Origin of the sequence: Alkalicoccus urumqiensis (genome assembly GCF_002993335.1) — a bacterium.
In the GTDB taxonomy this organism is placed as follows: domain Bacteria; phylum Bacillota; class Bacilli; order Bacillales; family Salisediminibacteriaceae; genus Alkalicoccus; species Alkalicoccus urumqiensis.
In genome coordinates this window covers 1-56,506 of the sequence record NZ_PVNS01000015.1, presented here as the reverse complement: position 1 = coordinate 56,506, position 56,506 = coordinate 1, and the positions used below count along the sequence as shown (strand labels likewise).

The 56,506-nt window shown below is 56.1% G+C and carries 56 protein-coding genes and 3 pseudogenes (1 of these 59 cut by a window edge); 39 read left to right on the top strand and 20 right to left on the bottom strand.

Annotation, left to right across the window (positions count from 1 at the left end; genetic code table 11):
• Positions 1-299, top strand: the 3' portion of a protein-coding gene (locus tag C6I21_RS14465) for a hypothetical protein (protein ID WP_105960192.1). Its footprint begins 193 nt before the window's first position; 299 of the gene's 492 nt are visible here — the last part of the coding sequence; its start codon lies off the left edge, out of view; it ends in the stop codon at positions 297-299.
• A gap of 35 nt (positions 300-334) precedes the next feature.
• On the opposite strand, the gene C6I21_RS16610 is transcribed toward C6I21_RS14465, so the two are convergent.
• Both C6I21_RS16610 and paaX read right to left on the bottom strand, forming a co-directional pair.
• Positions 335-475, bottom strand: a complete 141-nt coding sequence (locus tag C6I21_RS16610; protein WP_181186271.1) for a hypothetical protein — start codon at positions 473-475, stop codon at positions 335-337.
• A 131-nt stretch (positions 476-606) separates the two neighbouring features.
• Positions 607-1,500: a phenylacetic acid degradation operon negative regulatory protein PaaX gene (gene paaX, locus C6I21_RS14460; protein ID WP_181186270.1), complete on the bottom strand. Its 894-nt coding sequence runs from the start codon at positions 1,498-1,500 to the stop codon at positions 607-609.
• 218 nt (positions 1,501-1,718) lie between these two features.
• Between paaX and C6I21_RS14455 the strand changes: the two genes are divergently transcribed.
• Positions 1,719-2,174 carry an Lrp/AsnC family transcriptional regulator gene (locus C6I21_RS14455; RefSeq protein ID WP_105960204.1) on the top strand — a complete coding sequence of 152 codons (456 nt, stop codon included), beginning with the start codon at positions 1,719-1,721 and terminating at the stop codon, positions 2,172-2,174.
• A 99-nt stretch (positions 2,175-2,273) separates the two neighbouring features.
• Here the strand turns inward: C6I21_RS14455 and C6I21_RS14450 are convergent, their stop codons facing one another.
• A complete protein-coding gene (locus C6I21_RS14450) occupies positions 2,274-2,876 on the bottom strand; it encodes a hypothetical protein (RefSeq protein WP_105960191.1) in 603 nt (200 codons plus the stop codon).
• Between the two features lie 258 nt (positions 2,877-3,134).
• Between C6I21_RS14450 and C6I21_RS16605 the strand changes: the two genes are divergently transcribed.
• From C6I21_RS16605 to C6I21_RS14420, 7 genes are all read left to right on the top strand, one after another.
• Entirely contained in the window at positions 3,135-3,530 is a 396-nt protein-coding gene (locus C6I21_RS16605) for a hypothetical protein (protein WP_181186269.1), read from the top strand.
• Positions 3,531-3,584: 54 nt separating this feature from the next.
• Positions 3,585-4,661, top strand: a complete 1,077-nt coding sequence (pdhA, locus tag C6I21_RS14445; protein WP_105960190.1) for a pyruvate dehydrogenase (acetyl-transferring) E1 component subunit alpha — start codon at positions 3,585-3,587, stop codon at positions 4,659-4,661.
• A complete protein-coding gene (locus tag C6I21_RS14440; RefSeq protein WP_105960189.1) occupies positions 4,658-5,644 on the top strand; it encodes an alpha-ketoacid dehydrogenase subunit beta in 987 nt (328 codons plus the stop codon). Before pdhA ends, C6I21_RS14440 begins: the two co-directional genes overlap by 4 nt.
• Positions 5,645-5,662: 18 nt before the next feature.
• Positions 5,663-6,886 carry a dihydrolipoamide acetyltransferase family protein gene (locus tag C6I21_RS14435; RefSeq protein WP_105960188.1) on the top strand — a complete coding sequence of 408 codons (1,224 nt, stop codon included), beginning with the start codon at positions 5,663-5,665 and terminating at the stop codon, positions 6,884-6,886.
• Positions 6,887-8,302: a dihydrolipoyl dehydrogenase gene (gene lpdA / locus C6I21_RS14430; RefSeq protein ID WP_105960187.1), complete on the top strand. Its 1,416-nt coding sequence runs from the start codon at positions 6,887-6,889 to the stop codon at positions 8,300-8,302.
• A 156-nt stretch (positions 8,303-8,458) separates the two neighbouring features.
• Positions 8,459-9,829 carry a sodium-dependent transporter gene (locus C6I21_RS14425; RefSeq protein ID WP_105960186.1) on the top strand — a complete coding sequence of 457 codons (1,371 nt, stop codon included), beginning with the start codon at positions 8,459-8,461 and terminating at the stop codon, positions 9,827-9,829.
• 69 nt (positions 9,830-9,898) lie between these two features.
• Positions 9,899-11,041: a Leu/Phe/Val dehydrogenase gene (locus C6I21_RS14420; RefSeq protein WP_105960203.1), complete on the top strand. Its 1,143-nt coding sequence runs from the start codon at positions 9,899-9,901 to the stop codon at positions 11,039-11,041.
• Between the two features lie 347 nt (positions 11,042-11,388).
• Here C6I21_RS14420 and paaK read toward each other — a convergent pair whose 3' ends face one another.
• A complete protein-coding gene (gene paaK, locus C6I21_RS14415) occupies positions 11,389-12,726 on the bottom strand; it encodes a phenylacetate--CoA ligase PaaK (protein WP_105960185.1) in 1,338 nt (445 codons plus the stop codon).
• 247 nt (positions 12,727-12,973) lie between these two features.
• On the opposite strand from paaK, the gene paaA reads away from it, so the two are divergent.
• The 10 genes from paaA to pcaF are packed head-to-tail and all read left to right on the top strand — an operon-like array spanning position 12,974 to position 21,210.
• Entirely contained in the window at positions 12,974-13,963 is a 990-nt protein-coding gene (gene paaA / locus C6I21_RS14410) for a 1,2-phenylacetyl-CoA epoxidase subunit PaaA (RefSeq protein ID WP_105960184.1), read from the top strand.
• A 16-nt stretch (positions 13,964-13,979) separates the two neighbouring features.
• On the top strand, positions 13,980-14,345 hold the full coding sequence (gene paaB / locus C6I21_RS14405; RefSeq protein WP_105960183.1) for a 1,2-phenylacetyl-CoA epoxidase subunit PaaB: 366 nt from the start codon (positions 13,980-13,982) through the stop codon (positions 14,343-14,345).
• Complete coding sequence (paaC, locus tag C6I21_RS14400) at positions 14,342-15,157, top strand: 1,2-phenylacetyl-CoA epoxidase subunit PaaC (protein WP_105960182.1); 816 nt, start codon at positions 14,342-14,344, stop codon at positions 15,155-15,157. The genes paaB and paaC overlap by 4 nt, the downstream gene beginning before the upstream one ends.
• Positions 15,158-15,178: 21 nt before the next feature.
• Positions 15,179-15,679 carry a 1,2-phenylacetyl-CoA epoxidase subunit PaaD gene (gene paaD, locus C6I21_RS14395; protein WP_105960181.1) on the top strand — a complete coding sequence of 167 codons (501 nt, stop codon included), beginning with the start codon at positions 15,179-15,181 and terminating at the stop codon, positions 15,677-15,679.
• A 22-nt stretch (positions 15,680-15,701) separates the two neighbouring features.
• Entirely contained in the window at positions 15,702-16,010 is a 309-nt protein-coding gene (locus C6I21_RS14390; RefSeq protein ID WP_105960180.1) for an EthD family reductase, read from the top strand.
• Entirely contained in the window at positions 16,000-16,773 is a 774-nt protein-coding gene (locus C6I21_RS14385) for an enoyl-CoA hydratase-related protein (protein ID WP_105960179.1), read from the top strand. The genes C6I21_RS14390 and C6I21_RS14385 overlap by 11 nt, the downstream gene beginning before the upstream one ends.
• 4 nt (positions 16,774-16,777) lie before the next feature.
• Positions 16,778-17,554, top strand: coding sequence for an enoyl-CoA hydratase/isomerase family protein (locus C6I21_RS14380; protein WP_105960178.1), 777 nt, complete (start codon positions 16,778-16,780; stop codon positions 17,552-17,554).
• Between the two features lie 51 nt (positions 17,555-17,605).
• Positions 17,606-19,123: an aldehyde dehydrogenase family protein gene (locus tag C6I21_RS14375; protein WP_105960177.1), complete on the top strand. Its 1,518-nt coding sequence runs from the start codon at positions 17,606-17,608 to the stop codon at positions 19,121-19,123.
• A gap of 27 nt (positions 19,124-19,150) precedes the next feature.
• Positions 19,151-20,026, top strand: a complete 876-nt coding sequence (locus C6I21_RS14370) for a 3-hydroxyacyl-CoA dehydrogenase (RefSeq protein WP_105960176.1) — start codon at positions 19,151-19,153, stop codon at positions 20,024-20,026.
• Positions 20,011-21,210, top strand: coding sequence for a 3-oxoadipyl-CoA thiolase (pcaF, locus tag C6I21_RS14365; RefSeq protein ID WP_105960175.1), 1,200 nt, complete (start codon positions 20,011-20,013; stop codon positions 21,208-21,210). The genes C6I21_RS14370 and pcaF overlap by 16 nt, the downstream gene beginning before the upstream one ends.
• Positions 21,211-22,225: 1,015 nt before the next feature.
• On the opposite strand, the gene C6I21_RS14360 is transcribed toward pcaF, so the two are convergent.
• Complete coding sequence (locus C6I21_RS14360; RefSeq protein ID WP_105960174.1) at positions 22,226-23,020, bottom strand: aminoglycoside phosphotransferase family protein; 795 nt, start codon at positions 23,018-23,020, stop codon at positions 22,226-22,228.
• A 192-nt stretch (positions 23,021-23,212) separates the two neighbouring features.
• Here C6I21_RS14360 and C6I21_RS14355 point away from each other — a divergent pair, with 192 nt between their 5' ends.
• From C6I21_RS14355 to C6I21_RS14340, 4 genes are all read left to right on the top strand, one after another.
• Complete coding sequence (locus C6I21_RS14355; protein WP_105960173.1) at positions 23,213-23,674, top strand: VOC family protein; 462 nt, start codon at positions 23,213-23,215, stop codon at positions 23,672-23,674.
• 138 nt (positions 23,675-23,812) lie between these two features.
• Positions 23,813-24,370 (top strand): GNAT family N-acetyltransferase, encoded by a 558-nt coding sequence (locus C6I21_RS14350; RefSeq protein ID WP_105960172.1) that lies wholly within the window; start codon positions 23,813-23,815, stop codon positions 24,368-24,370.
• A gap of 58 nt (positions 24,371-24,428) precedes the next feature.
• Positions 24,429-24,953: a VanZ family protein gene (locus tag C6I21_RS14345; protein ID WP_105960171.1), complete on the top strand. Its 525-nt coding sequence runs from the start codon at positions 24,429-24,431 to the stop codon at positions 24,951-24,953.
• A 263-nt stretch (positions 24,954-25,216) separates the two neighbouring features.
• Positions 25,217-25,762, top strand: coding sequence for a GNAT family N-acetyltransferase (locus C6I21_RS14340; RefSeq protein WP_105960170.1), 546 nt, complete (start codon positions 25,217-25,219; stop codon positions 25,760-25,762).
• A gap of 62 nt (positions 25,763-25,824) precedes the next feature.
• Here the strand turns inward: C6I21_RS14340 and C6I21_RS14335 are convergent, their stop codons facing one another.
• The 5 genes and pseudogenes from C6I21_RS14335 to C6I21_RS14315 all read right to left on the bottom strand — a co-directional run bounded on the left by C6I21_RS14335 (position 25,825) and on the right by C6I21_RS14315 (position 29,986).
• A complete protein-coding gene (locus tag C6I21_RS14335) occupies positions 25,825-26,961 on the bottom strand; it encodes a glycerate kinase (RefSeq protein ID WP_105960169.1) in 1,137 nt (378 codons plus the stop codon).
• Between the two features lie 27 nt (positions 26,962-26,988).
• Positions 26,989-27,990 (bottom strand): annotated as a pseudogene (locus C6I21_RS14330) (GntP family permease); the annotation flags it as partial.
• Positions 27,991-28,044: 54 nt separating this feature from the next.
• Positions 28,045-28,746, bottom strand: coding sequence for a hypothetical protein (locus C6I21_RS14325; protein ID WP_105960168.1), 702 nt, complete (start codon positions 28,744-28,746; stop codon positions 28,045-28,047).
• Entirely contained in the window at positions 28,743-29,621 is an 879-nt protein-coding gene (locus C6I21_RS14320) for an ATP-binding cassette domain-containing protein (protein ID WP_105960167.1), read from the bottom strand. The genes C6I21_RS14325 and C6I21_RS14320 overlap by 4 nt, the downstream gene beginning before the upstream one ends.
• Positions 29,618-29,986 carry a GntR family transcriptional regulator gene (locus tag C6I21_RS14315; RefSeq protein WP_105960202.1) on the bottom strand — a complete coding sequence of 123 codons (369 nt, stop codon included), beginning with the start codon at positions 29,984-29,986 and terminating at the stop codon, positions 29,618-29,620. The genes C6I21_RS14320 and C6I21_RS14315 overlap by 4 nt, the downstream gene beginning before the upstream one ends.
• Before the next feature lie 259 nt (positions 29,987-30,245).
• Between C6I21_RS14315 and C6I21_RS14310 the strand changes: the two genes are divergently transcribed.
• Complete coding sequence (locus C6I21_RS14310; RefSeq protein ID WP_105960166.1) at positions 30,246-31,427, top strand: hypothetical protein; 1,182 nt, start codon at positions 30,246-30,248, stop codon at positions 31,425-31,427.
• A gap of 285 nt (positions 31,428-31,712) precedes the next feature.
• Here C6I21_RS14310 and C6I21_RS14305 read toward each other — a convergent pair whose 3' ends face one another.
• The 7 genes from C6I21_RS14305 to C6I21_RS14275 form a co-directional block, all read right to left on the bottom strand.
• Positions 31,713-32,135, bottom strand: coding sequence for a PaaI family thioesterase (locus C6I21_RS14305; protein ID WP_245411656.1), 423 nt, complete (start codon positions 32,133-32,135; stop codon positions 31,713-31,715).
• A complete protein-coding gene (paaI, locus tag C6I21_RS14300; protein WP_105960165.1) occupies positions 32,132-32,554 on the bottom strand; it encodes a hydroxyphenylacetyl-CoA thioesterase PaaI in 423 nt (140 codons plus the stop codon). The genes C6I21_RS14305 and paaI overlap by 4 nt, the downstream gene beginning before the upstream one ends.
• Before the next feature lie 11 nt (positions 32,555-32,565).
• On the bottom strand, positions 32,566-33,360 hold the full coding sequence (locus C6I21_RS14295) for an enoyl-CoA hydratase-related protein (RefSeq protein WP_105960164.1): 795 nt from the start codon (positions 33,358-33,360) through the stop codon (positions 32,566-32,568).
• A gap of 109 nt (positions 33,361-33,469) precedes the next feature.
• Positions 33,470-34,837 carry a hypothetical protein gene (locus C6I21_RS14290; RefSeq protein ID WP_105960163.1) on the bottom strand — a complete coding sequence of 456 codons (1,368 nt, stop codon included), beginning with the start codon at positions 34,835-34,837 and terminating at the stop codon, positions 33,470-33,472.
• Between the two features lie 409 nt (positions 34,838-35,246).
• Positions 35,247-36,248 carry an NAD(P)/FAD-dependent oxidoreductase gene (locus tag C6I21_RS14285; RefSeq protein WP_105960162.1) on the bottom strand — a complete coding sequence of 334 codons (1,002 nt, stop codon included), beginning with the start codon at positions 36,246-36,248 and terminating at the stop codon, positions 35,247-35,249.
• A gap of 11 nt (positions 36,249-36,259) precedes the next feature.
• Positions 36,260-36,508 carry a ferredoxin gene (locus C6I21_RS14280; RefSeq protein WP_105960161.1) on the bottom strand — a complete coding sequence of 83 codons (249 nt, stop codon included), beginning with the start codon at positions 36,506-36,508 and terminating at the stop codon, positions 36,260-36,262.
• Between the two features lie 114 nt (positions 36,509-36,622).
• Positions 36,623-37,594 (bottom strand): NAD(P)H-dependent flavin oxidoreductase, encoded by a 972-nt coding sequence (locus C6I21_RS14275; protein WP_105960160.1) that lies wholly within the window; start codon positions 37,592-37,594, stop codon positions 36,623-36,625.
• A gap of 67 nt (positions 37,595-37,661) precedes the next feature.
• Between C6I21_RS14275 and C6I21_RS14270 the strand changes: the two genes are divergently transcribed.
• Positions 37,662-38,210, top strand: a complete 549-nt coding sequence (locus C6I21_RS14270) for a gamma carbonic anhydrase family protein (protein WP_105960159.1) — start codon at positions 37,662-37,664, stop codon at positions 38,208-38,210.
• A gap of 246 nt (positions 38,211-38,456) precedes the next feature.
• On the opposite strand, the gene C6I21_RS14265 is transcribed toward C6I21_RS14270, so the two are convergent.
• Entirely contained in the window at positions 38,457-39,938 is a 1,482-nt protein-coding gene (locus tag C6I21_RS14265) for a methyl-accepting chemotaxis protein (RefSeq protein WP_105960158.1), read from the bottom strand.
• Between the two features lie 214 nt (positions 39,939-40,152).
• On the opposite strand from C6I21_RS14265, the gene C6I21_RS14260 reads away from it, so the two are divergent.
• Both C6I21_RS14260 and C6I21_RS16600 read left to right on the top strand, forming a co-directional pair.
• Positions 40,153-40,719 (top strand): glutathione peroxidase, encoded by a 567-nt coding sequence (locus C6I21_RS14260; protein WP_105960157.1) that lies wholly within the window; start codon positions 40,153-40,155, stop codon positions 40,717-40,719.
• A gap of 84 nt (positions 40,720-40,803) precedes the next feature.
• Positions 40,804-40,983 carry a hypothetical protein gene (locus C6I21_RS16600; RefSeq protein WP_181186268.1) on the top strand — a complete coding sequence of 60 codons (180 nt, stop codon included), beginning with the start codon at positions 40,804-40,806 and terminating at the stop codon, positions 40,981-40,983.
• A gap of 217 nt (positions 40,984-41,200) precedes the next feature.
• Here the strand turns inward: C6I21_RS16600 and C6I21_RS14250 are convergent, their stop codons facing one another.
• Positions 41,201-43,162: a penicillin-binding transpeptidase domain-containing protein gene (locus C6I21_RS14250; RefSeq protein WP_105960155.1), complete on the bottom strand. Its 1,962-nt coding sequence runs from the start codon at positions 43,160-43,162 to the stop codon at positions 41,201-41,203.
• Between the two features lie 136 nt (positions 43,163-43,298).
• On the opposite strand from C6I21_RS14250, the gene C6I21_RS14245 reads away from it, so the two are divergent.
• Together C6I21_RS14245 and C6I21_RS14240 are read left to right on the top strand one after the other, a co-directional pair.
• Positions 43,299-43,697, top strand: a complete 399-nt coding sequence (locus C6I21_RS14245; RefSeq protein ID WP_105960154.1) for a hypothetical protein — start codon at positions 43,299-43,301, stop codon at positions 43,695-43,697.
• A gap of 136 nt (positions 43,698-43,833) precedes the next feature.
• On the top strand, positions 43,834-44,643 hold the full coding sequence (locus tag C6I21_RS14240; protein ID WP_105960153.1) for an immunoglobulin-like domain-containing protein: 810 nt from the start codon (positions 43,834-43,836) through the stop codon (positions 44,641-44,643).
• 198 nt (positions 44,644-44,841) lie between these two features.
• Here the strand turns inward: C6I21_RS14240 and C6I21_RS14235 are convergent, their stop codons facing one another.
• Positions 44,842-45,390, bottom strand: a complete 549-nt coding sequence (locus C6I21_RS14235; RefSeq protein ID WP_105960152.1) for a hypothetical protein — start codon at positions 45,388-45,390, stop codon at positions 44,842-44,844.
• 188 nt (positions 45,391-45,578) lie between these two features.
• Here C6I21_RS14235 and C6I21_RS14230 point away from each other — a divergent pair, with 188 nt between their 5' ends.
• The 10 genes and pseudogenes from C6I21_RS14230 to C6I21_RS14165 all read left to right on the top strand — a co-directional run.
• Positions 45,579-45,791 carry a DUF1659 domain-containing protein gene (locus tag C6I21_RS14230; protein WP_105960151.1) on the top strand — a complete coding sequence of 71 codons (213 nt, stop codon included), beginning with the start codon at positions 45,579-45,581 and terminating at the stop codon, positions 45,789-45,791.
• Positions 45,792-45,815: 24 nt separating this feature from the next.
• Positions 45,816-46,043: a DUF2922 domain-containing protein gene (locus C6I21_RS14225; protein WP_105960150.1), complete on the top strand. Its 228-nt coding sequence runs from the start codon at positions 45,816-45,818 to the stop codon at positions 46,041-46,043.
• Positions 46,044-46,068: 25 nt separating this feature from the next.
• On the top strand, positions 46,069-46,233 hold the full coding sequence (locus tag C6I21_RS14220) for a YvrJ family protein (protein ID WP_105960149.1): 165 nt from the start codon (positions 46,069-46,071) through the stop codon (positions 46,231-46,233).
• A gap of 254 nt (positions 46,234-46,487) precedes the next feature.
• Positions 46,488-47,543, top strand: coding sequence for a flavin monoamine oxidase family protein (locus C6I21_RS14215; RefSeq protein ID WP_105960148.1), 1,056 nt, complete (start codon positions 46,488-46,490; stop codon positions 47,541-47,543).
• Entirely contained in the window at positions 47,540-47,887 is a 348-nt protein-coding gene (locus C6I21_RS14210; RefSeq protein ID WP_105960147.1) for an avidin-fold protein, read from the top strand. The genes C6I21_RS14215 and C6I21_RS14210 overlap by 4 nt, the downstream gene beginning before the upstream one ends.
• 154 nt (positions 47,888-48,041) lie before the next feature.
• Entirely contained in the window at positions 48,042-49,406 is a 1,365-nt protein-coding gene (locus tag C6I21_RS14205) for a sigma-54 interaction domain-containing protein (protein WP_105960146.1), read from the top strand.
• A 323-nt stretch (positions 49,407-49,729) separates the two neighbouring features.
• Entirely contained in the window at positions 49,730-50,887 is a 1,158-nt protein-coding gene (locus tag C6I21_RS14200; protein ID WP_105960145.1) for an exonuclease SbcCD subunit D, read from the top strand.
• Positions 50,884-53,979: an AAA family ATPase gene (locus C6I21_RS14195; protein WP_105960144.1), complete on the top strand. Its 3,096-nt coding sequence runs from the start codon at positions 50,884-50,886 to the stop codon at positions 53,977-53,979. The genes C6I21_RS14200 and C6I21_RS14195 overlap by 4 nt, the downstream gene beginning before the upstream one ends.
• 517 nt (positions 53,980-54,496) lie before the next feature.
• Positions 54,497-54,953: pseudogene (locus C6I21_RS14185) on the top strand (transposase); the annotation flags it as partial.
• A 1,450-nt stretch (positions 54,954-56,403) separates the two neighbouring features.
• Positions 56,404-56,506, top strand: a pseudogene (locus C6I21_RS14165) (IS200/IS605 family transposase); the annotation flags it as partial.

Genomic DNA, 56,506 nt, shown 5'->3' with positions numbered 1-56,506 from the left:
TCAACGGTACAGCGCCGGAGGAGGCCCACCTGCAGCGGATCGATCCGGCGGAGGAACAGCTCGCACTGATCGGCAGTGCCACAGATGCCGACGGCGAATTTCTGTCGCTGCAGGGCGCAGTTCTAGAGACCGATACGTCTCCACGAAGCGTCCGGCGCCGCGTGGAAAACGGATCCTCCTCCGGAGCGGAATCGTTGTATGGCCTCGGCCTCGCCATGGATGAAGCGATCGAAACCGTCTGGATCCGGTACCGCTATTTCGGTATCCCGCTGGAGCAGACGATTGAAGTACAGCGGTAGGAAAGGCCCGGACTCCGTGGTGAGCCCGGGTCTTTTTATGAGCGGCTGTCGCTTTGTTTCTTTTGCAGCAGCGTAATGATCGTTTCGTTCTGTTCATTCGTCTTCGCAAGCTTCCGCTCTATGGCAAACAGCGTGGACATGAGAAGAGCAAAAGCAAATAATCCAAAGATAAACACAGGTGTTTTTCCCTCCCCGATGTAAAGATCTTAGTAACAGAATACCATTTAGTATCCAGTTTTGGCAGGGCCTTTTGTCAGACAAAAAGAACAGCGCCGCCGGACAGCGGGCTGTTCTTCCGGAAAAAATATCAGCTGTGGCTGGAGAGCAGCGGGTGCTTGAGCACCTGGTCGTGGCCGTCGCCGCTCACCGGGGTGTGCTTTGTTTCAAACGCCTGCTCAAAAAAGCGGATCGCAGGCTCGGCGAGTGTCCGGTAATAGTCGGCAAACAGCCGGGCGGCGGAATCACCGAGCCAGCGGCTGGGAAGCAGTTCCTTTGGCAGACCGGGATCGACGAAAAGGAACTTCCGGTATTCGTGGACGAGCATGGTGCGCTCGACGAAACATTCCGCATCGGTCATACTGCCGTTTTCGATGGCGCTCTGGTTAATGATGTATTTCTGGCTGTACTCTTCAATAAAGGAAGCGTAGCGCTCGTTGATTTCCTGCAGGTCCCAGCACTTTTCAACGAGGCTTTCCGAATCGCCGCCCTGCAGGTAGGTTGCCTCAAAAAAATGAACGTAGGAAGCGATATCGTATTTCTGCACCAGCTCCTGAACCTGCTCCTCAAGCGGGTTCGGGGTAATCCAGCAGCTGTTGGCGAGAAGGCCGAAGCCGCTCCAGACAAGCTCTTTTCTCAGCTCATCCCGCAGGTGGCGCTTTTCCTCCGGAATCGAGTAAACGAGCATCCGCCAGCGGTTGTCCCAGGACGGGGATTCGAGCTTGTAGATCCGCTCGGCTGCTTCGTCCATGCGCTTGCGGCCGCGGGGGGTTAAGGAGTAAAAACTACGGTTTCCTTTCTTTTCTGCCTGAATCCATCCCTGCTTGCTCATCCGCGAAATCGCGGCGCGCACGGACTGTTCGTTATGTCCAAACTCTTTGAGCAGGGAAATCAGACTGCCAATCCAGATTAAATTATCGTAATGGCGGATGTAGTCGCCGAAGATCGTAAAAATCATGGAGCGGGTGTTCAGCTGTTTTTCCATACATGGGCCTCCTCTGCTGTGTCCTTTTTCATAGTATAGCATCCCTGCATGACGAAAATACAGCGAGGAGGTAAAAAACGTCACAAAAAGAAAAAGGAAAAAGACGGAATCTCCCCCTTTCAGCAGAAGAAAATCATGCTATACTGAACGAAGTGGATAATATAACGATATTTGTACGCATGCTATAAAAATGTAAGAGAGGGGACGATTTGATGAAATTGGATCAGGTGGATATCCAGCTTCTCCGCGTGCTGCAGGAGGACGGACGCATTACACTGAGCGACTTATCCAAGCGGCTCAACCTCAGCCGGCCGAGTGTAACTGAGCGGATGAACCGTTTGAAGGACCACGGCGTCATCGAAAACATCAGCGCCCGGATCTGCTTCCCGAAAGTGGGCATTAATGTAAGCGCTTTTATGCAACTCCGCGACGTTACCGTTGCACTGCAGACATTTGAAGAGTTCGCCGGCTCGCATCCGTGCATTCTTGAATGCCACCGCATTACCGGAGCGATCAGCTACATGCTGAAAGTGGCGGTCAGCGACATGGCGGAGCTCGACCGGCTCATCGATGAACTGATCGCCTACGGGGACGTCAACACATCGATCGTGCTGAAATCCCCCGTACCTTATAAAATGATTCAGCCCGCCGGCGGACTGCGGACCGAAGTCTAATACGGCGGCCGGAAGACGAAGCGGTGGCAGAGGAATAACAGCAGGCACGAAGATACAGAAAAGGATGACTCCCTGTGCGGGAATCATCCTTTTTTCGTTTTACGACGGTTCGACAACAATATCGATGCTTGCAGGGATACGCACTTCTTGATTTCCTTCTGCTGTTTGAACTTCAAAATCTGCTACTACATTAAAAGTGTAACCGCCTGCTGGTAAAGGGGTGATTTCCTCGTACAGCTGCTTTGTTTGTTCGAGTTCTTCTTCTGATTGTGAAGTAATTGGCTCACCATTACCGTTAGGCTCAAAAGATTCGAACTCATAAGCTTCACCTTGCGAGAAGGTCTTTGTACCTCTATAACTCTCATAAGTTGGTGTCATACTCATATATCGTTTGTAATCGATGACTTTGGAAAAGTAAAACATACGATCGTAGGTTATTTCTATCTCCTCTTTCTCCCCGAGATAGGTGAGTGATCCGAAAATATCAAGAGGTTCTCCTTCTTCATACACTTTCTTAGCTGAAGTGAGCGTCATTTGAAAATCATCCTGCTCGGTCGTCGCCGTAACTTCTCCTTCGTCGCTGGTACTTTCCGTATTGGCAGCCTGTGCCTCTTCATCATTTGTCTGTCCATCGGTTTGACTGCAGGCGGTGACGACCGTGAGCAGCATGAAAGCGGCCAAGCCGCGGTGGAGTGTACGCATTCGATCTCCTCCTTTTTGTAGAAATATCCTCCGCACCTGCTGTTCTATGCAGAAGGTTGCTGTCCTCTTCTCTCTGTGTTGGTCGGGAAAAGACAAGCGTCCGTTTCGCATCATTCTTCCTTTTTACAAAAAGATGGGAATGCCGCATTCATTCAGCGTGGGCGCAGGATCCGGGCCTGTTGTTTTTGTTGCGGTGTCAGGCGCCCGTATGGCGGTCTGGCGGCAGCCTGTGGCGATCTTTGGCTTCTATGTGGCGGTGTGCAGCACCTGCGCTGCGATCTTCCCCTGGCGTGGCGGTCTCCACTGCTCTCATGGCGGTCTGGGAAACCGGCATGGCGATCTGAAGCCGTGCCATTGCGATCGTCTCCAACCCCAAACGAACACCTGCTGCCCGGGCAGATGGCGGGCGGTTTTCAGCCCGCGGTATCCCGGCCGCAGGCCGTCGTGTTCCGTTTTTATTCCATCAAAAGCTTACAGCTCTTTTTCTCCTGCCGGAAGATGCCGCCCTGCCTTCAAAAACGCACCACTCCAGTAAAGGAAACGCTTACATTTTACATTCTGTATTTTTTCTCGTCTGGATTTCTGCAAATGGAAAAAGATTCGTCGGGGATTGCTTCTGTTTGTTATGGGATCGAAAAAAAACAATGCCTATAATGAATACACATTCAACGAAATCGCAGACATGGAAAAAGAAGGGAGCCGGATACGATGGCGGTAAATGACCGGGAATTGATGCAGACGTATGACACCCTGCAGGTGCTCAGTCCAGAAGGAAAGGTGCTCGCAGAGGAAGCATCCCAGCTGACGGCGGAGATGAAGCGGACACTGTTTGAGAAGATGCTTTCCTGCCGGGAATTCGACGAAAAGGCGATGAAGCTGCAGCGGCAGGGACGGATCGGAACGTACGCCTCCTACAAAGGACAGGAAGCCTCCCAGGTGGGAAGCGCCATGGCGCTCGAGCCGATGGACTGGCTGTTCCCGACGTACCGGGACCACGGCGCCGGCTGGACGCACGGGCAGGACTGGTCGCGTATCCTCCTGTACTGGATGGGGCATCCGGACGGCTCGATCACACCGGACGGCCTCCGCATTATGCCGCAGGCCGTACCGATTGCAACCCAGCTCCTGCACGCAGTCGGAACCGGCTGGGCGGACAAGCTCGACGGAAAACGCCACGCCAGTATCGCGTATTTCGGCGACGGCGCGACGTCGGAAGGGGACTTTCACGAAGCACTGAACTTTGCCGGTGTGTTCCAGACCCCGACCGTGTTTTTCTGTCAGAACAACGGCTACGCTATCAGCGTACCGTTTTCCAAGCAGTCCGCGTCAGAAACGATCGCGCAGCGGGCCCAGGCGTATGACATCAAAGGGGTACGCATTGATGGAAACGACATTTTCGCCGTGTATCTGACGGTAAAAGAAGCGGTGGAGCGGGCGAGAAACGGCGGCGGCCCGACGCTGATTGAAGCGGTCACGACGCGCTACGGCTCGCATACGACAGCGGATGACGCGAAAAAATACCGCGATCAGGAAGCGGTGCAGGCTTCGTGGGCGGAAAAAGCCGACCCGGTGGAGCGTCTCCGGCGGCACCTGCTGCAGGAAGGGCTCTTGACGGAGGAGGCGGAAGCGGACATGACCGAAGCGGTCCGGAAGAAGGTGGACGAGGCGCTGGAAACAGCCGAATCCTATCCGAAACCGACGCGGGAGAGCATGTTTGAGCACGTGTATGAGAGCGCATCCTGGATGGCAGAAGAACAGAGAGAGCAGAGGGGGAGTACGCGATGAGTACACGGAACATCACGATGCTTCAGGCAGTGAATGAAGCGATGCATGAACGGATGGAGATGGACAGCGACACGCTTCTTCTCGGGGAGGATATCGGGAAAAACGGCGGTGTGTTCCGGGCGACGGACGGTCTTTACGAGACGTTCGGCCCGTCCCGCGTCATCGACACCCCGCTTGCGGAAGCAGGTATTATCGGCTCGTCGATCGGTCTCGCTTTAAACGGCAAAAAGCCGATTGTGGAAATTCAGTTTCTCGCGTTCATCTACCCGGGATTCGAACAGCTCGTCTCGCACGCGGCGCGGATGCGCTACCGGACGCGCGGCCAGTTCCACCTGCCGATGGTGATCCGTGCGCCGTATGGTGCCGGCATCCGCGGACCGGAGCTTCATTCGGAAAGCGTCGAATCCTTTTTCGTGCAGACGCCGGGGCTGAAAGTGGTGGCGCCGGGAAATCCATATGACGCCAAAGGCTTGTTTCATGCGGCAGTAAAGGACCCGGACCCGGTGCTCTTTTTAGAGGATACGAAGCTGTACCGGGCGTTCAAGCAGGACGTGCCTGCCGAAAGCTACGAGATTCCGCTCGGAAAAGCAGCGGTCGTCCGGGAAGGAAGCGACCTGACGATGGTCGCCTGGGGAAGCATGGTGCGCGAAGCGGTGAAAGCGGCCGAACGGATGGAAAAAGAGAAAGGCTGGTCCTGTGAAGTGATCGACCTGCGTACGATTTATCCGTTCGACCGGGAGACGATTATCGAATCGGTCAAGAAAACGGGGCGTGCTGCCGTCATGCACGAAGCCCATAAAACCGGCGGACTCGGTGCAGAAATTACCGCTGTCATCAATGAAGAAGCGCTCGTGTATCTGCGTGCGCCGGTGCAGCGCGTCGCTGGTTACGACGTACCGGTGCCGCAGTTTATGGTGGAGGATCTGTACCTTCCGGACGCCGGACGGATGGCGAATGCGGTGGAAAAGGCAATGACGTTTTAACGGAAGGGAGCGGGCAGCATGGTGGAATTTAAACTCCCCGATGTCGGGGAAGGCATGCACGAAGGGGAAATTATCAACTGGTTTATTGAAGAAGGCGATGAAGTAAAGCAGGACGATCCGGTGCTGGAAGTGCAGACGGATAAAGTGAATGCGGAGCTTACGGCACCGACAGGCGGAACGATTCAAAAAATCTTCTATCCCGTCGGCGAAGTCGTGGAAGTCGGCAGTGTGCTGTTTACGATCGGGGACGGTGCAGAGAAAGAAGCAGCACCAGCGCAGAACGAAACCGCACCGGAACAGAAAGCAGCATCCGCGCCGGCACCTGCCGCTCCGCCTGTACCGGACATCGGCCGGGCGCTTGCAACACCGTTTGTCCGGCAGATGGCCCGCGATGAAAACATCGATCTTGAACAGGTGAGCGGCACGGGTCCTGCCGGCCGGGTGACCGAAGCGGACCTGCGTCAGTATAAAGAAGCACCAGCGGAGGACAAGGCGCCTGCGCCGCAGCAGGAAACGCCGTTTTCCCCTGTGTCCGGGGAGAAGGAAAAGCGGATTCCGATGAGCGGGGTGCGCCGGGCGATTGCGAATCATATGCAGAAGGCGGTGGCGTCGATTCCGCATGTGACGCATACGGATGAGCTGGATATGGAGGAGCTCCGCACGCTCCGGCGCCGGATTCAGGAGACGCTCGGGGAGTCGGATGTAAAGATGACGTTCCTGCCGTTTTTCATTAAGGCGGTGGCGGTGGCGCTCCGGGAGTTTGAAATGCTGAATGCGTCGCTGGATGAGACGGCCGACGAGATTGTGTTGAAGAAGGAATACCATATCGGGATTGCTGCGGATACGCCGCAGGGGCTTCTCGTGCCGGTGATTCATCACGCAGATCAAAAGACGCTGACCGAGATTGCACGGGAGGTGCGTGCCCTTGCCGAGGCGGCGAGAAATGGGACGGTGACGCCGCAGCAGATGCGCGGCAGTACGTTTACGATCAGCAACATGGGGCCGATCGGCTCGACAACGGCGACACCGATCATCAATCATCCGGAAGCGGCGATTCTCGCACTGCACAAAATGGAGCCGAAGATGGTCGTGCGGGACTGGGAAGGGGTCATCCGCCACTGCATGAATATGTCGCTTTCCTTCGACCACCGGCTGATCGACGGGAGCACGGCGGTGCGGTTTACGAACCGGATCAAGCAGCTGATCGAGCAGCCGAATCTATTGATGCTGGAGATGAGATAAATGGTAGTAGGAGAAGTAGCAGTCGAAACAGACGTTGTCGTCATCGGCGGCGGTCCGGGAGGCTACGCGGCGGCGATCCGCCTCGGGCAGCTCGGGAAGTCGGTAGTGCTCGTGGAAAAAGAAGCGCTCGGCGGGGCGTGCCTGCACCGGGGCTGCATTCCATCCAAGGCGCTGATTCATACAGCGGAGACGATGGAGAAAGCGGCGCATGCGTCCACGATGGGGATCCGCGGGCTGGAGAAAGCGCCGGCGCTCGATATGGGCGCGTGGCAGGAATGGAAGCAAAGCGTGGTGCAGACGCTCGAGCAGGGAGTGGAAGGACTGTGCCGCCGCCAGCAGGTGACGATCGTCCGCGGGAAAGCGAGCTTTTTCTCCGACGACCGCATCGGCGTGGAGACAGACGGCGACATGGAATACTACCGGTTTCAGGAAGCGGTGATTGCCACCGGCTCCTCCCCGGTTCATCCGGGATTTGCCCCGGTGGATCACCGCCGCGTGCTCGATTCTACATCGCTTCTGTCGCTTGAAGAGCTGCCCGCGTCGCTTGCCGTTATCGGCGGCGGCTACATCGGCGTCGAGCTCGGCAGTGCGCTGGCGAAAGCCGGCACCGACGTGACGCTGATCGAAGCGGCACCGGAGATTCTGCCGGCTGCTGCCCCGCACCTGAGCCGGGTCGTGGCGAAAAAAGCGGATAAGCAGATGACGGTGCTTACCGGCGCGTCGCTTTCGTCGTTGACAGCGGAAGCAGACGGAGTGTCGCTTTCGGTCGAGACTACGGAGGAGACGATCGAAAAGCAGGTGGACTACGTGCTCGTCACCGTCGGGCGGAAGCCGAATACCGACGGCCTCGGCTTATCCCAGGCAGGGGTGGAAGTCGAGGAGAACGGGATGATTCCGGTCGATATGCAGTGCCGGACGAACGTCTCCCACATTTATGCCATCGGTGATATTACACCGGGACCGGCGCTTGCCCATAAAGCGTCGAAGCAGGGGAAAGTGGCAGCGGAAGTGATCGGCGGCATGAACCGTGCGGTGGATTCGGCGTTCATTCCGTACGTCATTTTCTCCGATCCGCAGATTGCGGGCGTCGGACGGACGAAGGAGGAAGCGGAGGCTGATGGATACAACGTGAAAACCGGCCGCTTCCCGATGCAGCATAACGGCTACGCGCTTGCGTCGGAGCAGGCGGAAGGATTCGCGGAAGTCGTTGTCGATGCGGACAGCCACGTGCTTCTCGGCTTTCACGCGGTCGGCCCGGATGCAGTCAATACGATCAGCGAAGGCGCACTTGCACTGGAGCTCGCAGCACGCGTCGAGGATGTCGCCTGGACGGTCCATCCGCATCCGACACTCTCCGAAGGCTGGATGGAAGCGTGCGAGCAGGCGCTCGGCCATGCCATCCACGTGCCCTCCTGACCGGAAAATCGTCAGGACGGCAGGGCGCAGGGCCGGATGCCCGCGCTCCCGGTCCACGCCTTTTTGTAAGCGTTATCTTACTTATGTACAACCTGGGACACAGCTCCGGCAGCACGTCTGCTGCGGAGCAAATCTATGATTTAAGGGAGAGATACGATGAATCAACAGTGGTCTTCAAAACTTGCATTTGTGCTGGCAGCTGCCGGCTCTGCCGTCGGACTCGGCGCGATTTGGAAATTTCCGTACATCGCCGGAACGAGCGGCGGTGCGGCATTCTTTCTCATCTTTATCGGCTTTACGCTGTTAATCGGCCTGCCGCTTCTGATCGGGGAGTTCATTATCGGCCGGCGCACGCAGAAAAACGCCATCGACGCCTACCGGACGATTGCACCGGGGACGCGCTGGGGCGGCGTCGGCAAACTCGGTATCGTCACCTGTTTTCTGTTGCTTTCCTTTTACAGCGTTGTCGGCGGCTGGGTGCTCATCTACCTCGTCATGGGGCTCGGCGGCAGACTGTCCGGCCTCGGGGAGGAAGGCTACGGTGCGACATTCGGCGCGACGATCGGCAACCCGGCGCTTGCGCTCACGGCGCAGCTGGCGTTTATCCTCATTGCCGTTCTCGTCGTCTCCAAAGGGATTAAAAAAGGCATCGAGCGCGCCAGTCTGATCATGATGCCGGCCCTGTTCGTCTGCTTTCTCATTCTCGTCATCCGCTCCGTCACACTCGACGGTGCCGCAGAAGGCCTGCAGTTCTTTCTCGTACCGGACTTCGGCAGCATCACGTCGGAAACGCTGCTGTACGCCATGGGGCAGTCCTTTTTCGCTCTGAGCGTCGGCGTCTCCGTCATGGTGACGTACAGCTCCTACTTATCGAAAAAAGAGAACCTGATCCAGTCTGCCTTCTCAATCGTCCTGCTCACGTTTGTCGTCGCTTTTCTCGCCGGCATCGCGATCTTCCCGGGCGTCTTCACCTTCGGCATGGATCCGGCGGAAGGACCGGCGCTGTTGTTCAACGTGCTGCCGGCCGTGTTCGACCAGATGGCATTCGGCATGTTCTTTCTCGTCATTTTCCTCCTTCTGTTCCTGTTTGCCACACTCACCTCGGCGTTTTCCATGCTGGAAGTCATCGTGGCCGCCCATACGAAGGGGGATGCGTCCCGCCGGACGAAATCGACGTGGCTTTTCGGAATTCTCATTTTCATCGTCGGCATTCCATCGGCGCTGTCGTTCGGAGTCGGCGGAAACTTCCTCGTCTTCGGACGGACGGTTTTCGACAACATGGATTTCCTTGTCAGTAACATTCTCATGCCGCTCGGCGCATTCCTCATTGCTGTGTTTGTGCCGCTGAAAATGAGCCGGAAAGAGCTGTTTGAAGAGCTCCGTCAGGAAGAGCACCTCGGACGCCGCCTGTTTACCGGATGGTTTATTTTCATCCGCTACGTCGCTCCGGTCGTTATCCTGCTCGTCTTCCTGGACGTAGCCGGCGTGTTCAGCTTCATTTTTGAGATCGCATTCGCATCTAAATAATCTGCGGGCGGAAGGAGCGGAGTCTTCCGCTTCCGCTGCCGCGCTTTTAACGAAAGGCTGGTACTGATGATGAAAACACAAACAACAGAAATGTCCCGCCTGCAGCCGGACGTGTTTACCCGGATGGAAGAACATGAACAGGTCGTTTTCTGCAACGATCCGGCGACCGGTCTGCGCGCCATCATTGCGATTCACGATACGACGCTCGGTCCGGCGCTCGGTGGCTGCCGAATGCATCCGTACGAAACGACCGAGGCGGCGCTCGAAGACGTCCTGCGCCTGTCGCGCGGCATGACGCAGAAATGCGCCGCTGCAGATGTCGATTTCGGCGGAGGGAAAGCCGTGATCATCGGCGATCCGCAGAAAGATAAATCACCGGCAATGTTCCGTGCGTTCGGCCGGTTCGTCGCTTCGCTGCAGGGCCGTTTTTACACCGGCACCGACATGGGAACGACGATGGAGGATTTCTCACACGCGCTGAAGGAGACCGAATGCATCGTCGGCGTACCGGAAGCTTACGGCGGCAGCGGCGATTCTTCGATTCCGACCACTGCAGGCGTCTTAAACAGCCTCCGTGCGGTAAATGAAAGTCTGTTCGGCACGACGGCGCTCGGCGGCCGCACGTATGCAGTGCAGGGGCTCGGTAAAGTCGGCGGGAAAGTCGCCGCGCATTTACTGGACGACGGCGCCGACGTGTATGCTGCGGATTTGTCGGATGACGCGCTGGAAGCGATGAGCCGCTATGCTGAAGGAACGCCGGGGACGTTTCACCGGGTGGATGGGGACGCTATTTTCGCTGTTGAAGCGGATGTGCTTGTGCCGTGTGCGATGGGCGGTGTGCTGAATGACACGACGATTCCACAGCTGAAGGTCCGCGCGGTGGTGGGTGCAGCGAACAACCAGCTGGCCTCCAGGGAGCACGGCAGCTGGCTGCAGGAGCGGGGCATTCTGTATGCGCCGGACTACATCGTCAACGGCGGCGGACTGATTCAAGTGGCGGATGAACTGTACGGCGGCAGCAGAGAGCGCGTCTTAAAAAAGACGAACGCGATCTTCACGTCGATCGCCGAAGTCATCTCCCAGTCCCGGCTCGATCAGATCACCACCGTGGAAGCCGCCGACCGCATGTGCGAACAGCGCCTGCAGGAACGCGCCCGCGGCAACAACTTCTTCACCTCCGCAAAGCGGCCGAAGTGGAACATTAAAGGATAACCGACACAGCCGGGCGCTCTGCCCGGCTGAAGCACGTGAAAAATAACCGCGGGCCGAGATCCGCCCGCCATCTGCTGCAACCACGCTGGTCCGGTAGAGGTGAATGCTGGTCCGATCGGCGCAGAAGATGGTCCGCCGGGCGCATATGCTGGTCCGATACAGGCCGCCTGGTCCGGTTCGTGGGGATCGTGTTCCGCGGACAGCCTTTTTTTGTCCGCGAAGCACTGCTCCTGGTCCGAAAGCCTGCAGACCTGGTCCGCGTTTTTCCATCCAACGCATGCAGAACCACTGAAACCAAAAAAAGAGAAAGCCCGGGTCAGGCTTTCTCTCATGTACACGCGTCGTCTTCAGGGCGTCACTGCTTCGGGATCCTGGCGGAGATCCTTGACGCGCTTCGCTTTTCCTTCAAAGCGCGGCATCGTGCCGGGTGCTTTCAGCGTCACGTCGACGGAGACGAGGGCTTCGTTTTTCAGCTGGGACTCGATGCGCCGTTTCAGCCGGCGCGCTTCGCTGCAGGTGAACGACGGATTGTCGAGGCAGTCGAAGAACTGATGGTTGACTTCGACGTCGAGCGACACCGTATCCATCGATCCCTTTTTCCGCAGGTTGATCTGGTAGTGGCACTCGAGCTCTTCGTTCTGCAGAATATAGCGCTCGAATTCTGATGGGAACACGTTCACGCCGCGGACGATAATCATGTCATCGATCCGCCCTTTGATCCGGCTCATCCGCACCGTCGTCCGGCCGCAGCTGCACGTCTCCCGCGTCAGGGAGCAGAGATCCCCGGTGCGGTAGCGGAGCACCGGCAGCGCCTGCTTCTGCAGACTCGTGAAAACGAGCTCGCCTTCTTCGCCGTCGGGAAGCGGCTGGAGCGTTTCCGGGTCGATGATTTCCGGATAAAACTGATCCTCGGCAATGTGCAGTCCGTTCTGGCCGTCGACGCATTCCATCGCGACACCCGGTCCGATCACTTCGCTGAGTCCGTAAATATCCATCGCCTTCATATCAAACATCTTCTCCAGCGACTGACGCATTTCCTCCGTCCACGGTTCGGAACCGAGAATGGCGTACTCAATCGACGTCTCCCGCGGATCGATGCCCATTTTCTGCATCGTTTCCCCGATGTTCATGACGTAGGACGGGGTGCCGCAGATAATCGTCGGCTGAAAATCCTGGATCAGCGTGATCTGGCGCTGCGTGTTGCCGCCGGAGATAGGCACCGTCGTACAGCCGAGCTTCTCGGAGCCGTCATGCAGTCCGAGGCCGCCGGTAAACAGCCCGTAGCCGTACGCGTTGTGCAGAAGGTCCCCCGGACGGCCGCCGGCCATGTAAATCGCCCGGGCAACGATATCCGCCCACTGCTCCAGGTCTTCCTCCGTATAGGCGACGATCGTCGGCTTTCCGCTCGTGCCGGAAGAGCCGTGCAGGCGCTTTACGTCGGAGAGCGGGACGGCAAGCAGACCGAATGGGTAGTGCTCCCGCAAATGATGCTTTTTCGTAAACGGAAGCTTCTGCAGGTCTTTCAGCGACTGAATTTCCTCCGGCTTCACCCCGGCCTGATCGAGCTGACTGCGGTAGAATGGGACATTTTCATAAGCTTGGCGGACTGTGGACTGCAGGGAAACGAGCTGCTGGGCTTCCCGGGCTTCGGGCGCCATCGTCTCCACCTGATGATGATACGGCATGAAAACACCTTCCCCTTTCATTATGAAAATAATACGTAATGTGATTGATTCGTCATACTAAACCTATCTATTTTTGAAAGCGCTGTCAATCATTTTTTCGAATTTTCCGTGAAAAAATACCGCTTCTACGCGCGCATATAGAGGAAGTTATTCCGTGAACACGATTTTCTCAGAAAAAAAGCGGTTGCAATTTATATGACGTAAATATATAATTGCGTTAAATAATCGTCATAAAGGAGTGGCACACATGTATAACTTCATCGAGCACGTCAACGGCTCTGAGCCGGAAGCAGTGGAAGACGAGGCAAAGTATGCGCAGTTTATGGAACGGATCGAAAACGGTGAAAAGATTGAAGCCGACGACTGGATGCCCGAAGAATACCGCCAGACGCTGATAAAACTCATTTCGATGCATGGCATCAGCGAAATTATGGGAGCGCTTCCAGAGAAGGAGTGGGTCCCGAAAGCACCGACGCTGTACCGGAAGCTCGGCATCATGGCGAAGGTGCAGGACGAAATGGGCCACGGCCAGCTGCTGCTGCGTGTGGCAGAGGACCTCATGGCACCGTACGGCCGCTCCCGCGAAGATTTAATGATGGATCTGCTAAGCGGCGACCTGAAATTCCACAACGTGTTTCATATGGAAACGCGCACCTGGGCGGATGCCGGCGTCATCGGCTGGCTCGTTGACGGCGCGGCCATCATCTCCCAGACGAACATGCTCGATGCTTCCTACGGCCCGTATCAGCGGGCGCTGCAGCGCATCTGCGCAGAGGAAGTGTTCCACGCCCAGCACGGCGAAGCGATCGTCATGGCACTGGCGGAAGGCACGCCGGAGCAGAAAGCGATGCTTCAGGAAGCCGTCGACCGCTGGTGGCCGTCGCTTCTCATGTTCTTCGGACCGGGATCGGCAGAGACAACCGGCTCCTCGAAGCAGGAAGTGACGACGAAATACAAAATCCGCAAAAGCTCCAACGAAGAGCTGCGCCAGGCGTTTCTGGATAAATACCTGCCGCGCGTCTTCTCCCTCGGCCTCACGATTCCGGATGATACGCTCCGCTACGATGAGGAAAAAGAGCAGTGGGAGTACGAGCAGCCGGACTGGAATGAATTCAAGCAGATTATTAAAAACAACGGGCCGCGCTCTGCAGAACGTCTCCGCCTGCGCGAGCTTGCCTACGAAAACAACCGCTGGGTGCGCCGGGCGCTTTCCAACGAGCCCGTCGTTCAGGCGTAGAAGGAGGAGTGACACGATGACAGAAGAGAACCGGAATGGATCGTCGTTTTATCAAGTATATGAAGTGTTCAGTAAAAAGAGTGCGTCCGCGTCGTTTCAGCTGCAGTTCAGCCTGCTGGCGCCGAATGAGGAGATGGCGATGATGATGGCGCAGGAGAATTTCATGCGCCGGGAAAAGGTCGTCGATATCTGGGTCGTGCGCCGCGACCATATCCGCGGCATGAACCCGGAGGAGCGGGAGATGTGGACGAACCGTCTCGACAATAAGGAATACCGCACGACGAAAGGCTACGGCTACCTCCGCCGCAAATGGAGAGAAAAAGAGCAGGACATGCTCGATGAGAAAGAGATTCTGTCCTGGAAAGAGGTGAAAAAAGGATGACGTCCATCGATACGGTCGAAGCACTTCTGGAAAACAACGAAGCGCTCCAGGCTGCCAAAACGTTTTTGTTTCAGCTCGCCGATGATGATTACATTACGTCGTTCCGCGGATCGGAATGGCTCGGGCTTGCCCCGCATATTGAAGAGGACGTGGCGTTTTCCTCGATCACACAGAATACGATGGGCCACGCCGTGCTGGTGTATCAGACGCTGGAGGCACTCGGAGAGGCGGAGGCCGATAAGCTCGCCCACGCCCGCCCTGCCGGCGAGCGGCTGAGCTCGGTCTATCTGGAGAAGCCGAACGGTCCGGGGACGTACCTCGATGAGCCGCACTACGACTGGGCGCTCGCTGTCATCCGGCTGTACCTGTATGAAACGTGGAAAAAAATCCGGCTGCAGACGGCCGCACGCGGAAGCATCCGCCCGGTGGCTGCCGCGGCGGAAAAAATTCTCATGGAGCAGCCGTATCATCTGGCCCACTGGAAGATGTGGGCGGTGCAGCTTCTCGATTCGACACCGGAAGCAAAAGAGCGTCTGGAGGAGCGGATTGCGGAAGCGTGGCGGGAAGCGGGGGACATGATCTCCTTCGGCGGCCACGGCCAGACGTTTCTGGAAAACGGCGTCACCGCAGACAGCGAAGAAGCCCTGCAGCTGCGCTGGCTGGAAGAAGTCCGGAGCGTGCTCCCGGCACCGGCGGAACTCCCGTTAAAAGAAGCGGGCGACGGCAGAAGGAAGGAGCACGGAAGCGACCTGGATCAGGCGCTCAAGACGTGCAGCGAAGTCTTTACGAGCGACCGGGAGGCGGTCTGGTAGAACGAAGAAGGAGGAGACATCATGGAAGCGAAGAAGCGTGAAGTACTCGAGCAGGTGAAAAAGGTGGATGACCCGGAGCTTCCGAACGTCAGCGTCTACGACCTCGGCATGGTGCACGAGGTGCAGGTGGAAGAAAGCCGCGCGCACGTGACGATGATCCCGACATTTGCCGGCTGCCCGGCACTTGATTTTATTAAGAAAAACGTCGAAACCGCCGTGCGGGAACTTTCGTGGATCACCGGCTGCGAGGTGACGTTTTCCTTCAATGAAATCTGGTCGACCGACTCGGTCACGGAGGAAGGGCGCCGCCAGCTGAAAAAGCACGGCGTGGCTCCGCCGCCGGACGAGTACACGCCCGGCGAAGAGTGGCAGGTGGACTGCCCCTACTGCGGCTCGGCCTACGTCTCCATGGAAAATGTCTTCGGTCCGACCGCCTGCCGCAGCATTCTCTACTGCAGAAGCTGCCGCAATCCATTTGAGGCAATGAAGCCCGTCATCCGGGATAAAACACTGGCACGATAAAAACCGAAAGGGGAAGATCATGATGGCTAAACTAATTGCACTGTACGAACATCCGGAGGATAAAAAAGCATTCGACGAGCACTACTACAACACGCACACACCGCTCACGAAGCAGATTCCGGGACTCCGGGAAATGAAAGTGACCGAAATTAAAGGCTCGCCGATGGGAGAGAGCCCGTACTACCTTCTCTGCGAGATGATCTACGACGACCACGAATCGCTGAAAAAAGCGATGGCGACTGATGAAGGAAAGGCGTCCGGCAAAGATGCGATGAAGCTTGCAGGAAAGCGGCTGCACCTCATGATCGGGGAAGAAGTTCATGCAGGCTGAATGCATCCGGGCCCGGGTGGAGGGAGCTGTCGGTTTCATTCAGCTCCACCGCCCGCACGCCGCCAACGCCCTGAACCGGCAGATGGTCCGTGAAATCGCGGAGCAGGCGGAAGCATTCGACCAGGAAGACGGCATCCGCGTCATCGTTTTTGAAGGGAGCACCCAGGCGTTTGCAGCCGGTGCTGACATTGAGGAAATGAAAGAAGCGTCCCCGGTCCGGTTTGAACTGGATGATCCTTTCGCCGACTGGGACCGGCTGCAGAGACTACATAAACCCGTCATCGCGAAAGTGAGCGGTTTTGCGCTCGGAGGCGGGTTTGAACTGGCCCTTCATGCCGATGTGATCATCGCCGCGGACAACGCGCAGTTCGGCTTCCCGGAAGTAACGCTCGGCGTTCTGCCGGGAGCGGGCGGCACGCAGCTTCTGCCGAGACTGATCGGACAAGCGAGGGCGCTTTCGCTCATCTGGAGCGGCGAGCGGATTTCCGCCCGGCAGGCCGGGGACCTCGGCATCTGTGCGAAAACGGTCCCGCCGGAGCTTCTCGACGAGGAGACGAAGCGGTTTGCCGATACGCTCAGCCGGCAGGCGCCGGTCGCGCTCCGGCTCATTAAGGAAGCGGTATGTCGCGGCACGGATCTTCCGCTGCAGGAAGGCATGCGGCTGGAACGGAAAAACTTTTACCTTTCGATGGGAACGAGCGATCAGAAAGAAGGCATGCGCGCCTTTATCGAAAAGCGCCGGCCTTCGTTTCAAGGAGAGTGACGCGATGACTTATGAAGCCATCCACTACGTAGAAAAAGACGGCGCGGCCTGGATCACGCTCGACCGGCCGGAGGCGTTCAACGCGATGACGCCGGCGATGAACAAGGAGATCAAGCAGGCGGTGAAGCAGGCCGATACCTCCGAAGCAGTGCGGGTCCTCGTCTTTACCGGAAGCGGCAGAAGCTTCTGCGCCGGGGAGGATCTGGAAGGGGTCAATGAACACACCGATCACGGGGAGTTTTTACGAAGCCGCTACCACCCGATGCTTTCAGCTGTGGAAGCGTGCGGGAAGCCGACTGTGGCACTCATTAACGGCGTCGCGGCCGGTGCCGGCATGAGTCTGGCCCTCGCCTGCGATTTCCGTCTCATGAATGAAAAAGCAAAATTTGTAAGCGCTTTTATCGATGTCGGGCTCGTTCCGGATTCCGGCTTTCTCTACTATCTGACGCGGATCGCCGGGGAAGCGGCGGCGCTTGAAATGGCGGTATTCAGCCGCCCGATGGACGCAGCCCTGGCGCTGGAAAAAGGACTCGCCACACGGACCGCTGCGGCGGACAGCTGGGAAGAGGAAGCGTTCCGGTTCGTCCAGGAGCTCGCAGCGAAACCGACGACTGCCGTGCGGATGATCAAGCGGCTCGTCAGGCAGGCACGCCGCCCGGAGATGGAAGCGTTTCTGGAAAGAGAAGCCCAGGCTCAGCGGATCGCCGGAAAATCGGCCGATCATCAGGAAGGCCTTGCGGCATTTAAGGAAAAACGGACACCTGCCTTTACCGGCAGCTGACCGGATCGGAACGTCGTTTTCACAAATCCAAAAGATAAAGGAGCGGTTCATATGGCACAGACAGCAGTGGAGAACGTGATTACAGAGGTTGGCGAGATGAAGCGGAGCCACTATGCGATGGTGATCAACGGCCAGCGTGTGGAGGGGCCGGAGACGTTTGAGACGTTCAACCCGGCGAAGAATGAGGTGCTTGCGACGGTGGCGAAGGCGGACGAGGCGCTGACGGAGCAGGCGGTGCAGGCGGCGCGCGATGCGTTTGACCACGGGAAGTGGAAGAAGTATCCGGTCGGCAAGCGGGCGCGTGTGCTGAACAAGGTGGCGTCGATTATGCGTTCGCGGTTCAACGAGCTTGTGGAAGTGGAGGTGCTGAACAGCGGGAAGGCGCTCAGTGCTGCGCAGGCGCAGGTGATGCAGTCGATCGAGGATTTTGAGTTTTATGCCGGAGCGATTGTCGGCCACCGCGGGACGGTGAACAATGTGCCGAACGGATTTTTCAACTATACGCAGAAGGAGCCGGTCGGTGTGTGTGCGCAGATTATTCCGTGGAACTATCCGATGATGATGGCGGCGTGGAAAGTGGCGCCGGCGCTTGCGGCGGGCTGTTCTGTTGTGCTGAAGCCGGCGAGTCTGACTCCGGTGACGGCGATTCTGTTAAACGAGATCTGCCATGAAGCGGGCGTTCCGGAAGGAGTGGTGAATACGATTCCGGGCTCCGGCCGTGTCGTCGGGGACCGTCTCGTGGCCCACCCGGATGTAAACAAAGTGGCGTTTACCGGCTCGACGCCGATCGGGAAGGACATTATGAGCAAAGCGTCTGATACGCTGAAGCGCGTGACACTGGAGCTCGGCGGCAAGTCGCCGAACATCGTGTTTGACGATGCGGATATTGATGCGGCGGTCGCAGGCTCACTTTTCGGTATTTTCTTCAACACCGGCCAGTCGTGCGAGGCGCGCTCCCGCATGTTCGTACATGAGGATATTTACGATGAGTTCATGGAGAAGTTCATTGCGAAAACGGAGAAGCTGCAGGTCGGCGATCCATTTGATAAAGGCACCCACCTCGGATCGATCATCAGCCGCGAGCAGCTGGAGACGATCGACGGCTACGTCCGCTCTGCGGAAAAAGACGGCGCGGTGATTGCGACCGGCGGAAAGGAACTGTCGCCGGAGGGCGTGGAAGACGGGCACTGGTACGCGCCGACGGTCATTACCGACGTGACGCCGGATATGGAAGCGGTGCGCGAGGAAATCTTCGGTCCGGTTGTCGTCGTCGAAAAATTCTCCGACGAGCGCGACGTGATTAAGCGGGCGAACGATACGAAATTCGGGCTCGGCTCCGCGGTCTGGACGAGAGATCAGGGACGTTCAACGCGGGTGGCGCATTCCATCGACGCAGGAATTGTCATGGTCAACTGCCCGTTCTCTGCCTTCCCGGGCACGCCGTTCGGCGGCTACAAGGAGTCCGGATTCGGCCGCGAACTGTGCGTAGAGACGCTGGATCTGTACACCGAAGAGAAGAGCGTTCTTTCCTACCACGGACCAAAGCCGATCAATCCGTTCGGCGTCTAATTACTTTTCTACAGGGGGCCTGCTGCGATGCGTGTACACACGATTACCGTCGTCGGCGCCGGTGTGATGGGGCGGGGCATTGCCTATGTCTCCGCCCTCGCCGGTTTCCGGACGATTCTGAATGATATATCCGAAGAACAGCTGCAGGGCGCACGGGCGCATGCAGAGAAAACGTCCGCCAAAGGACTCGAGAAAGGAAAAATAACCGCCGGAGCGCGGGAAACGCTCCTGTCGAACTACGAAACGACGACCGAGCTGGAAGCGGCAGCGGCAGCATCGGACATGATTATCGAAGCCGTGCCGGAGACGCGCAGCTTAAAAAAGCATGTGCTGGAAACGGCGGCCGCCCACGCGCCGTCCCACGCGGTCATCACGTCCAACACGTCGACGATCAGCCCGACCGAGCTGGCGTCGTTTACGTCGCGTGCGGAGCAGTTTGCAGTGATGCACTTTTTCAATCCCGTCCATCTGATGCCGCTCGTTGAAATCGTGAAAGGACTGGAGACGGCTCCGGAGACGGTTGCCATCATTCAGGAGACGGCGGAAGCAATGGGCAAAGAAACCGTGGAAGTGAACGAGTTCCCGGGATTTGTGACGAGCCGGATCAGCGCACTCGTCGGCAACGAAGCGTTTCATATGCTGCAGGAGGGCGTGGCGTCAGCGGAGGATATCGACAAAGCGATTAAGCTCGGGCTGAACTATCCAATGGGGCCGCTTGAGCTCGGGGATCTCGTCGGTCTCGATGCGCGGCTCAACAACCTGCGCTACCTGCACGAAACGCTCGGAGAGAAATACCGTCCGGCTCCGCTTCTCGAGCAGATGGTGAAAGCCGGCCGGCTCGGCAGAAAGAGCGGCCGCGGCGTCTACACGTATGAGGAGGAATCGTCATGGGTGAAGTCGTAATTGTCGACGCGGTCCGGACACCGGTCGGCCGCTACAACGGCGCGCTGTCCGCGGTCCGTCCGGATGACCTCGGAGCCGTCGTCTTAAAGGCGCTGGCCGAGCGGAACCCGGCGCTTCCGCTCGACGATGTGGAGGAGGTCATTTTCGGCAATGCCAACGGAGCGGGGGAGGATAACCGCAACGTCGCCCGGATGTCCGCGCTTCTCGCCGGATTTCCGGTCACAACAGCCGGGACGACGCTGAACCGGCTGTGCGGCTCCGGATTGGACGCGGTATCCTACGCCGCGCGCATGATCGCAGCCGGGGAGGGCGATATTGCGATCGCGGGCGGTACGGAGAGCATGACGCGCGCACCATACGTCATGGGCAAGCCGGAAAAAGCGTTCGGACGCGGTACGCAGGAGCTGCATGATACGACGATCGGCTGGCGTTTCGTCAACCCGGCGATGGAGCAGGCGTACGGCATCGACTCCATGCCGGAGACGGCGGAAAACGTCGCGCAGGACTACGGTATCAGCCGGGAGGACCAGGATGCGTTTGCTTTTCAGAGTCAGCAGCGCGCGAAGCGGGCGATGGAAACCGGCGCGTTTTCCGACGAGATCGTGCCGGTGGAAATTACCGGCCGCCGCGGGGAGAAGACGATCGTCGATACCGATGAGCACCCGCGTCCGGAATCGACGCTCGAGAAGCTCGGTTCATTGAAGCCGCTGTTTGCGGACGGCACCGTCACCGCAGGCAACGCGTCCGGTGTGAACGACGGCGCGTCGGCGCTCCTTCTGATGACGCGGGAAAAAGCCGACGAACTCGGCCTCGAGCCGCTCGCTGTGTACCAGGGGGCAGCGACGGCCGGCGTGGAGCCGCGCGTCATGGGCATCGGCCCGATTCACTCGAGCCGGAAGCTTCTCGGCCGGCTCAACTGGGAGCTCGATTCCGTGGATCTCGTGGAGCTGAACGAAGCGTTCGCCGCCCAGTCGCTCGCCTGCATCCGGGAGCTCGGTCTGGAGGAGGACCGCGTAAACGTCAACGGCGGCGCCATCGCGTTCGGCCACCCGCTCGGCGCAAGCGGCGCCCGCATTTTAACGACGCTTCTCTACGAAATGAAGCGCCGCGGCAGCCAGCGCGGCCTCGCCACGATGTGCATCGGCGTCGGCCAGGGTATCTCCGCCGCCGTGGAACGGGCTTAATACAAACGAACGCCTGCTGCCAAACGGCGGCAGGCTTTTTTTGACTAATAAGAATGTATAAAATCCAAAGCCTCTTCCAAGCAGGCATACCAAAGGGCTGCAGCGTTGTTCTATTCATCGTTACTTTCTATTGATGGAGCTTCTCCGCTACTCGGCAGAAGCTTGCCGTGGGCTTGTCTTCAGCTATTTCTCATGGCCTGCGCCCTGAGAAAGGATCTTCAGACTGCGCTTGATCCCACCGGCGTCCCTGCCGAACGCTCCGAAGCGTATAGTAAAATAGAGGTGAAATACAAATGATCCGCAGCGGGATCGATGTCTATAAGGCCAGAATGACCTCGTACAATTCGATTGAATGACAGTATTCACTGGGCAAAAGAGACCGCTTCTATCAAGCGTTTTCTTCCTACCTGCCGAAACCGGAGGCCGTCGACTCCGGGAGGATCCGAACGAGGCGAAAATCCATTCCTTCTGACGGAAGGAAGAAGGAATTAGTTGAGCCCGTTCCCTCCGGAACGCGTACGGCTGCAGGTGCAGGCAGAAAGCGGGAACCTGTTTAACAGACCTCTCTATTCTTTTAAGACCAGGTGGTTTCTGCCTGTTTTATTTTGGTGCGGTTTACCATTTTATAAATGTCGAAGGCTCTTCCATCCGGGCGCCTTCAACCAAAGGCCGGCTCCTCTCGAGCTTTCAGCCGCCTGCCCTGGTATGGAGAAGTTGGACTTTACCTGTGTGCTGTGGGAATATGGGGCGGCGAAGTTGGAATATGGACGGGGGAAGTTAGACTATGGCAGGGAAGTGAGAATAGCCCCTCGAGTTGTTAGACTGGAAGGGGCAGTTGTTGGACTGGCAGCGTCCGTTGCGAGACTAATCTGCTCTGAAGTAAGACTCTGCCGCAGCCGTGCTTCCACGCTTCGGCTTCCCTCCGATTTCCGTAAAGGAAGCAGAGAAAAAGTGGAGCCCGTCAGTTAGAGATAGGGGGTCCTGCCCTGCAGAAAAACGGCGTTCTCTTCCTGGATCAACGATTGTTCCGGGTGATCCCTTCTATGATCGCCTGTTCCTGTTTTTTGACGTACGCGATATCCTTCTCGTACAGCAGGTGATGTCCGTCTTTCAGGTGTCCGGCAAATACGTGGTTTCCCTTATCTGCTTCTTTTTTCATAAAGCGGATGAGAGATTCCAGGCGGTGGACGAGCACAGGAACAAGACGACGGCGTTCGTCCATTTCCAGGCCGTACGCATCCATAAACATCGCCGTTTTCCGAATCTGGTCTTCGAAGGTTCCGAACGCATCCGGATGACCGGGATGCTTCAAGGGAGCCCAGCGGTACACCGCATAGGCGATGTCCCACATTCTGGAGCCGGGGTGAAGGGTGTCAAAATCGATGATGCCGGCAGCGCGACCTTGGATGATCGTCACGTTGTAGGGGGCGAAATCCCCGTGGCACATCACCTCGACCGGTTCAACAGCGGGAAGCATCCATGTATGTTTCTCCGGCAGGAAGCGGAGGTACTTGCGGCTGTAGGAGTGAAACGAGGTCAGTAGTTCTGCAGCAGAAATAAGGATCGTATCCTTCTTCATCTCCTCCGGCAGCGGATAGTGAAAGACATCGCCCGGGAGGAAAGAAAGCTCTTCTTCTCCATTTTTATTGATGCCGAACGGCTCCGGCACAAACGCTGCGCCTTCAGAGCGGAGAAACTGCAAGAAGTGATGGATCTGGCCGGTCCATGCATGAGCCGGACGGATCACCCGCTGCTTTCTCCGGTAAATTTCCCCTTCTCTGCCGCCGGAAAGCATGTCGTTTTCCTTCATTCGTTTCCCCTCCTTTCTTCAAGAATAAGGGCTGCTATGGATTTTTACAAATACTTCAATTTCCTGTATTCTGGAAAAAGGAATGTACTGTTACTCAAGTATGGATGGGCCCATGGAGCTGAATAAAGAAGATGAGACCTATTATATTTTCTGCGGTATGATCACTTCTTTACTAAAAAGGAGACTTATATAATGATTAAAGGACTATATGAGGCACACCTTCCTGTAAGGGACATAGAAACATCTATAGCGTTTTACAGGAGACTTGGTTTAGAGATAGCTCACCAAGGAGAAGCTGTAACGTTTTTTTGGATAGAGAAAGGTAGGAGTTGGCTTGGTCTTTGGCAGACAGACAAAGTTAACACACCTTATCACCCTTCACTTAGGCATATTGCATTTCAAGTAGAGCTGGCAGATTTAGTAGAAGCGAAAGAGTTTTTGGAGAAAAAAGGTATTGCTGTTCGAGAGGCTTTTGATTTTCAGCCAGAGGAGCAGCCAATTGTTTTACCGAATAATCCGCAAACTCACGCCGCAGTTTATTTTAAAGATCCGGATGGAAATTCATTAGAGTTTATTACCCCTTTACAAATAGATCAGGAAATTGATTTTTCAATGATGGAGCTGCAGGAGTGGAAAAATCAAAACAATTTATAAAAATAGTATCCGGGTTTGGTCTTATCTTAAGTATCATACTACTTTCATGGAGCGATATATCATTTAATATAAAGAACAGGCTGCTCTCATGAAGGGTTCTCTTTGTGCAGCCAAACAAAGCAGAGGGGATAATTACTTATGGAAGTTCATTTATACGGAAAAAATGTATTATTGCAAGAGGCAGAGGAGAGCGACATAGAGACGTTATATTATTGGAGATTTGAAGACAAAGAGCAAGAAGCAAAAAAGTGGAACGGGCCGTATATACCGGAGGAGAAAATCACAAAAGAAGCATACTTCAAAAGTTGGGACCATCAGATTTTGGGAAATATTCCTTCCTTTCTCACAATTATTTGTGATGGGAAAGCTGTTGGGTACGTTGGTGCATATTGGGTGGATAAAAACACCAGCTGGCTTGAGACAGGTATTGTGATTTATAACCCGGACTATTGGAATGGAGGTTATGGCTTCGAAGCCTATAAACTGTGGATCAATTATCTTTTTAAATCGACAAAACTGCATCGGCTAGGTATGTCTACATGGTCAGGAAACGGAAGAATGATACGAGTGGCAGAAAAATTAGGAATGAAAGAAGAAGCAAGAATAAGAAAAGCAAGAATAGTAAACGGCCGCTATTTCGATGCGGTTAAAATGGGGATATTGAAAGAGGAATGGGAGAGCGTTTATCACAATTAAAAGAGAAATTAATAATAGCTGAAGTTTTCTGCTGCTTTGAAAGGAGGGATTGCTGCGAATGACGCAACTTTGGAGAAGCTTCGGTTTTATCGTGCCTCTATTCACCCTGTTTATACTTATTCTATCCATTCTGCTGATCGGTGTCTTCATTTTTAAAATGAGACAAGGAGCAAACGCGAAAGCTGTAATAAAACAATCGCTGTTGGATGTATTTTTATTAGCGTCTTTAAGTGGCATCCTGCTTGTAACGTTACTGCCGAATTCCACCGGAAGTGAACAAATCATTCAGTTAATGCCATTGGGAAGTGTAGTTGAACTGATACAACATGCGACAGACATTTCAACGCTTATCAGAATTTTAGGTTTTAATATCTTACTATTTATTCCTTTAGGAGCAGCATTAGCCTTGAAATTCGATAAGCTTCGATACAGCATTCTGTTCAGTTTTTGCCTATCTTCCTTTATCGAAATGACACAGCTGCTCCTTCCTGGAAGAACGACAAACATAGATGACGTGTTTCTAAATACATTCGGTGCTGTTTTGGGGTTACTCGCCGGAAAAGTGGCTAAGCGATTTATTTGAAAGGCTCTATTAACGTTTCCGGGAGCGTTAGTTGAAGAGGATCATATAATCAAACAGCTCGCCTTGTTTTATAAAGGGTACTGTAGTGATATTCGAGATCCCGCGGTTGATGAACATACATAGAGCAGTGATGATCAGCTTGAAAAGTGACACTGCTTATCCCGATACATACAATTAATTGAAAGGGTGATGTTTTATGGAACAGCAATTGACAGGAATAAAAGGTGAAGTGTCAGATAAACGTAAATAAAGGAGCGAATGCATTGCAGGCAGAAACGAAACGGTTGGTGCTGAGGCCATTAGCAGAAGAGGATTATGAAGTATGGAAAGCAGGGTTTGAGAACGCGTATCCGCAGCAGTATAAATACGACGGTCAAAAGTTGGACTTATCCGAATGGACACTTGAAGCGTTCAAGGAAGTCGTTAAAGAACATGAAGAGATGATGTCAGCGGATCAGGCGTACATTCTTGCGATTTTTCGAAAATCAGATTTGCAGCATATCGGAATGGTTGGTATTTGGACATTGATGAGAGGAGATTTTCAATGGGGTTATATAGAATATAGACTGCATAATCCCTACTGGAAGCAGGGGTATGCCAGAGAAGCAGTACAGAAAGGATTTACTGTTGCTTTTGATGCGCTCGGCTTTCATCGGATAGAGGCTCATATCAATGTTGATAACGATCCCTCAATAAAGCTTGCAGAACACGTAGGGATGCAATACGAGTGCAGAAGAAATGCATTTACGTATGAAGAGGGGCAGTGGCGGGACAGTTTTATCTATGTGATAAACGCGCCTGTCAGCTGAAATTTGAAAAAAGGGGGCTCCCACAAAAGGAGGCTCCCTTTTTCTATATCAACGATCCGCCATCAGCGGCAGTTCCACAAACGCGCGATGTTTTCTGCGGTCCGGGTGACGTTCCGGGCGGCGTGCTCCTGCAGTTCTTCGAGCCGGGCGGGGCCGTCGGCGATGCTGAAGACGGCGTCGATGCCGGCGTCAAAGACGGTTTCGTATCCCGGTTCGATGCTGCCGCACAAGGCGAGGACCGGCACGTTTTCGTTCATCCGCTTTGCGAGGGAGGCGACATAGACCGGCGTTTTTCCGTGGACGGTCTGGTGGTTGATGCCGCCTTCTCCGGTGATGACGAGGTCTGCGTCTTTCAGATCTTCAGCGAGTCCGGTGACATCGGCGACGATTTCCGCGCCTTTTTCGAGTGCTGCCGGCAGAAATCCGAGGAAAGCGGCGCCGAGACCGCCGGCAGCTCCTGCGCCGGGCGGGGTGTCGATGTCGACGTTGAATGCTTCCGCGGTAATATCGGCGAACTGCTTCAGGGCACGGTCGAGGAGATCGGTTTCGTGTTCACCGGCGCCTTTCTGCGGGCCGTATACAGCGGAGGCGCCGTGGCTTCCGGTCAGAGGATTGTCAACGTCGCAGGCAATGCGGAAGGTGCACCCGGCCAGGCGCGGATCCAGGTGGTCGACGTTAATAGCAGCAAGCTGCTGAAGCGCCGCACCGCCTTCTGCCAGCGTCCCGCCTTCCGCGTTTAAAAACTCGGCTCCGAGCGCTTTCAGCATGCCGGTGCCGGCGTCATTGGTTGCGCTCCCGCCGATGCCGATGATAAAGGAGCGGACACCGCGGTCGAGGGCATCGAGAATGACTTCTCCTGTGCCGAAGGTGGATGCATGCAGCACGTCTTCCGGTCTGCAGCGGGAATGCTGAATACCGGAAGCTTCCGCCATTTCGATAACCGCTGTCTTCCTGTCGGCGGATACGACGTACGAGGCGTCCACCAGCCGGCCGGACGGATTATGCACCGTCGTTTTCACCCAGGTGCCCTCCATCACATCGGCGAGCGCGGTGACGGTGCCTTCACCTCCATCGGCCATCGGCTTGACGGCGATATCGGCGTGGGGGAGGGCGCGTAATATGCCTTCCCGGCAGGCGCGGCCGACCTCGAGAGAGCTGAGCGATCCTTTATAGGAATCAGATGCAATAACGATTTTCATGAGAATGGACTCCTTCCGACAATCTGATTAGAACAGCGAGAAAACACCGAAGATGAGTGTGGACACCGCCGCGAGGGTCAAACCGACGAGCGACTCATAGGGAATCAGCTTCAGGCGTTCCTGAATGGTCATGAGGACACTTCCGGCGGTAGCGTGAAAGAAGCTGCCGTGCGGCATGTGATCCAGTACGGTCGCCCCGGCATGAAGCATGGCCGCTGCGGCAAGACCGGAAACACCAAGTTCAAGAAGCGTGCCGCTGAATACCTCTGAGGCGACGACGGAACCGGCGGTCGTCGAAGCGGTCGCTCCGGACATGAAAATACCAGACACCGGCGCGAGCGCATAGCTTGGCAGGCCGAGTGTTTCGATGCCGGAAATGAGCACATACTGCAGGCCGGAATTGGAAATGATGCCGGCAATGGCTCCAGTACCGAGCAGAAGCACGGCAACGGCGGACATTTTTCCGAGGCCGGTGACGATGTAGGAATTAATGTGGGAGCCTTTCCTCATCGCCAGAGCTCCGAGAAGACCGCCGGCTGGAAGAGCGAGCATCGGGTCGATTTCGATACCGGCAATCGGCCGCAGCACGAGTAAAAATATCGCAGCGGCAGGGGCAATCAGCGCCAGACCGACCGGTGGAAGCTCTTTGTCCTCCCCTTCTTTGATGTCCTCAAACGCAACGAACGTGCCTTTCTGCTTCAGCCGGGAAGCGATGATGTAGGAAACGATTACCCCGAAGATGGCTGGGATAATCCCGGCTGCCATGACCGAAGTGAGCGGCACGTTAAACGCCTCGGACACAGCAATAGTGTTCGGGTTGGGGGACATGATGTTTCCGGCTTTTCCCCCGCCGACCATCGCAAGCAGCACGGCCGTTTTCGACAGACCGGCTTTATGCGCAATGACGAGTGCAATCGAGGAAACGGTAATAACCGCAATATCGACGAAAACACCGACCGCGGTCAGCGCCATCGTGGCAAGGATCAGCGCAAGCAGCGCTTTTTTGTCACCGAGCTTTGTGACGACCGTCCAACGATCAGCTGGGCAGTATCACTCGTAATCAAAAGACTCCCTCCTTTCCGGCTATTTAACCTTCACAGGCACCGCTGCGGAGGCGGCGCGGATGCCGTACGTGACGCCCGCTGCGAGAAGCAGTGTCACGGTCAGTGCCAGTCCCGCTGCCGGCAGCTGATTCATATCAGAGAGAAACGTGAAAAACGGCTGCGGGGTGTTGAAGTTCCACACATATTCCATCGCCGCCATAAGAAGGAGCGCCGCCGCAATCGCCGGGAACCCGCCCCACATCCGCCAGCGGTAAAAACCGAGGCTGATGAGCCAGCCGGCAAGAAAATACACGTAGATAATCAGCACGTACACCGGCACCTGAAGCAGGGAGGCGCTCTCAGCAAATGCGAGCGCTCCGCCGGTGCCGAAGCCGAACGCAAGGCTGAACACGACCGACAGAACAGCTGCGCCGGCCATCATCAGTGCGCTCAGAACGAGGGCGGATACGGCGGTCGCGAGAAAATAGTGCCTGCGGGTCAGCCCGAAGGAAATCAGCATCGGCAGAAAGCCGTAGCACGACAGAATTCCGCAGACGAGCATGAAAATCGTCGCTCCCTGAAACACAAACGCGGCCGCAGACATCGCTTCCAGATCCGGCTCGCGGGAGAACAGCTGCAGGGCGGCATAGATGAGAATCATGATGCCGACCACCCACAGCGCCCACTGCCCCTGCATATAGACGAGATCCCGTGCCGCTTTTTTCCATACGTCCTGTCTCATGAGACACCCGCCCCTTTCCCGGTCAGCTGAATAAACAGATCCTGCAGTCCGACCGGCCCGATTTCCAGTCCGTTTTCATAAGCTGCCGCTGTATCCTTCGCCGTCAGCTCTTCAAAAATCGTCACCGACTTCACCCCGCCGAGCGTCTGCTCCGACAGCACGCGGCGTCCCTCGGCGAACTGCTCCACGGCGCCGGCCGGACCGGTGACGGAAAACCCGCGCTCCAAAAGCTGATCGGTCGGCTCATGCAGCAGAAGCTGTCCATCATCAATCATCAGCACCTCATCAAACAAATAGTCCATTTCCGATACGAGGTGCGTCGATAAAATGACGGTCCGCGGATGCCGCTCCTGCTCGGCGAGAAGCTCCTTGTAAAACTGGTCCCGCGTCGGCGCATCCATGCCGGTATAGATTTCATCAAAGATCGTAAGCGGCGCCCGGGCTGCCAGACCGAGTGTCACATTCACCGCCGCCTGCTTTCCTGTGGAGAGCTTGTGCATCGGCTTATCCAGCGGGAAATCGAACGTTTCCGCAAGCGACAGCGCATAGTCCAGATCAAACGCCGGCCGGTATCGTGCCGCAAGCTTCAAAAGCACCCGCGCCGAATCCTGCTCATCGGAATAATCCTTTTCATACATAAACACCGTCGAGGCCATGCACGACGCATCCTCAAATGGATCCGTCCCGTCCATCAACAGCGTCCCGCCATCCGGGCGCCGGTAGGAGGCCAGCAGGGAAAGCAGCGTCGTTTTCCCGGCCCCGTTCCGTCCGATCAGTCCATAAATCCGCTCTCCGGACAGGGTGAACGTCACGTCGTGCAGGACGCGTTCCTTTTTGTAGGCTGCACTCAAGTGGTCCGCCTGAATGTGGCTCATTCTGTCATCCTCCTTTTCGATCCGCGGATCCGCGCGATCAATTCCTCTTCGCTCAGCTCCAGCATCTCCGCCTCCCGCAGAAGCGGCGCAATAAACGCTTCCTCCAGCTCCCGGCGCCGGCGCTCCAGAAGCACCTCTCTGGCATCCTCCGCCACAAACATCCCCACGCCGCGCTTTTTATACAGCACCCCTTCATCAACCAGCGCCTGAATTCCTTTGGACACCGTCAGATGGTTCACCTTGTAAAACTGCACCAGCTGATTCGTCGACGGCGCCTGCTCATGCGCCAGCAGCTGCCTGCGCACAATCTGGTCCGCAATATGCTCCTTAATCTGCATAAAAATCGGCTTCTTGTCATGCAGCATCCCGCCCAACACCTCACCTCCTGAAAAAACGTGTTCTATAACGGTTATATAGTTATGTATATAAGTATACTGGATAAATCAACGGAAGTCTACAGCAGCTTTTTGCAGCCGGCCGCATGCTGGGGAGGGGGAATACCGGCATGTAGAAAAACAGAACCTCAATCAGCGGAAAATTTACATGTTTGTAACACCTGCCTGTGTTTCCCGACAAATAAAGTAGAAGCTTCTGGATATATTTACTAGAGGAAGAAGGGATACGATGAAACGAAGCCTTATCTGGACGCTGCCGCTCGTTGTAGCCGCAGGATGCAGCGCAGAAAATAATACAGAACAGCCGGCGGACGCGTCTGCATCTGCAGATGGAATAGAGGAAGAAATACCGCCCTCTGTGGACCAGACGTTTCAGGCCAGTGTGACAGAAAGCGGGGAAGAGCTTGTGGTCGAAGTTCTGAACGGCGAATACCGACCGTCCGCGGATACGGACACGTACCGGTTGATGGCGGGCGGAGAGCTCGACAGTCTTCCGGTGGAGTTGGAAGAAGGAAGCTTTGTCGAAGTGACGTACGACGGTCAGTTTGAGCCGGGGGAGACCCCTGGGATATCCGTCCGGGACGTCACCGAAATCGACGCGCCAGTCATGCAGGCCGGGGTGAGAGAATTGGGGCCGCCGTTGACTGCGCATGTGTTTGACCGTTCGTTTCTGCCGGAGGAAGGGACATCCAGCTATGAGGTGCAGCCTAGTGAAGGCACAGAGGAACTGGCAGTAGTTGATGAAAATGGAAACTCTATTCCTTATGATGACCTGGAGCCCCACTTTTTCTTCTTCGAGTATGAGGGAAGCAGCGAAACGGCCGGCACGCCAGTGATTACGACAAACGAAGTACAGTTAATGGATGGACTGACATTCGAAGCCAGGATGACAGATTTAAGAGACGGGCCGGCACATTATATTGAGATATTAGACGGAGAGCCTCAGCCTGCAAGAAACACCTCCTGGTATCGTATTATCGAGAGCCATCAAGATTATCCAGTAACCGTTTATGATGAGGAGGATCAGGAGATCACACTGGATGAACTGGAAAAAGCGGATGTGGTAACCGTGAATTTTGCGGGAGGATTTGAAGATAGTGAACCCCAAGGTATGTTTGTCCACGAGATTCATAAAAGAGAAAAGCCCGTATTTCAGGCCACAGTCGAAGAAACAGGGGAGAACGTCACTATCTCCATCCCGGATGGAGAATACCGTCCAAGTGAGGCTTCCACGTATCACCTCACTGGAAGCGAGCAGAACCTGGTGGTATTTGATGAGGCCGGAGAAGAAACGACCCTGGACGAATTGGAAGCAGGAGATACTGTGGAAGTCACGTACGAAGGACGCTTTGAAGCCGGTGAACCAGCTTCGATTTACGCACATACGATTGAAGTAAAAGCATCAGAATAATGGATGAAGAGAGCAGCTGAAGCGCCTGAACAGAAAAGAGACCGTAGGGCTTCCCAGAATGGCAATCGGCTCTAAAAAGCAGATGGGCCGCCGGACTTCCCGGCGGCCGGTCGTTTTATAGGTCTACGTCAGATCGCAATGGCAGTGTTTCAGACCGCCACGGCAGCGAAAAGGATCGCCATGAGAGCGGGGAAGACCGCCATACCAGGTGAAGATCGCCACGATCCTGCCGAAGACCGCCACAAAAGCCACCGGAACAAAAACCCACTCCCATCCCCATGCTCCCTACCCCCGCTGCAGCGACACAGTCGAGGAGGCGGAGGCGCACAGCTTGTCCTGCTGGAACAGGTCCGCGGTTACGTAAGCAATGGTGCGCCCGGTCCGCTTCACCGAGGCGTGCACCTGGACTTCTTCCGCTGAAACGGGACGGTGGAAGACCGTGTCGAGCTGAATCGAGCCGAAGCGGTCGCTGCGGTGAATGACCGAGGCGACAGCGTAAGCGACGGCTACATCCGCTGCGGCGGATGTAAAGCCGCCCATCACCACACCGTTGCCGTTAATCATCGCCCCGCCCGGCTGCCACGTCATGTGCGCGAGACCGTCTCCGGCGTGCTGCAGCGTCATCCCGAGCGAAACGTCGCACGGCGGGGGAGCGGCAGTTCCTGTAATCACATCCTGCAGCGTCACCTGATTCACCGGCGCTTTCATGACGACACCTCCCCAAGCACCGGCCGGCGCGTCCGGTAGACGAGCCCTTCCGCCAGCGCTGCGAGCGAACCGGACGAGGTCCGCACTTCCATCCGGTACGAACCGGTTCTTCCCGGTTCGGCATTTTCCACCGCTTCCGCACGAAGCGTTTCGCCGCAGGCCACCGCCTCCAGATACTGCATCGACACCTGAATGCCGACCGCCGTCGTGCCGTACGAGTTGCTCGCACAGGCAAACACCACATCCGCCAGCGAAAACAGCAGGCCGCCATTCGCCGTGCCGTGGATATTGAGCATGTCTTCTGTCACCGTCACCGACGCGCGCGCCGTTCCTTCGCCGACATCCTCGACCTCAATGCCTAAAAACGACGCGTACGGATCGGTCTTTAAGTATGCATTCAATGAAGCTGTATCCGTCATCCAATCCCTCCTTATCTGCCCTGAAACCGGGCCGGCCGCTTCTCACGGAACGCTTCCAGTGCTTCCAGGCGGTCCTCGGTCGGAATGATCCGCTCATACGCACCGGCTTCAATCGCCTGCCCGGTATGAAGGTCCGTCTGCGCGCCGTGATGGATCGCCATTTTCGCCTGACGGACAGCCAGCGGACCGTTCGCCCCGATCGCATCAGCAATCGCCTGCGCATCCTCCAGAAGCGACGCCTTCGTACTGACGCGGTTTAACAGACCGAGCGCATCCGCCTCGTCCGCCTGAAACCGGCGCGCCGTCAAAATCAGCTCCTTCGCCTTCGTCATGCCGATCAGCCGCGGCAGCCGCTGCGTGCCGCCCGCACCGGGAATAATCGCCCAGCTTACCTCCGTGAGCCCCATCCACGCATCCGGTACCGCAAGCCGCAGATCACACGCAAGCATCAGCTCAAACCCGCCGCCGAGCGCATGCCCGTTCACCGCCGCAATCGTCGGCTGCGGAAGCGACTCCACCGCATCGAACACCTCGCGGATCTTGCGGACATTCCGGCGCACCTCGCCTTCCGTGAGCGTCCGCCGCTCCTTCAAATCCGCCCCCGCACTGAACGCCTTTTCCCCGGCCCCTGTGAAAACGACGCTCCGTATCTGATCATCGAAACGGATAGCCGCCACGGCCTCCTCCAGTTCTGTGAGCATCGTGTAGTTAAAGCAGTTCAGCTGCTCCGGCCGGTTTAACGTCACCACGGCGGTATGCCCGCTATGGGTAAAAGTAACGGTTTTTGCTTCTGTTGATTGTGTCATCGTTCGGTACCCCTTCCGTCAAAAAATAAAGAGCTTCATACAGACGCAGGCTGCCGGAAAAAGATCCGGAAGCCTGCATCCACGTGCTGCTGGAGAAAGAACGCCGTTTTTACACGGCTTCCTGTTCCATCTCTTTTTCCTCTTCGCGTTCCTGGACGATTTCTTTGTCGACATCGCGGAAGCCGCAGAGGAGGAGGCAGAGCAGAATGCCGACGCCCATGCCCCAGGCCGCTCCGTACATCGCGATGACAAAGCCGATCGTGAGTGTCAGGCCGCGCGTAATGTTCGTATGCACCATGTTCATCGCCACATAGGCGCAGGCAAAGCCGGTCAGAAGCAGTGCCACGGAGAGGGCGACCGGGAACAGTGGTGTAATGATGCCGATGATCGGCAGGAACAGGCCGAACGGGATGGCGAGAAGGTAGAAGTTCATCGGGCCGTCGTAAATCGACTTCATGAACTCGCGGCCTTTCTTGTACCGCTCGATCAGGTAAATCTGTACGCCTGTCCAGAGCGGACCGTGGATCCAGAGGAGCGGGCCGGCCGTCATCAGCTGGGCCATGTTCCGGATCGCAAGCGTGTAGTGGCTGCGCGTCGGATCGATGCTGATTTTCTCATCGGTCCGGGCTTTATCTGCTTCTTTTAAAAGTGTGTTGGAGATAACGATGTCGCTGAAGCCGAGAATGTAGATGACGATCCCGATCGGAATGACGGACAGGAACACGTCCCAGCCCGGAATGCCGACGGCCCAGATAGACAGCGTGGAAACCGTCTCTGCGACCGGCGGGATGAAGAATCCCCACTCGATCGTAAAGGACACTTCACCGGCGATCCAGCCGACGAGTCCGGCGGTTCCAAACGACAGCAGCAGCGCGTTCGACGTCATAATTGCCTTCGATTTCGTATCCTTCAGCTTGTTAAATGGAAGGGAGAACATCAGCACCATGATGACGACCCATGCCGTAATGAGCGTGATCGGCATCGACGGCAGCCGGTTGATCTCCGACTGGAAGGCGGCAATGCCGGCACCCATAATGATCCCGGCTTTCAGCGCCGTCGGGAACAGGTTGTTGAACGCCTCCCCGAGCTTTGTGATGCCGAAGAACAGGAACAGGACGATGAGCACTAAAAACAAAGCCGTCATGCCTTCAATGGCCGCCACCCCCGGCGTCAGACTGCCGATATAGACGAGCGTAATCGGAAGCCCTGCTGTAATGGCGCCTGCTGCGTACGGATCGCCGAAAATGACGGTCTGGGCGATGACCCAGAACAGGAAGAAGAGACTGACGGTCCAGGCGACTTCAAACGAAACCCCGAAATACTGCATCATGAGCGGTGTGACCGCTCCGCATGTTGCAAGAAGCATGAGCGCTCCCTGAATGTGCTGACTCGGCTGCAGGTTCAAATGAATGCCCGGCATACGGGCCGTAAACGGCCCCCACTTCCAGCCCGGCTGTTCGCGTCGATTTTCCTTCATATGTACACCCCTTTGGATAAAGTATCCCGGAAGACCGGGTTGATACCAGAATATTCAGACAAAAATGAACAGAGAAAAGCAGCGTACTGTGTTTCTTAAAACGATGCGCTGTCCAGCTGCAGCCCGGCCCCTCTGCCAAAATCGGCAGAGGCGGCTGCGGCGGGTTCAGCCGCAGCGGTTATAAACGTATGGTCCGCTGGAGTCCAACAACGGAGAAGTGAAGTCTCATAACGGCAGCTTCCAGTCTGATAAGTCGGCCGTGAAGTCTGACAACTCAGGGGGCCGCTCTCACTCCGGTCGAATTGTCCAGCTTCCACCACCGATATTCCAGCTTCTCCGCCAGCGATTCCCACAACACACCGCCACAGTCCAGCTTCCCCATGCCGCGTCAAGCAGTCTCCGCTCTCTTTTACACGCCGGCGGTTTCAAAAATCGACGTGCTGTGCCCGGCGTGAAGCTTTGCCTCCGGCTCGACGATCGACTTCGCGTAGTTCACGGCCGTCGGCGCTTCGCCGAAACCGGACGCAATCAGCTTCACCTTGCCCGGATAGGTACACACATCCCCTGCGGCAAAAATGCCCGGAATTGTCGTTTCCATCTTGTGATCCACGGCAATCGCATTTTTCGAAAGCTCCATGCCCCACGTCTTCAACGGCCCGAGATTCGTCGCAAAGCCAAAGTTGACGAGAATATCATCCACATCGAGCGTGTCCGCCGCGTCTCCCTTTACCTGCTGGAGCGTCACCTGCTGGACAGCGCCGTTTTCCCCGGTCATCCCGGAGATCTCGTACGGCGTGCGGATGTTCACGTTGGACTGCTTCAGCTGCTCGAGACTGTGCTCGTGGGCCCGGAAGCGGTCGCGGCGGTGGATAAGGGTGACTTCCGACGCCAGGTCATTCAGCGCGAGCGCCCAGTCCACGGCAGAGTCGCCGCCCCCGCAGACGAGCACCCGGCGGTTTTGAAAGCGCTTTAAATCTTTAACAAAATAATGCAGGCAGCTGTTTTCATACGCTTCTGCCTGTTCGAGTGTCAGCTTCCGCGGGGAGAATGCGCCTGCCCCGGCGGTAACAATAATCGTTTTGGAATGGTGCACGCCTTCTGGTGTCACGAGCTGGAACGTTCCGTCTTCAAAGCGCGTCACGTGCTCGACCGATTCGCCCATACACATAGTTGGGTCGAACGCCTGCGCCTGTTCATACAGCTGGTCGACGAGCGACTGGGCCTTCACCTTCGGATAGCCCGCCACATCGTAAATGTACTTTTCCGGGTAGAGCGCCGACAGCTGGCCGCCGGGCTCCGGCATACTGTCAATGACCTTCACCGACATCTGCCGCATGCCTGCATAAAACGCCGTAAACAAACCGACCGGACCGGCACCGACAATCGTCACATCATACATTGTCTCCTCCATGCTTGACCTCCTTATTCATGTTTGGCAGGATCCCCGTCAAACGCTTCCTCCGCCACCTTGATCGAATCCGTCGGACACCCATCGAGCGCATCCTCCAGATCCTCCACATGTTCCTCGGCTACCGGCGTATTCCCCTGATTGTCGTCCCCGATGTAAAACGCCAGCCCCTCATCGTCATAATCAAACACATCCGGCGCCGCCGCTCCACACGAACCACACGCAATACACGTCTCCTGATCAACCATCGTAAATACAGCCATGCTCTCTCACCTCAATATAACGTTTTTATAACGGTATGTTATATTATGATATATACGATACGAAACTTCCCCCGGGAAGTCAAGACGATCCCGCGTATTTTTTTCAGAAAAATGCTACAGCTGCTCGGTGGAAAACGACGACAGCGAACGGGACGCCTGCAGCAGCTGCGCTTCGGCACCGTGCAGAATGTTCTCGAGAACGACACGCACCGGTGGATGATCGGTAATCCCCGCAGCGGCCTGTCCGGCATTCGTATGTCCCGCATCGAGTCTGCCGTGGACAGCGCCGCGGATGTGGCTTTCTTCATCGGTCTTTTCCATATAGCGTGCGTCGTTTTCCTCCTCGGATTCAAGGCGTTCGAGCATCCGGGCGTACGGCGTATCGAGAAGACGGCGGACGCGTCCGTAGCGGCGGCCGACGACGATCGTCGCCTGCTCGCCGGACTGAATGAGCGCGTCTTTGTAGTGCTGGTGCACCTGCGCTTCTTCGGTGGCAATAAGCCGTGTGCCGAGCTGGGCGCCCTGTGCGCCGAGGGAGAGGACAGCAGCAAACGATGCTCCGTCCGACACACCGCCTGCAGCGGCGGCCGGGATGGAGACGGCGCGGCAGACGAGCGGGAGAAGCGTGAGGGTCGTGAGCTCCTGGGAGGCATTAATGCCGGCGGCCTCCGTCCCTTCCGCGACTAATACATCCGCGCCGGCCGCTTCAGCTTTCACCGCCTGGCGGGCGCTCGAAACGACGACGATCACCGCCTTTTTGTGCTCCTTCAGCTTTTGAAGAAACGGCGCCGGATTGCCGGCGGACAGGGAGACGACGGGGACATGTTCCTCGACGGCCAGCTGTGCGAGCGCCCGCGCCTCCTCATTGACGCTGATCGGAATGTTCAGGGCAAACGGTTTATCCGTGCGTGTCTTCAGCTCCCGGATGAGCGTTTTCACTTCGGCTGCGCTCCGCGTACCGGCGCCGATCGTGCCGAGTCCGCCCGCATTGGAGACGGCAGCGGCGAGAATCGGTTCACTGATGTTGCCCATGCCGCCCTGGATGAACGGCAGCTGGATGCCGAGACGCTTCGTTAAATCATTCATTTTATTCACCACCGTTTTAAATGTGTTATATTAAATACTATAACACGAATGGAAGGGAAGTGACGGAATGATTTACGCGTACAAAGGAGTCAAACCGGCACTCGCACCGTCGGTGTATGTGTCGCCGTCCGCGGAAGTGATCGGGGACGTGGAGGCAGGGGAGGAAAGCATCATTTTATCGAACGCGGTGCTCCGCGGCGATGAAGGGAAGATCCGCATCGGCCCGCGCTGCAGCATTCAGGAGCATGTGCTCGGCCACCTGTATGAAGCGTATCCGCTCATTCTGGAGGAGGAGGTTTCCATCGGCCACGGCGCAATTCTGCACGGCTGCACGCTGAAAAGGCGGGTACTCGTCGGCATGGGCGCAATCGTTCTCGACGGCGCCGTCATCGGTGAACACTCAATTATCGGCGCCGGCACCGTCGTCCCGCCGGGAAAAGAAATTCCGCCGTACTCGCTCGTGCTCGGCTCGCCCGGCAAAGTCGTCCGCCAGGTGACCGAAGCCGATCAGGCCATGGTGCAGGAAACCGTCGACACCTACGTCCGCAACGCCCGGGAATTCGCCGACGACACCATCCTCACACCGCTTACCCGGGAAGAAGCAGCCCGGCCATGATCCACACAAAAAAGGTAGAAGCCACCTGCATGAAAGCGCAGGAGCTTCTACCTTTTTTATGTAATGACGGGTTCTGAGGCGCGGGGGAGCTGGGATTCAGGATTTCCGCCGTGCAGGAAGCACACCGCCACACCGTCGGCGAACATCGCAACGGGAACGGAAACACCACCACACGAAGAGCGGAGACCGCAACGAAACCCATCAACGACCGCGTGCCGAACCCGCCCGCCTCTGCCTGCGTACGGTTTACGCCTGGCCGTCTCCGGCAAGGCGGCGCACGAGCTGTTCGGTTTCTTTCATGCGGGTGCTGACTTCGTAGTTCTGTTCGTTCAAATTCTCGAGAGAGGCGCTCACTTCCTGGGCGCCGGCGGAGGCCTGTTCAATGACCAGCGCGAGCTCCGACGTTGTTGCATTGACGCTGGAAGCGGTGGCTTCCGTTTTCTCCGCCTGTCCGCGGAAGAGGGCGAGCGTCTCCTGAATGTGGGTGGTGACGTCGGTCAGTTTCTGCAGCGCCTCATGTACCGTCGTCGTTTTCTCTTTCTGCAGCGACAGCGTGCTTCTGCTGTCTGTCATCTGCACGAGCGCTTCCTCGTTCGTCGCGTTGACCTCCTGCAGATTGGACGTGATTTTTTCCGCGGCCATGTTGGACATTTCCGCGAGCTTCCGGATTTCGTCGGCGACGACAGCAAAGCCTCTGCCGGCTTCTCCGGCGCGCGCTGCTTCGATCGACGCGTTCAAAGCGAGCAGGTTCGTCTGTTCACTTACGTGAATGATATCTTCGGAGAGGGTGTTGGTTTCTTTAATTTTTTCCGTCAGCTGCTGGAAATTGTCGTTCAGCAGGTTCAGCTGCGCTTCATAGCCGCTCATCTCTTCATGGAGGGAGGCCGCCTGCTCCGCTGCTTCAACGGTCTGATGCTCCGCGGAAACCGACGTGTCTGAAAGCCGTTCTGCGCCGCTTCGGATCTGCTGCATGCTTTCGGTCATCTCCCCGGCGCGGGAGGAGATGGATTGGATCTGTTCACTCTGCGACGTCGTGCCGGCCGCAATGTCATTTACAGCCGACGCCATTTCAGTCTGCGAGCGGACGTTTTCCTGCACGGCTGCGGTCATGTCGGTGATGTTACGTACCATCTGGTTCACACTTTTCTGCAGCGCGTCCCGGGAGGCTTCCTGCGCCTCTGCTTCCTTTTCGCTCCGGGTAAGAAAAGTCTCCAGCTGCCCCATCTGGCTGGAGCTTAACGCGGCGATTGTATAGGCGAGAATCGACGCCAGTATGTAGGTCAATAGAATCGACGGGAGCTGGCTCTGGATAACCTGCGTGTCCACCGTGGCAGCGGAAGCGTTCAGGAGATGACCGGCCGTTCCCATTACCGCGCCGGTGAGAAGCACGTACCGGTACAGGTGGATCGTCGACAAAAACAGCAGGAAAAAGTAAATGACCGCAATTGTCACCCCGCCGCCTGTTAAAAACACGCCGGTGTAGGTAAAGCTGAACCCGAGCACGATCAGGACAATCGGAAAGAAGTGCGGTTTCTTCAAAAGCCGGACCATCACCACAAAGGCGGCTGCGAGTACCAGTACCTGCGTAAAGTAAATGCCGGCTGTTGCCATATCGCCGGAAAAGACGTTTAACAGCCCACCGGCGAGCAGCGTGACCGAAAACAAGCCGAACGCCAGGTTATTTTTCCTCGTTAGATCCCGATGTTTCATCTGCTGTATTGCTTCCATCCTCCTGTTTCCCCCTTCAATCGTCGTTTTTATCTATACGTTTGGCCTATGATCATATCGGCAGAAATAAGTCATTTGTTAAATAACAGCAGGAAGAAAGGGGAAAGGGTTATCTGATATAAAAGAACTACGCTTAAAGGTTTGGTTAACGAGGGGAAGAGGTATACACTTCATAGAAGATGATACGAAAGAATTAGAAGAGGAGCGGTACAGCATGAGTGTGTATGACTTTAAAGTGAAAACAGCAGGCGGTCTGACGAAATCCCTGGAGCGGTATAAAGGCAAGGTGCTCCTCATTGTAAATACAGCAACAAAGTGCGGGTTCACGCCGCAGCTTGACGACCTGCAGAAGCTGCAGGAGCGCTATCAGGAGGAAGGACTGCAGGTACTTGCCTTTCCGTCCAACCAGTTCGACGACCAGGAGCCGCTGAACGACGGGGAAATCACCGAGTTCTGTGCGCTGAACTACGGCGTCAATTTCCCGGTCTTCAAAAAAATCGACGTCCGGGACAAGGGGGCACATCCATTGTTCACGTACCTGACATCCCAGCAGCCGTACGCCGGTTTCAACATGAATCATCCGGTATCAAAAATGCTCGTCTCCATCATCGACGACAAATACCCGCACTACATGAGCGGAGACAGCATCAAGTGGAACTTCACGAAATTTCTCGTGGACCGTGAAGGAAACGTCACGGCCCGCTACGAATCCACCGCCGAGCCGCTGGAAATGGAAGCCCAGATTAAGGAACTGCTCGCACAGAAAGAACCAGTAAGCTGATACGACAGGCAGTGCCGGAACACGGCGCTGTCTTTTTGTTATGCCGCGGCATGGGAAGAGGCGGTGCAGTGTTTTCCGAATCACATGAAACTGCCGCTCCCAAACACATCAGCCACCGCGGGCCGGACGGTCCGGCTCGCCATCTGCTTCCGAACCGTGGACGGCTGGAAGGCAGAGGGGCCGCCGCGGGTGCCGGCGGCCGGTGTTCCGATGGGCTTAAAAGTTGGTCCGATTTGGTGCGGAACCTGGTCCGATTTCCGCTGAAGGCGGTCCGATAGAACGCGCCTGGTCCGGTAGAATCCATTTCTGTTCCGATATGCGGCCGTCGTGTTCCGCGCAGCCTAAATTCTGGTCCGCGGGCAGCCAATGCTGGTCCGCCTTTTCATGAATAGAACGAATTCCGCCTGCAGAAGGTGCGCCTGCTCATGCAGACACGCCAAAAAGGCTGCAGACGGTACGTTATCTACCGCTGCAGCCCTTCTTATTCCCCAATCCCGGCCCAGATGCGGTCGGCGGCTTCGACGGCCTGACCGCTGTCGGCATCCTGGAGCATGACGACGAGCACGTATTGGTCGTTCAGGCTTGCGAACCAGCCGGTTTCACTGCCGTCTTCGACAGTCTGATCGGCCTTCAGCTCTGCCGTGCCGGTTTTGCCGATAAGCTGCTGGCTGTGGCCGCGCTCCGGCCGGTAGGCAGTGCCGTCCGGATCCTGGACGACGGACGTGAGCGTCTCTCTGACGATATCGAGCGTTTCCGTGGAAACCGGCTCCGCGGTTTCAGCGGTTTCGCCGTCGAGGAGCACCGGCTGGCGGAGCGTGCCGTCATGAAAGATCGAATATATGCCGGCCATCTGGAGCGGGGAGGCAAGCACCTGTCCCTGTCCGTAGCCCGTGTCGGCAAGGAGAATCTCCTCTTCCAGCCCGTCGTTGGCGAGCTGCCCGGAAGCAGCCGGCAGAGCAAGATCCCATTCGGTGCCGAAACCGAATGCTTCGGCATCGGCAAGAAACGTCTCCGCACCGATTTCCAGCGCTGTCTGGGCGAAATAAATGTTGTCGGATAACGTCATTGCTGTTTCCAGATCGACCTGCGATACGCTGTCGTTCACCCGGGTCACCTGGTAGCCGCCCCAGCTGTCATCCGGCTGCCACTGCGAGCCTTCAATCGTACGTTCCTCGCCCGGGTCAATAACGTCGTTTTCCAGGGCAATCATCGCGGTGACCGGCTTGAAGATGGAGCCGGGGGAATAGGCCCGGCGGAAGCGTTCTTCAAACAGCAGGTCCACGGTGTCGAGCTCCGCGGCCGTCGGATCGGGAAGACCGAGGTAGCGCAGGTTGGAGTCGTAGGACGGTGTGCTTGCGAGTGCCAGCACGCCGCCGGTAGCCGGATCGGTCAGCACCGCGGCGCCGGATTCGCCATCCAGAACGGAGGAGGCGCGCTCCTGCTGGCCGGCATCGATCGTGAGGGTGACGTCCTCTCCGGGTTCTGCGGCTTCGGAAATGAGCATTTCCCGGACTTCGCCTTCGCCGTCCTCCACGGTAATCTGAATGCCCGGTGTGCCGCGGAGCGTGTCTTCCATGGCGGCTTCCAGACCGAATTTCCCGATTTCCGATGTGGACTGGTAGCCGTTCCGGTCTTCGAGCTCTTCCGCGGTGATGGCCCCGATATGGCCGATCAAGTGGCCTGCGGCGCGGCCGAGCGGGTACTCACGTCCGGCGGTGCGGTCCAGCTGCACGCCGGGGATCTCCAGCAGCTCTTCGGCGCGCGGGTCACTGACAGCGAGCCGCTGGACGGGGGCGGCCCAGTCCGGGTTGTCCGGGTAAGCCTGTGCCGATTCCAGCACCGATTCTTCCTCGAGACCCATGATGCCGGCAAAAGCAGCTGCCGTTTCTTCCATACTCTCCGTACGGTCCGGCACGACGGCCGCTTCGTAAATTTCCCCGTTCACCGCAAGCGCGTCTCCGCTGCGGTCAAAAATCTCGCCCCGCTCCGGTTCTTCATACGTGACGCGGAAAGTATCATTGATATCCTGCATGCCGAGCAGCAGGTGCTCCGGCTGCCAGAGAACGTCCCATTCGCCACGCTCGTTTTCCTCGGTGCGTGTTTTTTCCAGCGGGACCTCCACGGTGTAGTCAAGCGGTCCGGCGAACGTCTCCATCTCGACATCGACGGTGTAGGTGGTATCTTCGAGTTCCTCCAGGTCGATCTCCTCTTCCTCCCAGTCGACCGGTTCATATGTAAGGGATACATCAGCCTCCAGATCCCCGTAAATCAGCTCGTACTGCTCCTGCGCCTCGTCATTGACGCCGTCCATTTCTCCGTAACGTCCTTCCTCCCAGGCACTCAAATACGCTTCAAGCGCCTCCTCCGGGTCCGGCGGCTCCTCCTGCGAGCAGCCTGCGGCAAGCGTCAGTGCCCCCGCGAAAACAAGAAAACGTCCTTTCATAAACGATCCGCCCCTTTCTTCGTATGTCTCTACTATACAAAAAGGTGGACGGGAAAAATAGGAAGAAGATTCGCTGTAACAATTATTTTCTATTCCCGACTCATAAGTAACAGGAAAATCCAAAGGAGGGAAATTAATGATAAGGAAAATATGCTTACTTCTTGCTGGAACTCTATTATTTTCTGCGTGTGAAATTCAATCGAACGATGTGCCTGAGGAAGAGAAAAGTACGGGAAATCCTACCGCTGAAGAGATTCTATCAAACTATCCTGATGCCGATATTTTTAAGGCTCGAGGCATTATTTACTCCAATGCTCAAGATCTTGACTGGGTAATGGAACAGGATTTAACTTTAGGTGAAGAAATAACGGAAATTACGAAGCAGTCTACTGATAGTGATAATTTTGGGAATGGCACCGCCACAGAACTCCCAGTGGGCACAAAAGTATATGATCATAATGAAGGAAAAGGCGCGATTTATATCGCAGTAGTAGATGGTCAGGAAATCAGATATCTTGGAGAAATTGAAGGCTAGAGGGTATTTTGGAAATTAATTTCTACTGATCATAAATGAATGTATTTATCTAGAGAAAGAGCCTCACGTTTCTTTGTAACGTTCCTTTCTGATTCCCGACTCATAAGTAACAGGAAAATCCAAAGGAGGAAAAGAGATGCATCGAAAAGCATGTGCCGGTTTCGTGATTCTTGCCGGATGCAGTTCAGGACCGGACGTAGAGACCGGAGCGGAACCGGAAGCGGCGCCGGCGGAGGTCGATTCGGTCTATGGCTCGATGGACGGGGACGTGGAGGAATGGATCTGGCACGAAGCAGAACAAGCGGATGTCATTCTGGATACAGAGTATGAAGCAGGAAGCGGGGAAGCATTTATGGATTACTTTTCCGCTTCCGCCGGGCATCAGCTTCCCGGGGACGAGGCGTTCATCCGGGGAGTCACCGTGCCGGTAAACGGCAGTGTGCGGTACCGGCTGACAGAAAGAGAGGCGGATCTGAGCCTGAAGGAGGTCGTGGAAGAACAGACGACCGAACAGGATTCGTTTGAGGTGGAAATGCCGGAAGGCGAAGCGCTGTATTTAATCAGTGCGGAAACGCTGGATGAGGACGGCAGGGTGACCGATACCCACGTAGGAAAAATCGGCGTAGCCCCGCAGGAAGCGAACGCAGAGCTTCACCTGGAGCAGTCCGCGAGCGAGGCGGAGCTCACGCTTGAAAACCGCGGGCCGACGGATCTGTTTTTCGGACATCATTACACACTCGAGAAAGAAGAGGACGGCAGCTGGGAAACCGCCCGGGAAGAGGCATTTGATGATATCGGCCTGACGCTTCCTCCCGGAGACACCTATGAACAGGACGTATCCTTGGATGGACTGGAGGAAGGAACGTACCGCATTACCAAGTCGTTCATCGTGCACGGAACGGACATAGAGGAAGATCTCGGAGTTCATTTTACTATCGACGAATAAGCAGACAGTCCTTTATGGGCTGTCTTTTTTATGACTGCTGGAGAGTGCGTGACGTAATGCTTCTAATCCCGGGAAACAGAAAGGAGTCATGGTTCTGTAAGCCGCACGCTCACATAAACCTGTCATGAATCGAACATAAAAACCCGCCCTTTCCAACGATGTTTGGCAGGGCGGGGGAGGTTATAGGATGGAAGCAGCTCAATCGACGCTGTATGCTTCCTTAACACTTGTGATCAATGATTCATATTGTTCTGTCGTCGCGTACTCACTCTCTTGCTTATCCAGAGGAATCTGCCCCTGTTCTAAAGAGTTGATCCAATAGTTCTGAATGTTCTCTCCCCAGTCTAAAAATAAAATATAGGTGTCGTCGTGCTTCAGGGGTGTGTAGTTCCCGTAAGTAGTCACTTCTTTTCCTATAATTCTTTCGGATTCTACAAATGGCTCGGCAACAGTCAACATAGAGTCCGGGTCCTCATTTGTTTTATTTTCTAAAACATTCAACACTTCCACGTCGGTTAATGTATGGCCGATCCCAAAACCGTTCTCGCCTTCCTCTATCGACGTTGATCTTTCTGTCGCGCGGACTTCCAATACTAAATCGGAAGCGGCAGCAGCTTCTTCGGCGTTCTCAAACAGAACATTTTCCGCCTCGATTCGCCCCTCGTTAACCATGGAACGATCCGCGATCAAAAATCCGGATATCAGTAAAACGATCGTTAAACATCCAAAAAGCAGCTTCTTATTCATTTCATACACCTCCATGACATAAACGCTGAAAGATTCTGTATCTATACAGTCGACATCTGTTGGTAAATAGTTACCATAAAAAGCGGAGAATAAGTGTATAGCCCATAAAACTTCTTCAAAAAAATCAAAAACCCTCACCCCCTTTTTCTTTCCCCGGATGTACATAGAGGGCGAAGGGAGGTGAGACAATGCAGTTTAAAATCAACGACACACTCGTACTGACGTTCGAAACAGGCGTCGACGGAGAAGGCAAGCCGGTTTTTGCGAAGCGTTCCTTCCGCGCCATCCAGGAGGACGCTGACCCGGCGGCGATGTACGCAGCGGCACACGCCCTCGCATCGCTTCAGACAGCACCGCTTTACAAAGTAGAGCAGACAAGCACGTATGAACTCGCAGAGTAAGACTAAAAAGGGGAGAGTGAAAACATGAGTAAACGACTGGAATTACAGTTTCGGACAGAAGAAGGGAACGCGACCTCAATCGGGGTCGACCTCCCGAAAGAACCGGTGGACGCCGCCGAAGTAGAAACCGTCATGCAGCAGCTGATTGAGGCCGGCGTATTCACCGCATCCGGCAGCCCGATCACCGAAATCCGCGGCGCACGCCTCGTCGAGCGCAACGTCGAAACCATCGAACTGCCCACGCAGAACTAACGCGCATTAGACAGGAGGGAGGAGAATGGAACAGTGGATTCCGCTCCTCGGCGAATACGGCTTCCCGGCAGCGGTGACATTCTACCTGCTGCACCGCGTAGAGAAAAAACTCGACCGCATCAACGAGTCCATTCTCCGCCAGCAGCACACCCTGCCGGAACCCGTTCCACGACTCGAGAAGCAGCGCTAAACACCGGCCCGGACAACTTTTGTCCGGGTCTTTTTATGCGGCTGTACATAGAAAAAACTGCTTACACTTATACGGCTGATTCCGTAGAAACGCTTTCATAACAGTTATTCCAGAACGGCTGATCAGGAAAAACGACAATCTTCTAAAGCGTCCACGGTTACGCACGCGCCGGTTTCTCCATGTGTTTCACGTGAAACAATCCGGAAATTGTGGCACAGTAGGAGCAGGATACTTAAAACAGAGGAGCGGTTTTCATGACAGCACACCCTATCGTTATTGTCGGTGCGGGCGCATCGGGACTGTACGCAGCGAGACAGATTCAGGAGAAGGGGAAAGACGTCCTTCTGCTGGAGGCAAGAAACCGCATCGGCGGTCGGATTCATTCGGAGGACGGCTGGGATCTCGGGCCGACCTGGTTCTGGCCCGGGCAGGAGCCGGAAATGAAAAAGCTCACTCAGGAACTAAAGCTGCCGGTATATCCGCAGCACAGCGGCGGGCGCATTCTCGTGCAGGGAATGGATTCGTCCGTCCAGGAGCACGAGCTGCCTCCGGAAGCGGTGTCGGAATCGATGCGCGTGCAGGGCGGCATGAAGCAGTTTGCCGAGTCGCTCGCCGCTTTGCTGAAGCCGGGAACGATCCAGCTGAACAGGAAGGTCACGCGCATCGAGCTTGGGGACGTCGTAACCGTTTATACAGAGGACGGCCCGATTTCTGCGGAAAAGGTAATTCTCACCGTGCCGCCGAGAGCCGCTGCCGAACGGATGTCGTTTTCCCCGGCGCTGCCGGAGGAGACACTGGCCGACATGCGCTCCAGGCCGACGTGGATGGCCGGTCATGCGAAGGCCCTCGCGGTATATGAGCGGCCCTTCTGGCGGGAAGGCGGCCTTTCCGGGCAGGCGATGAGCTGGGCCGGACCACTTCAGGAAATTCACGATGCTTCCACAGAAAGCGGCCGGGGAGCCATTTTCGGCTTTGCAGGCACGCCGCCGAAAGAGCGGAAAGCGCGCGGAGAAGCAGCCATGAAGCAGGCTGTGCTGGAGCAGCTCGTCCAGCTCTACGGAAAGCAGGCAGCGGGGCCGGAGGAGCTGTACTATTACGACTGGACGCAGGATGACTGCACCGCGGTCGCCGAAGACGCAGAACCGCTGCATGCGTTTCCGGAGTATGGTCCTGTTGACATTCCGGCACCGTGGAAGCATCATCTGTATATGGCAGGCACCGAAACCGACCGGCTCGGCGGCGGCCACATCGAAGGCGCAATCCGCTCAGCACAGCGCACAATAAAGGAACTGGAGGGAACGAACCGATGAACTACGACAGCAAAGTATTCGTATCCACAGAAAACACCGCAAACGGAGAAGTCTCCGCCCAGACGACGTTTTACTACAAGCAGGAGGGCCAGATTCTCACTGCCGAATACAGCGGCGGCTCGATTCAGGCCGGCCGCCTCATCGGCCTCGTACAGGAGGACGGAACGCTGCACTTCCGCTACAGCCACATCAATCAGCGCGGCGAACTCCGCGGCGGCGAGTGCCGCTCCGTTCCTGAAACACTCGAAGACGGCCGAATCCGGCTGCACGAAACATGGAACTGGCTCGACGCCGAACAGACCCAAGGCACCTCCGTGGTGGAAGAAGTCGTGTCGTTTTACTGATAGGGAAATGCACCATTCACCCCTGACAGCGCCGTTCTCCGGCATTCACCGGGGAGCGGCGTTTTCTTTCCCGGCCCAAAGCCACTTTCCCGCCCGCAGCCGATCTGCTACACTCGACAAGAGAAGAAAGCGTTATCACAAGGAGCGGGTACAGATGCTGTCGATCATCGAAAAAGACCAGAAACGAGTGTTGGAAACATTGTTCGGCACGATGGAGCACTGCATCGTCATGGTGGACCGGGCAGGCTGCATCTCCTACTTAAACAACAGCTACTGCCGGTTCCTCGGCGTGCAGCTCGACGACGTCCGCGGGCGCCACGTCACCGACGTCATCGAAAACACCCGCATGCACATCGTCGTCGACACCGGCGAAGAAGAAATGGCCGACCTCCAGCAGATCCGCGGCGACTACATGGTCGCCCACCGCATCCCCCTGAAGGAAAACGACGTTACTATCGGAGCACTCGGCATGGTTCTCTTCCGGGATACCGACGAATGGAAGGTCATGAACTCCCGCATCAAGGACCTGCTGCTGGAGCTGGAAACGTACAAAAACCGCCCCAGAAAAGAAAGCGGCGCGGTCTACGCGCTGCATGACATTATTACGAGCGCCCCGGAAATGCACCGGGTCAAAGACCAGATCCGGCGCGTGGCACCGAGCGACGTGTCGGTATTGATCCGCGGGGAGAGCGGGACCGGCAAGGAGCTGTTTGCGCACAGTGTTCACCGGCTGAGCGAGCGGAGTGCCGGCGCGTTTGTCAAAGTGAACTGTGCCGCCATTCCGGAGCATCTCCTGGAAGCGGAGCTGTTCGGCTATCAGGACGGCGCGTTTACCGGCGCGAAAAAAGGCGGCAAGCCGGGCAAGTTTCAGCTCGCCGATGGGGGAACGTTGTTTTTGGACGAAATCGGGGATATGCCGTCGCATGCGCAGGTGAAAATTCTCCGGGCGCTGCAGGAAGGAGAGGTGGAGGCGGTCGGTTCGACGGAGCCGCAGAAGGTGGACGTGCGCATCATTGCGGCGACGAACCGCTCGCTCGAGGAAATGATTGCTGAGAAAACGTTCCGGGAGGATCTGTACTACCGGATCAACGTCGTCCAGCTGTCGATTCCGCCGCTCCGGAAACGGCGGAGCGACATTCTGCTTCTCGCACACTACCTGCTCCGGAAAACGGCCGAGCGCACCGGCAAGCGGGTCGTCGGGTTTACAGACGAGGTGGAGACGCAGTTTGCTGCGTACGACTGGCCGGGCAACGTGCGCGAGCTGGAAAACGTGATCGAAGCGGCCGTTCATATGACCGCTGAAGAGACGATCCCGGCCGCAGCACTCCCGGTCACGCTCGGCCACAGCAGCGTCTCCATGCCGGAAGGGGACACGTTGAAAGAACGCCTCGCCCACGCCGAAAAACAGATTCTCGCCGACGCGCTCCGGGAAACGAAAGAAGACAAGCAGGCGGCAGCCGGCACGCTCGGCATCAGCCGCTCCAGCCTGTACGAAAAAATCAGCCGCCACGGCCTGTGAAACATGGGCCGCGGCGGTTTTTTGTGCTGCATGCAGCCAGCTTGGGAAACGGACGTTTTTTGGAAGCAGCGGACCTTTTTGCGGAGAAGCGGACGTTTTGGAGGCCGTAACGATACCTTTTTAGAGAAGTGGACGCCGCCCCTCCAGTAACGAACCTTTTTCTGAAGGTACGAACGTTCAGCGGGGAGTTGTGATACATTTCCCCGTTGGAAACGGACGTTTTCCACTGGCCTTCCAGCGCAGAACATCCGCCATTTTCCTTCTGCCCGCTCCTCCAGTAAAATAGAGAGAAACGGATCCGCAGGAAAGGATGACACGTACCCATGAAGTTTTTCCACACCGCAGACTGGCACCTCGGCAAGCTCGTCCAGGGCGTCCACATGACCGAAGACCAGCGCCATATTCTCGAACAGTTCGTCCAGGCCGTCGAAGACGAAACGCCCGATGCCGTCATCATCGCCGGCGACCTCTACGACCGCGCCGTACCGCCGACCGAAGCCGTCACGCTCCTCGATGACGTGCTCGAAAAAATCGTCATCGACTTACATACTCCCGTCATCGCCATCGCCGGCAACCACGACAGCCCGAGCCGGCTGCACTTTGCAAGCGGCATGATGCGCTCCCAGGGCTACCACGTCACCGGCGAAATCAGCGCTCACCCCGAGCCCGTCAAGCTGGAGGACGAACACGGAAGCGTCCACATCCACGCGCTTCCCTACGCCGACCCGAGCCAGGTGCGCCACATCACCGGTGACGACACCGTGCGCACCCATAACGACGCCGCCCGCACGATGACCGGCCGCATCCGCGAGACGATGGACCCCGGCGCCCGGCACATTCTCGTCGGCCACCTTTTCGTCACCCCGCACGGCGAAGCCGAAGACAACACGAGCGACTCCGAGCGCCCGCTCACCATCGGCGGCGCCGAGCACGTATCCGCCGAACACTTCAGCGGCTTTCACTACACCGCCCTCGGCCATCTCCATCAGGCCCACCACACCGGGAAACCAACCATCCGCTATGCCGGATCCCCGCTGAAGTACTCGGCATCCGAGCAGGCACATCAGAAAGGCTTCTACGTCGTGGAGCTGGATGCGGACGGAAACGCCGAGGTGGAAAAGCGCCTCCTCACCCCGAAGCGGGACCTGCGTGTGCTGAAAGGAAAAATGGACGACATTTTAGCTACGCCGCCGAGTGACGACTACGTGTTCGTTCAGCTCGAGGACGAAGCGCCGGTACTGACACCGATGGAAAAAATCCGCTCCGTCTTCCCGAACGCCATGCACGTGCAGCGGAGCCTGCCGGTTTCCGTAAACAGCGGCGGCGCCGCCGAACAGCCGCGCGAACGGCGCAGCATGGACCAGCTGTCGCTGTTCCAGGCGTTCTATGAGGAAGTTAACGGCACCGCGCTCCCGCAGGAAGCCGAGGCCGTTTTCCGGGATGTGCTCGACGAAGTGGAAAAGGAGGGACGCCAGCGATGAAACCGATCCAATTAACGATGACTGCGTTCGGCCCGTACAAGGAGCAGGAAGTCATCTCCTTTGACGAGCTGAACGGCCACCGGCTGTTTATTATTTCCGGCAAAACCGGCGCCGGCAAAACGACGCTGTTTGACGGCATCTGCTTTGCGCTCTTCGGCAGCGCAAGCGGCGAGGACCGCGGCGAGCCGCGGATGATGCGGAGCCAGTTTGCGCCCGATGAGCTGCATACGTCGGTGGAGTTCACCTTTGAACTGCGCGGCCTGCGCTACCGGCTGCTGCGGCAGATGCCGCACGTAAAGCAGGGAAACAAAAGTGCGACCGGAGAGAAGTACGAGTTTTTCGAGTGCACCGATGACGGGGAAGTGCCGTGCGTGGACCGGCAGATGGTGAGCGAGATCAACGAAAAAGTCCGCCGCCTGATCGGCCTCACCGAAGATCAGTTCAAGCAGATCGTCATGCTGCCGCAGGGGGAATTCCGCAAGCTGTTAACGTCCGACACGGAGAACAAGGAAGGCATTCTGCGCCGGCTGTTCCAGACGGAGCCGTACCAGTGGTTCAGCGCGAAAATGAATGAACGGCGCACCGCTGTTAAACAGGAGCTGACTACCGTGCAGGACCGCCTCAAGCAGCAGTACAGCCACCTGCAGGAAGCCGTGCCGGAGCGGGAGGACAGCCCGCTTCACCGCGTGCTGCAGCAGGAGAACCGCCTCTCCTCCCAGGTGAGTGAGGCGCTGGGAGCGGAAGCGGCCCACTATGAAACGCGCGCGGCGGAAGCCCGCGGCAAGGCTGCGGAGAAGGAAAAGGAATACGACCGCGCGCTGCACGCCTATCACGACGCCAAGCAGATCAACGCGCAGTTTGATTCCCTGAAGGAAAAAGAAGCCGAAGCGGAGAAGCTGCAAGCCGAAGCGCCTGCGGTCGAGGCGAAGAAAAAAGAGCTGCAGGAAGCAGAGAAGGCCGCCTCGATCCGCGTCTACGACGAACAGCGCCGGTCCGCGCGCGAAGACGAAAAAGCGAAGCAGGAAGCCGAGCAGCGTGCACGGAAAACGAGCGAAGCAGCCGAAGCCCGCCGGAAAACAGCGGAGGCCGTGTACGAGGAGGAGGCCGGCCGCCAGGAAGAGCGGGAGACAGCCGCGCAGAAGCTCCACCAGTATGAGGAACTGCTGCCGGTCGTTGCCGCGGCCGATGAAGCGAAGCAGAAGCTGAACGAGCAGGCCGGAGCCATCCGCCGGCAGACCGAAGAGCAGACGGCCCGGAAGGAACAGATGCAGTCGGTCCAAAAGGAACTGGATCAGCTCCGCGCCGACATCCGCACTACCGAAACCGAAACAAGCCAGCTCGCTGGAAAGCAGCGCACGCTCCAGGAGAAAAAAGAGACAGGCACACTATTCCGGAAATACATGAACAAGGCCGAAGCTGCCGGGACGCTCGAAAAACAGGCAGCGGAGAAACGGGCTGCGGCGGACCAGGAGAAGGCCGTTTTCCAGAGGGTGGAAAGAGCCTGGGTGCAGGGGCGCGCGGCGGTGCTCGCCGGCCATCTGCACGACGGGGAAGCGTGTCCGGTGTGCGGCAGCACCGAGCATCCGGAGAAAGCGGCAGCCGGGGACGATGTGCCGTCGGAGGAAGCGTACGACGAAGCGCGGCAGAAGCTGCAGTCGGTGCAGCAGGAGGCACTTCAGGTGGAGGCGGAGCTTGCTTCGGTCCGCCGGGAGAGAGACGAAGCCGCGGAGGAACTGCCGTCGTTTTCGTTTGATTCGTATGCCGAAGCCCGGCAGCAGTTCGATGTGCTGCTGGAGGAAGCGACGGCGCTGCAGAAGGACGTGCAGCGGCTTGAGCAGCGCGCCGGGGAACTGACGCAGATGCGGGAGCGGCGCGAGGAGAAGGAGCAGACGCTCGCCGGCCTGCAGACGAAAGCAGAGGAGGCAGCAAAGACGCTTCAGCAGCTGGAGATTGACTATGCGTCGGGCCGCTCGGAGTACGAGGCGAAAATCAGCCGTCTGCCGGAAGCGCTCCGGACCGAAACGGCGCTTCAGGCGGAGATCGACACGTGGAAACAGACGAAGCAGGAGCTGGAGCGCCGCTGGCAGGCAGCGCAGAAGGAGCAGAGTGAGGCGGCACAGAACGAAGCCGGCGCCGCTGCCTCTTCCAAAGCCGCGGCAGCGCAGCGGGACGAAGCGGAAGGCCGGCGGAAGCAGGCGGAGGAGCAGTTTGAGAACGCGCGCCGGAGCGCCGGGTTTGAAAGCGACGCCGCCTACAGCGGGGCGCTCCTGTCTGAAGCGGAGCAGGAGCGGCGGAAGCAGGAAATCGACACGCACGCCTCCCGGACCGCCGCCGTCCAGCAGCAGACCGCCGAGCTGCGACGGACGCTTGCAGACAAAGAACCGCACGATCTGGACGCGTTCCAAGCGAAGCTTGAAGCATTGAAAGAAGAAGCCGCCGAAGCGAAAGCGCGCTGGACAAACGACGAAGCGCTCGTCACGCTGCTGGAAAACGCGCGTGAAAAGCTCGCGGCGACTGCCGGCGAAATCGAAGCGAAAGAAAAGCAGGCCGCCGTCATTGAAGACGTCTACGATACCGTACGCGGCCAGAACAGCAAAAAGATTTCATTCGAGCGCTACGTGCAGATTGAGTTCCTCGAAAACATCATCGCCGCCGCAAACGAACGTCTCCACCGGATGACCGCCGGGCAGTTTCAGCTCGTGCGGAGCGACCGGCAGGAAAGCCGCGGGAAACAGAGCGGCCTGAGCCTCGACGTGTACGACGCCTACACCGGCCAGAACCGGGACGTCAAAACGCTGTCCGGCGGCGAGAAGTTCAACGCCTCGCTCAGCATGGCGCTCGGCATGTCGGATGTGATTCAGAGCTACCAGGGCGGCATCCAGATCGACACGATGTTCATCGACGAAGGCTTCGGCTCTCTCGACGAAGAGTCGCTTCACAAAGTGATGGACACCTTGATCGACCTGCAGAAATCCGGCCGGCTCATCGGCGTCATCTCCCACGTCCAGGAGATGAAAACCGTCTTCCCGGCCGTCCTGAACGTCACCAAAGCCCCCGACGGCCACAGCAGCACCCGCTTCGTCGTCACCTGACGGCTAAAAACGAGCAGCCCCGTCTCCCAGGAGGAGGCGGGGCTGCTCGTCTATGTTTTGGGTGGAGGGGGGAGAGAAGGGAGGTTGGTCCGATGGAAGCCGATCGTGGTCCGGTAAGGTGCAGAAGGTGGTCCGATATCCCGTCCTCATGATCCGATATGAGGCGGTTGGTCCGAAAGCAGCCAATGCTGGTCCGCGGAGGAGCATTTTTGTTGCGGCAGAGCCGGATCCTGGTCCGATAGGCACTCGTTCTGGTCCGCTTTTTTCATGTCCGTGGATGCTCCAGGTGGTAGAAGCCGCTCCTGGAACTCCATATACGTATTTCCCATTGCTGGACGGGCTTTTCTGCTCTAGAATGGGAGAATATGGAATGTTGCCCAGCAGCTGCTTTCCGAGTAGGGGGGCTCCTAATAAAACCTATTAACGAAAAGACTCTGTTAAACGTCACTGTTGATATATTGATTATAGGAACATGCGTTCTGTAATTGAAATATCATAACAGAAAAGGGTGATGAGCGTGAGAGCAACGGAGATTCTTAAAGCTATTCAAAGCTTGAATGCAGCAGAGAAACACCGATTACGGTAATTTTTAATTGATGCTCTGACTGCTTCGTTCTCGATCGGAACAATGTTGGAAGAAATCTCAGAGCGAAAGAACAAGAATGGTTATCAGTGCCCCGATTGCGAAGCGGAACATGTCGTGCGATTCGGAAAGTATACAACTATTGTAGACGGTGATGAAGTGAAGAAACCGCGCTATCGCTGCAAGGCAAACGTTCACCGACCTCACAAACACTGCTCTTTACAGAACTCGACGTCTTCATCAATGGATTGAGTTCATTGGGTGCATGGTTGAAGGGTATTCTCTGCGTAAATCTGCAGAATTGATTGGCAGTATCAGCTATGTCACCTTGCTCTATTGGAGACACAAGTTGTTAACATCCATGAAACAAATAGAACCACCGATATTCCAATGTAGAAAGGTATAATTAGGTTGAGATTATCCAAATTCTCGACGAGACATAGTATCGTTTCGACCAATCAGCAGTTTAACGCGAGAAGAAGAATGAAGGGAGGACAATTTGTTTAAAGAGAGCATTAGATTTCCATTAATATTTTTTGCAGCGTCAATTATTTGGCAGTTAATTGCTAAAAGAGAGGTCCTGTGGATTGATAATATAGGGATATTTTTCATAATTTTCTTGATGTTTCTACTTTATAATTGGTCAAAGAAGCCCTATAAGTGGAAGAAGAACAGTGATGAATAACTATTTCACTAAAAAATTCCTCACTACTAACGAATGGCGTTAGTTTGGTAAGACAATAATCCCGTATAATTGGAAGTCTTATTTTTTATAAATATCAACACTGAACTTTAATAGAGCCAACGAAAAGGGCGGATCTCTCAGGTACGGATAACCATAAAGAAGGGTATCGTTATTGAACAGCGCTGTTTCGGAAGCTGTATGAATGCTTTGTCGTCACATCACGACCCCGTCTTCCTGGAGGAAGCGGGGCCGTGGAAACGGATCCTGGGTCCGAAAAGTGCTGCGGATCTTTAGGTGCATGATTCTCATTGCTGAATAGGCTTATTTGCTGTTTTAGCACCTGAGATTTTCCTTCGTTTGAATTGAAATATCAATCCCAAATAAAAGGGATAACCAATTAATTTTGCCATAATGATCAATCCCGTAATTGGCGGCGGGATTTCTCCACGATTCTCTATGGGAAAGAGTATGGAGAATAGATAGATAAACAATAAATAATAGGGCAGCCACACTAAGGTTGTCGTGAAAAACAGGAAATTGAAAGGATCTATAAGCCGATAGAAAACAAACGTGAATATAATAACGATAAGGAATGTAACCAGCAGGCTTAATACGGATCCATTGGTTATCGAGATGTTCAATACATTGCTTATTCTATAGATGTTTAGCATTATTTCTGTCATTAGAAACATTGCAATAGCAGCTATGAGAGCATATGTATTTAATTTCAAAAATGAACTCATGCCATGTCCCCCTTTGATTTCCAATTCACTACATTTTAACACCACATATGTTCATCATGTCCTTTTACAGATAACTGTCATCTAAAAGACCAGGTGTTTGTTTGCAGCCAGATGAAGAGAGAACATGCGGTACGGCTTATTCTTAAAAGAGAGGGATGCATGATTATGCTGACTTTTTGGAACCCCATTCCAGGCCATAAAATGAGTATCTCCATTAATCAAATTGGTAAATATGATGCAATGCAGCTGTATTCTTTAGAGGCAATAGTGAATCTTCGTATCGTTTTGGAAGACAACGATTATTTTTACAGACTTCCGAACGAGAAAGCCTACGGTTTAAATCGTAGGATGAATCGTTCGTTTTTCTCGGGGGAAATGTTGCAGTAAAAACATTAAAATGATACAGTGGCATTATGGAAAATCAATATAGAAAAACCAATACAACTGTCTCTCTGTTAAACTATCATTTTGTATTCTGCCCTCGTTATCGGAGGAAAATATTCCTTCGGAATGACG

Bases quoted from the DNA above. Each gene is read 5' to 3' on its own strand.
- paaX (WP_181186270.1), bottom strand. From the start codon at position 1,500: ATGGAAAAACAGCTGAACACCCGCTCCATGATTTTTACGATCTTCGGC.
- C6I21_RS14450 (WP_105960191.1), bottom strand. From the start codon at position 2,876: ATGCGTACACTCCACCGCGGCTTGGCCGCTTTCATGCTGCTCACGGTC.
- pdhA (WP_105960190.1), top strand. From the start codon at position 3,585: ATGGCGGTAAATGACCGGGAATTGATGCAGACGTATGACACCCTGCAG.
- C6I21_RS14440 (WP_105960189.1), top strand. From the start codon at position 4,658: ATGAGTACACGGAACATCACGATGCTTCAGGCAGTGAATGAAGCGATG.
- C6I21_RS14435 (WP_105960188.1), top strand. From the start codon at position 5,663: ATGGTGGAATTTAAACTCCCCGATGTCGGGGAAGGCATGCACGAAGGG.
- lpdA (WP_105960187.1), top strand. From the start codon at position 6,887: ATGGTAGTAGGAGAAGTAGCAGTCGAAACAGACGTTGTCGTCATCGGC.
- C6I21_RS14425 (WP_105960186.1), top strand. From the start codon at position 8,459: ATGAATCAACAGTGGTCTTCAAAACTTGCATTTGTGCTGGCAGCTGCC.
- C6I21_RS14420 (WP_105960203.1), top strand. From the start codon at position 9,899: ATGAAAACACAAACAACAGAAATGTCCCGCCTGCAGCCGGACGTGTTT.
- paaK (WP_105960185.1), bottom strand. From the start codon at position 12,726: ATGCCGTATCATCATCAGGTGGAGACGATGGCGCCCGAAGCCCGGGAA.
- paaA (WP_105960184.1), top strand. From the start codon at position 12,974: ATGTATAACTTCATCGAGCACGTCAACGGCTCTGAGCCGGAAGCAGTG.
- paaB (WP_105960183.1), top strand. From the start codon at position 13,980: ATGACAGAAGAGAACCGGAATGGATCGTCGTTTTATCAAGTATATGAA.
- paaC (WP_105960182.1), top strand. From the start codon at position 14,342: ATGACGTCCATCGATACGGTCGAAGCACTTCTGGAAAACAACGAAGCG.
- paaD (WP_105960181.1), top strand. From the start codon at position 15,179: ATGGAAGCGAAGAAGCGTGAAGTACTCGAGCAGGTGAAAAAGGTGGAT.
- C6I21_RS14390 (WP_105960180.1), top strand. From the start codon at position 15,702: ATGGCTAAACTAATTGCACTGTACGAACATCCGGAGGATAAAAAAGCA.
- C6I21_RS14385 (WP_105960179.1), top strand. From the start codon at position 16,000: ATGCAGGCTGAATGCATCCGGGCCCGGGTGGAGGGAGCTGTCGGTTTC.
- C6I21_RS14380 (WP_105960178.1), top strand. From the start codon at position 16,778: ATGACTTATGAAGCCATCCACTACGTAGAAAAAGACGGCGCGGCCTGG.
- C6I21_RS14375 (WP_105960177.1), top strand. From the start codon at position 17,606: ATGGCACAGACAGCAGTGGAGAACGTGATTACAGAGGTTGGCGAGATG.
- C6I21_RS14370 (WP_105960176.1), top strand. From the start codon at position 19,151: ATGCGTGTACACACGATTACCGTCGTCGGCGCCGGTGTGATGGGGCGG.
- pcaF (WP_105960175.1), top strand. From the start codon at position 20,011: ATGGGTGAAGTCGTAATTGTCGACGCGGTCCGGACACCGGTCGGCCGC.
- C6I21_RS14360 (WP_105960174.1), bottom strand. From the start codon at position 23,020: ATGAAGGAAAACGACATGCTTTCCGGCGGCAGAGAAGGGGAAATTTAC.
- C6I21_RS14355 (WP_105960173.1), top strand. From the start codon at position 23,213: ATGATTAAAGGACTATATGAGGCACACCTTCCTGTAAGGGACATAGAA.
- C6I21_RS14350 (WP_105960172.1), top strand. From the start codon at position 23,813: ATGGAAGTTCATTTATACGGAAAAAATGTATTATTGCAAGAGGCAGAG.
- C6I21_RS14345 (WP_105960171.1), top strand. From the start codon at position 24,429: ATGACGCAACTTTGGAGAAGCTTCGGTTTTATCGTGCCTCTATTCACC.
- C6I21_RS14335 (WP_105960169.1), bottom strand. From the start codon at position 26,961: ATGAAAATCGTTATTGCATCTGATTCCTATAAAGGATCGCTCAGCTCT.
- C6I21_RS14325 (WP_105960168.1), bottom strand. From the start codon at position 28,746: ATGAGACAGGACGTATGGAAAAAAGCGGCACGGGATCTCGTCTATATG.
- C6I21_RS14320 (WP_105960167.1), bottom strand. From the start codon at position 29,621: ATGAGCCACATTCAGGCGGACCACTTGAGTGCAGCCTACAAAAAGGAA.
- C6I21_RS14315 (WP_105960202.1), bottom strand. From the start codon at position 29,986: ATGCTGCATGACAAGAAGCCGATTTTTATGCAGATTAAGGAGCATATT.
- C6I21_RS14310 (WP_105960166.1), top strand. From the start codon at position 30,246: ATGAAACGAAGCCTTATCTGGACGCTGCCGCTCGTTGTAGCCGCAGGA.
- C6I21_RS14305 (WP_245411656.1), bottom strand. From the start codon at position 32,135: ATGAAAGCGCCGGTGAATCAGGTGACGCTGCAGGATGTGATTACAGGA.
- paaI (WP_105960165.1), bottom strand. From the start codon at position 32,554: ATGACGGATACAGCTTCATTGAATGCATACTTAAAGACCGATCCGTAC.
- C6I21_RS14295 (WP_105960164.1), bottom strand. From the start codon at position 33,360: ATGACACAATCAACAGAAGCAAAAACCGTTACTTTTACCCATAGCGGG.
- C6I21_RS14290 (WP_105960163.1), bottom strand. From the start codon at position 34,837: ATGAAGGAAAATCGACGCGAACAGCCGGGCTGGAAGTGGGGGCCGTTT.
- C6I21_RS14285 (WP_105960162.1), bottom strand. From the start codon at position 36,248: ATGGAGGAGACAATGTATGATGTGACGATTGTCGGTGCCGGTCCGGTC.
- C6I21_RS14280 (WP_105960161.1), bottom strand. From the start codon at position 36,508: ATGGCTGTATTTACGATGGTTGATCAGGAGACGTGTATTGCGTGTGGT.
- C6I21_RS14275 (WP_105960160.1), bottom strand. From the start codon at position 37,594: ATGAATGATTTAACGAAGCGTCTCGGCATCCAGCTGCCGTTCATCCAG.
- C6I21_RS14270 (WP_105960159.1), top strand. From the start codon at position 37,662: ATGATTTACGCGTACAAAGGAGTCAAACCGGCACTCGCACCGTCGGTG.
- C6I21_RS14265 (WP_105960158.1), bottom strand. From the start codon at position 39,938: ATGGAAGCAATACAGCAGATGAAACATCGGGATCTAACGAGGAAAAAT.
- C6I21_RS14260 (WP_105960157.1), top strand. From the start codon at position 40,153: ATGAGTGTGTATGACTTTAAAGTGAAAACAGCAGGCGGTCTGACGAAA.
- C6I21_RS16600 (WP_181186268.1), top strand. From the start codon at position 40,804: ATGAAACTGCCGCTCCCAAACACATCAGCCACCGCGGGCCGGACGGTC.
- C6I21_RS14250 (WP_105960155.1), bottom strand. From the start codon at position 43,162: ATGAAAGGACGTTTTCTTGTTTTCGCGGGGGCACTGACGCTTGCCGCA.
- C6I21_RS14245 (WP_105960154.1), top strand. From the start codon at position 43,299: ATGATAAGGAAAATATGCTTACTTCTTGCTGGAACTCTATTATTTTCT.
- C6I21_RS14240 (WP_105960153.1), top strand. From the start codon at position 43,834: ATGCATCGAAAAGCATGTGCCGGTTTCGTGATTCTTGCCGGATGCAGT.
- C6I21_RS14235 (WP_105960152.1), bottom strand. From the start codon at position 45,390: ATGAATAAGAAGCTGCTTTTTGGATGTTTAACGATCGTTTTACTGATA.
- C6I21_RS14230 (WP_105960151.1), top strand. From the start codon at position 45,579: ATGCAGTTTAAAATCAACGACACACTCGTACTGACGTTCGAAACAGGC.
- C6I21_RS14225 (WP_105960150.1), top strand. From the start codon at position 45,816: ATGAGTAAACGACTGGAATTACAGTTTCGGACAGAAGAAGGGAACGCG.
- C6I21_RS14220 (WP_105960149.1), top strand. From the start codon at position 46,069: ATGGAACAGTGGATTCCGCTCCTCGGCGAATACGGCTTCCCGGCAGCG.
- C6I21_RS14215 (WP_105960148.1), top strand. From the start codon at position 46,488: ATGACAGCACACCCTATCGTTATTGTCGGTGCGGGCGCATCGGGACTG.
- C6I21_RS14210 (WP_105960147.1), top strand. From the start codon at position 47,540: ATGAACTACGACAGCAAAGTATTCGTATCCACAGAAAACACCGCAAAC.
- C6I21_RS14205 (WP_105960146.1), top strand. From the start codon at position 48,042: ATGCTGTCGATCATCGAAAAAGACCAGAAACGAGTGTTGGAAACATTG.
- C6I21_RS14200 (WP_105960145.1), top strand. From the start codon at position 49,730: ATGAAGTTTTTCCACACCGCAGACTGGCACCTCGGCAAGCTCGTCCAG.
- C6I21_RS14195 (WP_105960144.1), top strand. From the start codon at position 50,884: ATGAAACCGATCCAATTAACGATGACTGCGTTCGGCCCGTACAAGGAG.